This is a genomic window from Roseburia sp. 1XD42-34, assembly GCF_009917385.1.
In the GTDB taxonomy this organism is placed as follows: domain Bacteria; phylum Bacillota; class Bacilli; order Bacillales; family Amphibacillaceae; genus Virgibacillus.
Genome location: NZ_QWLJ01000011.1, coordinates 1 through 57,671, shown reverse-complemented (window position 1 = coordinate 57,671; position 57,671 = coordinate 1). Strand labels below are relative to the sequence as shown.

General features: G+C 38.6%; 50 protein-coding genes and 1 CRISPR repeat array. Of the genes, 37 read left to right on the top strand and 13 right to left on the bottom strand.

The window, feature by feature from the left end; translation table 11 throughout:
- Positions 1–623: 623 nt before the first annotated feature.
- The 4 genes from sdaAA to D1839_RS08360 all read right to left on the bottom strand — a co-directional run bounded on the left by sdaAA (position 624) and on the right by D1839_RS08360 (position 4,400).
- A complete protein-coding gene (gene sdaAA, locus D1839_RS08375; RefSeq protein WP_120379477.1) occupies positions 624–1,490 on the bottom strand; it encodes an L-serine ammonia-lyase, iron-sulfur-dependent, subunit alpha in 867 nt (288 codons plus the stop codon).
- Between the two features lie 156 nt (positions 1,491–1,646).
- Positions 1,647–2,309: an L-serine ammonia-lyase, iron-sulfur-dependent subunit beta gene (gene sdaAB, locus D1839_RS08370; RefSeq protein WP_120379478.1), complete on the bottom strand. Its 663-nt coding sequence runs from the start codon at positions 2,307–2,309 to the stop codon at positions 1,647–1,649.
- A gap of 78 nt (positions 2,310–2,387) precedes the next feature.
- Positions 2,388–3,410, bottom strand: a complete 1,023-nt coding sequence (locus D1839_RS08365; RefSeq protein ID WP_120379479.1) for a PTS sugar transporter subunit IIC — start codon at positions 3,408–3,410, stop codon at positions 2,388–2,390.
- Between the two features lie 321 nt (positions 3,411–3,731).
- Positions 3,732–4,400 (bottom strand): helix-turn-helix transcriptional regulator, encoded by a 669-nt coding sequence (locus D1839_RS08360; RefSeq protein ID WP_120379480.1) that lies wholly within the window; start codon positions 4,398–4,400, stop codon positions 3,732–3,734.
- A gap of 369 nt (positions 4,401–4,769) precedes the next feature.
- On the opposite strand from D1839_RS08360, the gene D1839_RS08355 reads away from it, so the two are divergent.
- Together D1839_RS08355 and D1839_RS08350 are read left to right on the top strand one after the other, a co-directional pair.
- Positions 4,770–6,101, top strand: a complete 1,332-nt coding sequence (locus D1839_RS08355; RefSeq protein WP_120379481.1) for a 6-phospho-alpha-glucosidase — start codon at positions 4,770–4,772, stop codon at positions 6,099–6,101.
- Between the two features lie 518 nt (positions 6,102–6,619).
- Positions 6,620–7,789 carry an MFS transporter gene (locus D1839_RS08350; RefSeq protein ID WP_120379482.1) on the top strand — a complete coding sequence of 390 codons (1,170 nt, stop codon included), beginning with the start codon at positions 6,620–6,622 and terminating at the stop codon, positions 7,787–7,789.
- 181 nt (positions 7,790–7,970) lie between these two features.
- Here D1839_RS08350 and D1839_RS08345 read toward each other — a convergent pair whose 3' ends face one another.
- Positions 7,971–8,597 carry a spore coat protein gene (locus D1839_RS08345; RefSeq protein ID WP_207710035.1) on the bottom strand — a complete coding sequence of 209 codons (627 nt, stop codon included), beginning with the start codon at positions 8,595–8,597 and terminating at the stop codon, positions 7,971–7,973.
- A gap of 141 nt (positions 8,598–8,738) precedes the next feature.
- On the opposite strand from D1839_RS08345, the gene D1839_RS08340 reads away from it, so the two are divergent.
- Entirely contained in the window at positions 8,739–9,692 is a 954-nt protein-coding gene (locus D1839_RS08340) for an arginine deiminase family protein (protein ID WP_120379483.1), read from the top strand.
- A gap of 293 nt (positions 9,693–9,985) precedes the next feature.
- On the opposite strand, the gene D1839_RS08335 is transcribed toward D1839_RS08340, so the two are convergent.
- Entirely contained in the window at positions 9,986–10,744 is a 759-nt protein-coding gene (locus D1839_RS08335) for a YqcI/YcgG family protein (RefSeq protein WP_120379484.1), read from the bottom strand.
- Between the two features lie 146 nt (positions 10,745–10,890).
- Positions 10,891–11,517, bottom strand: coding sequence for a LysE family translocator (locus tag D1839_RS08330; RefSeq protein ID WP_120379485.1), 627 nt, complete (start codon positions 11,515–11,517; stop codon positions 10,891–10,893).
- 453 nt (positions 11,518–11,970) lie between these two features.
- Here D1839_RS08330 and D1839_RS08325 point away from each other — a divergent pair, with 453 nt between their 5' ends.
- The 4 genes from D1839_RS08325 (at position 11,971) to D1839_RS08310 (ending at position 15,260) form a co-directional block, all read left to right on the top strand.
- Positions 11,971–12,369: an SLAP domain-containing protein gene (locus tag D1839_RS08325; RefSeq protein WP_120379486.1), complete on the top strand. Its 399-nt coding sequence runs from the start codon at positions 11,971–11,973 to the stop codon at positions 12,367–12,369.
- 149 nt (positions 12,370–12,518) lie between these two features.
- A complete protein-coding gene (locus D1839_RS08320) occupies positions 12,519–13,481 on the top strand; it encodes a D-2-hydroxyacid dehydrogenase (RefSeq protein WP_120379487.1) in 963 nt (320 codons plus the stop codon).
- Between the two features lie 67 nt (positions 13,482–13,548).
- Positions 13,549–14,112: an HAD-IA family hydrolase gene (locus D1839_RS08315; RefSeq protein ID WP_120379488.1), complete on the top strand. Its 564-nt coding sequence runs from the start codon at positions 13,549–13,551 to the stop codon at positions 14,110–14,112.
- 329 nt (positions 14,113–14,441) lie between these two features.
- Positions 14,442–15,260, top strand: a complete 819-nt coding sequence (locus D1839_RS08310) for a formate/nitrite transporter family protein (protein ID WP_120379489.1) — start codon at positions 14,442–14,444, stop codon at positions 15,258–15,260.
- 283 nt (positions 15,261–15,543) lie between these two features.
- On the opposite strand, the gene D1839_RS08305 is transcribed toward D1839_RS08310, so the two are convergent.
- The 3 genes from D1839_RS08305 to D1839_RS08295 are packed head-to-tail and all read right to left on the bottom strand — an operon-like array spanning position 15,544 to position 18,042.
- Complete coding sequence (locus tag D1839_RS08305) at positions 15,544–16,056, bottom strand: hypothetical protein (protein ID WP_120379490.1); 513 nt, start codon at positions 16,054–16,056, stop codon at positions 15,544–15,546.
- The gene (locus tag D1839_RS08300) at positions 16,028–17,545 is read right to left on the bottom strand and encodes a PH domain-containing protein (protein WP_120379491.1); all 1,518 of its coding nucleotides are present in this window, start codon (positions 17,543–17,545) and stop codon (positions 16,028–16,030) included. Before D1839_RS08300 ends, D1839_RS08305 begins: the two co-directional genes overlap by 29 nt.
- Positions 17,545–18,042: a PH domain-containing protein gene (locus D1839_RS08295; RefSeq protein WP_120379492.1), complete on the bottom strand. Its 498-nt coding sequence runs from the start codon at positions 18,040–18,042 to the stop codon at positions 17,545–17,547. The genes D1839_RS08300 and D1839_RS08295 overlap by 1 nt, the downstream gene beginning before the upstream one ends.
- Before the next feature lie 871 nt (positions 18,043–18,913).
- A CRISPR array of direct repeats spans positions 18,914–19,942; the repeat unit is 32 nt; unit sequence ATTTCAATCCACGCACCTATACAAGGTGCGAC.
- A 456-nt stretch (positions 19,943–20,398) separates the two neighbouring features.
- Here D1839_RS08295 and cas3 point away from each other — a divergent pair.
- Genes cas3 through cas2 form a run of 7 tightly spaced genes read left to right on the top strand, consistent with a single transcriptional unit; the run spans position 20,399 to position 28,280 of the window.
- Entirely contained in the window at positions 20,399–22,828 is a 2,430-nt protein-coding gene (cas3, locus tag D1839_RS08290) for a CRISPR-associated helicase Cas3' (protein WP_120379493.1), read from the top strand.
- Positions 22,829–22,869: 41 nt separating this feature from the next.
- Complete coding sequence (gene cas5c, locus D1839_RS08285) at positions 22,870–23,580, top strand: type I-C CRISPR-associated protein Cas5c (protein WP_120379494.1); 711 nt, start codon at positions 22,870–22,872, stop codon at positions 23,578–23,580.
- A gap of 1 nt (position 23,581) precedes the next feature.
- A complete protein-coding gene (gene cas8c / locus D1839_RS08280) occupies positions 23,582–25,480 on the top strand; it encodes a type I-C CRISPR-associated protein Cas8c/Csd1 (protein ID WP_120379495.1) in 1,899 nt (632 codons plus the stop codon).
- A complete protein-coding gene (gene cas7c, locus D1839_RS08275) occupies positions 25,461–26,306 on the top strand; it encodes a type I-C CRISPR-associated protein Cas7/Csd2 (RefSeq protein ID WP_120379496.1) in 846 nt (281 codons plus the stop codon). Before cas8c ends, cas7c begins: the two co-directional genes overlap by 20 nt.
- Entirely contained in the window at positions 26,296–26,952 is a 657-nt protein-coding gene (cas4, locus tag D1839_RS08270) for a CRISPR-associated protein Cas4 (protein WP_120379497.1), read from the top strand. The genes cas7c and cas4 overlap by 11 nt, the downstream gene beginning before the upstream one ends.
- Positions 26,949–27,980, top strand: coding sequence for a type I-C CRISPR-associated endonuclease Cas1c (gene cas1c, locus D1839_RS08265; RefSeq protein ID WP_120379498.1), 1,032 nt, complete (start codon positions 26,949–26,951; stop codon positions 27,978–27,980). Before cas4 ends, cas1c begins: the two co-directional genes overlap by 4 nt.
- Before the next feature lie 9 nt (positions 27,981–27,989).
- On the top strand, positions 27,990–28,280 hold the full coding sequence (gene cas2, locus D1839_RS08260) for a CRISPR-associated endonuclease Cas2 (protein ID WP_120379499.1): 291 nt from the start codon (positions 27,990–27,992) through the stop codon (positions 28,278–28,280).
- A 465-nt stretch (positions 28,281–28,745) separates the two neighbouring features.
- On the opposite strand, the gene D1839_RS08255 is transcribed toward cas2, so the two are convergent.
- Positions 28,746–29,639, bottom strand: a complete 894-nt coding sequence (locus D1839_RS08255; protein WP_120379500.1) for a LysR family transcriptional regulator — start codon at positions 29,637–29,639, stop codon at positions 28,746–28,748.
- A 116-nt stretch (positions 29,640–29,755) separates the two neighbouring features.
- On the opposite strand from D1839_RS08255, the gene D1839_RS08250 reads away from it, so the two are divergent.
- From D1839_RS08250 to D1839_RS08150, 21 genes are all read left to right on the top strand, one after another.
- On the top strand, positions 29,756–30,775 hold the full coding sequence (locus tag D1839_RS08250) for a YeiH family protein (RefSeq protein ID WP_120379501.1): 1,020 nt from the start codon (positions 29,756–29,758) through the stop codon (positions 30,773–30,775).
- 75 nt (positions 30,776–30,850) lie between these two features.
- Positions 30,851–31,423 (top strand): maltose O-acetyltransferase, encoded by a 573-nt coding sequence (gene maa / locus D1839_RS08245; protein WP_120379502.1) that lies wholly within the window; start codon positions 30,851–30,853, stop codon positions 31,421–31,423.
- Positions 31,424–31,599: 176 nt separating this feature from the next.
- Positions 31,600–31,884 (top strand): phospholipase, encoded by a 285-nt coding sequence (locus D1839_RS08240; RefSeq protein ID WP_120379503.1) that lies wholly within the window; start codon positions 31,600–31,602, stop codon positions 31,882–31,884.
- Positions 31,885–32,140: 256 nt separating this feature from the next.
- A complete protein-coding gene (locus tag D1839_RS08235; protein ID WP_120379504.1) occupies positions 32,141–33,307 on the top strand; it encodes a TraB/GumN family protein in 1,167 nt (388 codons plus the stop codon).
- Between the two features lie 573 nt (positions 33,308–33,880).
- A complete protein-coding gene (locus tag D1839_RS08230; RefSeq protein ID WP_120379505.1) occupies positions 33,881–34,606 on the top strand; it encodes a GntR family transcriptional regulator in 726 nt (241 codons plus the stop codon).
- Between the two features lie 733 nt (positions 34,607–35,339).
- Positions 35,340–35,762: a phosphonate C-P lyase system protein PhnG gene (gene phnG / locus D1839_RS08225; protein ID WP_120379506.1), complete on the top strand. Its 423-nt coding sequence runs from the start codon at positions 35,340–35,342 to the stop codon at positions 35,760–35,762.
- Positions 35,763–35,898: 136 nt separating this feature from the next.
- On the top strand, positions 35,899–36,498 hold the full coding sequence (gene phnH, locus D1839_RS08220; protein ID WP_120379507.1) for a phosphonate C-P lyase system protein PhnH: 600 nt from the start codon (positions 35,899–35,901) through the stop codon (positions 36,496–36,498).
- Positions 36,499–37,614, top strand: a complete 1,116-nt coding sequence (locus D1839_RS08215) for a carbon-phosphorus lyase complex subunit PhnI (protein ID WP_120379508.1) — start codon at positions 36,499–36,501, stop codon at positions 37,612–37,614.
- Entirely contained in the window at positions 37,607–38,473 is an 867-nt protein-coding gene (locus tag D1839_RS08210; RefSeq protein WP_120379509.1) for an alpha-D-ribose 1-methylphosphonate 5-phosphate C-P-lyase PhnJ, read from the top strand. The genes D1839_RS08215 and D1839_RS08210 overlap by 8 nt, the downstream gene beginning before the upstream one ends.
- Positions 38,466–39,305, top strand: a complete 840-nt coding sequence (locus D1839_RS08205; protein WP_120379510.1) for an ATP-binding cassette domain-containing protein — start codon at positions 38,466–38,468, stop codon at positions 39,303–39,305. Before D1839_RS08210 ends, D1839_RS08205 begins: the two co-directional genes overlap by 8 nt.
- A gap of 14 nt (positions 39,306–39,319) precedes the next feature.
- Entirely contained in the window at positions 39,320–40,504 is a 1,185-nt protein-coding gene (phnM, locus tag D1839_RS08200; protein ID WP_120379511.1) for a phosphonate metabolism protein PhnM, read from the top strand.
- Positions 40,505–40,521: 17 nt separating this feature from the next.
- Complete coding sequence (gene phnL, locus D1839_RS08195; RefSeq protein WP_120379512.1) at positions 40,522–41,244, top strand: phosphonate C-P lyase system protein PhnL; 723 nt, start codon at positions 40,522–40,524, stop codon at positions 41,242–41,244.
- Positions 41,234–42,046 carry a PHP domain-containing protein gene (locus D1839_RS08190; RefSeq protein ID WP_120379513.1) on the top strand — a complete coding sequence of 271 codons (813 nt, stop codon included), beginning with the start codon at positions 41,234–41,236 and terminating at the stop codon, positions 42,044–42,046. Before phnL ends, D1839_RS08190 begins: the two co-directional genes overlap by 11 nt.
- Positions 42,047–42,475: 429 nt before the next feature.
- Positions 42,476–43,519 carry a PhnD/SsuA/transferrin family substrate-binding protein gene (locus D1839_RS08185; RefSeq protein WP_120379514.1) on the top strand — a complete coding sequence of 348 codons (1,044 nt, stop codon included), beginning with the start codon at positions 42,476–42,478 and terminating at the stop codon, positions 43,517–43,519.
- Positions 43,520–43,827: 308 nt separating this feature from the next.
- The gene (phnC, locus tag D1839_RS08180; RefSeq protein ID WP_120379515.1) at positions 43,828–44,592 is read left to right on the top strand and encodes a phosphonate ABC transporter ATP-binding protein; all 765 of its coding nucleotides are present in this window, start codon (positions 43,828–43,830) and stop codon (positions 44,590–44,592) included.
- Positions 44,593–44,604: 12 nt separating this feature from the next.
- Entirely contained in the window at positions 44,605–45,390 is a 786-nt protein-coding gene (locus D1839_RS08175) for a PhnE/PtxC family ABC transporter permease (protein ID WP_120379516.1), read from the top strand.
- On the top strand, positions 45,390–46,247 hold the full coding sequence (locus D1839_RS08170; RefSeq protein ID WP_120379517.1) for an ABC transporter permease subunit: 858 nt from the start codon (positions 45,390–45,392) through the stop codon (positions 46,245–46,247). The genes D1839_RS08175 and D1839_RS08170 overlap by 1 nt, the downstream gene beginning before the upstream one ends.
- A 163-nt stretch (positions 46,248–46,410) precedes the next feature.
- Complete coding sequence (locus D1839_RS08165; protein ID WP_120379518.1) at positions 46,411–48,306, top strand: PrkA family serine protein kinase; 1,896 nt, start codon at positions 46,411–46,413, stop codon at positions 48,304–48,306.
- 188 nt (positions 48,307–48,494) lie between these two features.
- Positions 48,495–49,655, top strand: coding sequence for a sporulation protein YhbH (gene yhbH, locus D1839_RS08160; protein WP_120379519.1), 1,161 nt, complete (start codon positions 48,495–48,497; stop codon positions 49,653–49,655).
- A gap of 942 nt (positions 49,656–50,597) precedes the next feature.
- Positions 50,598–52,013 (top strand): SpoVR family protein, encoded by a 1,416-nt coding sequence (locus tag D1839_RS08155; protein WP_330585460.1) that lies wholly within the window; start codon positions 50,598–50,600, stop codon positions 52,011–52,013.
- Positions 52,014–52,660: 647 nt separating this feature from the next.
- Positions 52,661–53,224, top strand: coding sequence for a YpjP family protein (locus D1839_RS08150; RefSeq protein WP_199690037.1), 564 nt, complete (start codon positions 52,661–52,663; stop codon positions 53,222–53,224).
- Between the two features lie 365 nt (positions 53,225–53,589).
- Here D1839_RS08150 and D1839_RS08145 read toward each other — a convergent pair whose 3' ends face one another.
- Both D1839_RS08145 and D1839_RS08140 read right to left on the bottom strand, forming a co-directional pair.
- Entirely contained in the window at positions 53,590–54,294 is a 705-nt protein-coding gene (locus tag D1839_RS08145) for an NAD-dependent protein deacylase (RefSeq protein ID WP_120379528.1), read from the bottom strand.
- 205 nt (positions 54,295–54,499) lie between these two features.
- A complete protein-coding gene (locus tag D1839_RS08140) occupies positions 54,500–55,555 on the bottom strand; it encodes a YkvI family membrane protein (protein ID WP_120379521.1) in 1,056 nt (351 codons plus the stop codon).
- A gap of 436 nt (positions 55,556–55,991) precedes the next feature.
- Here D1839_RS08140 and D1839_RS21090 point away from each other — a divergent pair, with 436 nt between their 5' ends.
- Together D1839_RS21090 and D1839_RS08130 are read left to right on the top strand one after the other, a co-directional pair.
- Complete coding sequence (locus D1839_RS21090; RefSeq protein WP_120379522.1) at positions 55,992–57,239, top strand: hemolysin family protein; 1,248 nt, start codon at positions 55,992–55,994, stop codon at positions 57,237–57,239.
- A gap of 87 nt (positions 57,240–57,326) precedes the next feature.
- On the top strand, positions 57,327–57,587 hold the full coding sequence (locus D1839_RS08130; protein WP_120379523.1) for a metal-sensitive transcriptional regulator: 261 nt from the start codon (positions 57,327–57,329) through the stop codon (positions 57,585–57,587).
- Positions 57,588–57,671 lie beyond the last annotated feature (84 nt).

Genomic DNA, 57,671 nt, shown 5'->3' with positions numbered 1-57,671 from the left:
ACATAAAGCCTTTAAACAGGAACAGAAGCAGCAAAGAAATAGACTATGACCTTCGTCGAGATATAAGTAAATTATTGGTGATAACAAGGATGTTTATTTTTTACAAGATAAGAAAGCAAAGCCGCCCCCACTTCATGGATAGACTGAACGAAGGAATGTATGCGCGCGAAGACGCTGTGAGGTGTGGGAGGGTTTGTCGCCATGAGTATGGTGGGATGAGAAGGTGCAATCATAGCAATGAAAATTCCCGTTTTTTTCAAAAAGAGAAGGGTGGCTTATTAAGTGCACCCTTCTACATGAAAAGTTATGTTTACACGGTCTTACATATCGTTGATGAGTAAAAGATAAAATGAAATTCTAAGAAAAACGAAGAAAACAAGAGAAAACGTTGGTATATAGAGGGAGTATAAAAATTTTGGCATTGGGATAACGATATAATGGAATAGTCACGTCCGGCGCAAGCGCCCAGCAACTAGGCGACTTCACGAAAGCGCCCTACGATAAGTCATCATTGGTTCGTATCCTCACCATGATTCCTTTATCTCAGTTGCTACTTTGCTATCCGGGCGCTTTCGCCTTTGTTCTTAATGGTTTTTACTTATAGAGTAATATGCAATAAATCCCTAACCAAATATTTTCTCTTTTAACCAGCGACCTGTTGGAGTATCGGCAAGTCCGCCTTCTCCAGTTTCCCTTAAAGCAGAGGGCATCGTTTTTCCAATTCGGTACATGGCTCCAATTACTTCATCACAAGGAATTCTGCTTGTAACGCCAGCTAACGCCATGTCAGCAGAGACAATTGCAAGTGCTGAGCCGCCTGCATTTCGCTTTACACAAGGAACTTCTACAAGTCCGGCTACGGGATCACAAACAAGGCCGAGCATGTTTTTTAACGTCATGGCGAATGCGTCAGCAGATTGCTGGGCTGTGCCTCCCGCCATTTCCACGATAGCTGCCGCAGCCATGGCCCCAGCTGAGCCTACTTCTGCTTGGCAACCTCCTGCTGCACCGGAGATAAACGCATTATTAGCAACAACAAAGCCGAAAGCCCCAGCGGTAAATAAATAGCGTATCATTTGTTCACGAGTCGGGTTCAACTGATTTTTGACGGCAAATAACGTCCCTGGAACACAACCAGCACTTCCCGCTGTAGGAGTTGCACAAATCGTCCCCATTGCAGCATTTACTTCATTTGTACCCATTGCTTTACTCACTGCATCTAAAAGAAGCTGACCGGATAGTGGTGTTTTCTCTTTCATATAATTTTGAATTAGGACGGCGTCTCCTCCTGTTAAACCAGTGACGGATTTCACCCCTTGTAAACTCTCTTCAATGGCGTTTTCCATTACCTCGAGATTTTTTTCCATTTCCGCCATAACTTCTTCACGCGTTTTTTCTTTTACGTCCATTTCTTGACGAATCATTACTTCTGAAATGAAGATGTTTTCTTTTTCAGCAATTTCCACTAGCTCTGCTACTGTTCGAAACATAGACGAACTCCTTTCTTCCATTAAATGTATTAAAGGTTTGGCTAACCTATGTTTTTTATTATCCTTTCACGGTGTGAGAAGTCCGTAATTTGCAACTCCATGACTAACATCATTGTTAAACGTAACTGCTATTTGGCACGATTAGACATGTAAAGGTTAGCTAATAATCGTACAAATATTAGTTATATGAGCTGCCTCACGCAATTCTCTCATAATGATTTCTTGAATATTCTGATCAACTTCAATGACCATTAAAGCTGCATCGCCAACGTCTTTTCGGTTAACTTCCATATGACCGATATTTATTTCATGCTTAGCTAATATGGTTGTTACCGAAGCGATAGCGCCAAAGCGATCATTATGCATCACTAAAAGCGCAGGATGGTTGCCGGATAAACGAAGCTCGAACCCATTTAATTCGGTGATTTCAACTTTTCCACCACCAATAGATACACCAACTAATTCTACTTGGGTATGATCATTGCCGACGATTAACCGGGCAGTGTTAGGGTGGTCTACAGCGGCAGTGTCCTCCATAAAGGTAATATCCATATGTTTCGATTTTGCGATTTCTAATGATTGATCCATGCGTGGGTCATCTGTTTCGAAGCCTAGTAAACCACCTGCTAAGGCGAAATCGGTTCCATGTCCTTTATGTGTTTTAGCGAATGATTCATACAAATGAATTTTTGCCCAAGTTGGCTCCTCCCCTAATAAATTTCTGGCTGCTTTGCCGATTCTTGCTGCTCCAGCCGTGTGTGAGCTGGAAGGTCCAATCATAACAGGACCAATAATATCGAAAACAGAATTGTACTTCATATGTGTCACCGCCTCATCGTTTTTTTTTTTGTTATCGTATAGTTACTAACGAAATAACGAATTTCCAATATATATCAGTTACCCATTCATTTCAGCTAATTCATGTACGCGACGAATTTTAAAGTTCTTAAATATTTGTGAACCAAGATAACCCCACAATGCACTGAATCCTGCGCAAAGTAGTGCAATAATCGTTACTTTCATTGGATCATTAAACCCATACATCACAGCGAAGCCTGCAATTGGAGTTGCTGTACCAGTTGCTCCATTTACGAGTCCTGCCAAAGAGATAATAACACCAGAAGTTGCACCGCCAAGGAAGTTAGTTACATAAACGGGTATCGGATTGGCAGAAATAATGTCTACTTGCGACAGTGGTTCAATAGCAACAGATATCGTTGTTTTTCGGTCACCGAACTTCATACGATGGAAAAAGACGAAATTCATAAAGGAAGATCCAAATACGGCTAAGGCACCGATTGCCATAGGGACGCCAGTAAGACCAAGCATGGCCGTTAATGCCATGGAGCTTAATGGCGCAGTAGCAACAACCGTAATAACCCCACCTAATATAATTCCCATAATAATTGGATTAGCAGTAGTTGTTTCTGTAATAATACCGCCAATATTAAGCAATGTTGCATCCACTACGGGATCAGCCATGACAGCGACGAGTCTTGTAAGGGGAGCGGCAACAATAATAGCAACAATTAAATCAAGCCCATCTGGAACCCGTGTCTCCATCTGTTTCACAATAAATGAGATTAGATAACCGGCGATAAATCCGGGCAACAGACCTAATCCGGCAGCGGAGGCTCCTAGCATTAATGCGTATACAGGAGAAACTCCCATAGCTAGTGCAACAAGAGCTGCAGCTGCGACACCACCCATACTTCCGGCTGCATCGCCAACCTCACCTAAAAACTCAATGTTTAGCAAATCGCCACCGACGTAGCGCTGAAATGCTTCAACTAAAAATGTAGCAATCGCAGCACTTGCAAGCGCACTCATTGCTTTCATGCCTCTAGGTGCTTTATAGCTGAATAATGTAAAAAAAGTTAACACTAAAATTAGTAAAAATGTTCCTTTAATAATTTCCATACTTTTCACCTCATGATGTTTGTTTTGGAGTTGCCTTATTTATTTGCTTATGGTTGTTTGTAAATTTGAAACGCTAGGCATGGAACACCTTGAAAATTAGCAACTGATTACTACACAGTATGGTTAGAGTGCTGTACAGACTAACTAGTGTTGAAGTGATAGTTTTATGGCCCCTTTGTTTGCTCACAATTGAACAATAATTGCCTTCCCAAAATAACTTTGTTGCGGGAATTTTCATTTACTTTTATACATTTAGGAACCATCGTCTGTTTTATGTATCCATAAAAACAAACTTTTAAGCCTGATAAGTTGTTAATCTAGTCAACCTTTGTGTCCTTCTAGCTGATATTCATTCATTGTGCGTACTTTGTGGAGGTAATTATAGATAGTGAACTTGGAAACGCCTAGCATATGTGCTACATATTCGGTCGCTCCTTTCATTAAAAATACTCCTTTTTCGTCTAAACTTCGTACACAATCTATTTTTTCATCAATAATCATTTCAGAAGGGGCTTTTTTATGATCGAGGATTACTTGATCGACCATTTCGTGGATCACATCTTGTACCGAATTGAAAAAATTTTCTGTCGTCTGTTTCTCTTGCTGAAAGTTGATAAATTGGTCAATTTCCCCGCCTAGCTCTATAAGCAGGCTAATATCATAATTCATACATAAGGCGCCAATAATTTTATCATTATTATCCCGGAGAAACACAGTAGCTGATTTCATTACTTTACCTTGTTTGGATTGCGTTTTGTAGTTGGGTATATCTGCTACATCTTCTTGCTTTTTAGTTAATTCGTTTAGAACAAGATCCGTAATAGGTGACCCTATTTGTCTACCAGTAATATTACCAGCAATGTGAATTAAGGAATGCTGTAGGTCTGAGAAGTCATGTACGGCAACCTCACAGCGATCGCCAAACATGTTAACAATCATATCTGCTGTACGCATCGCTAAATCAAAAATTATTTTACTACTTGTCTCCATAAAAAAACCAACCGCCTTTTGTATCCGTTTTCATTTAGTCATTCATAGAATAGCATGTTTTTCATAGATTTACAACAAATTTTTAAGCGCTAAAATATTTTTGTAAAACTCATATTTTTTTAAAGGGCTAACAAAAGAGGTACTAAGTGGGAAGATTGACATAGTGCAATACATTTTTTTACGCTAGTTTCCTTCCTAATCAAGCGGAAAAAGTTTAATTGAGAAAAGGGATATTTGTTGATAACCTAAAGATGCAACCAAGCACCGGTACTTTAAGTCTAGGACAATAACATAATTGAACTGAACTTCCTTTTCATCTAAAGTACATATGCTTATGCAATATTACTTTTATGAAAGTGGGGACGTTGCATGAAAAACAAATTATCTGTAGTTATTGCAGGCGGAGGTAGTACGTATACTCCAGAGATTATTTTGATGCTGTTAGACAACTTGAATCGCTTACCTTTACGAAAAATTAAGCTGTACGATGATGACGAAGGAAGACAGAATAAGGTTGCTAAAGCATGTGAGATTTTGATCAAAGAAAAAGATCCAACAATTGAATATGTGGCTACAACAGATCCTGAAGAAGCATATACCGATGTAGACTTTTGTTTAGCGCATATACGAGTTGGTAAATTGCCAATGCGTGAATTGGATGAAAAAATACCATTGAAGCACGGTTGTGTAGGACAAGAAACATGTGGTCCAGGCGGTATAGCTTATGGAATGCGATCCATTGGCGGTGTTTTAGAAAATATTGACTATATGGAAAAATATTCACCTCATTGTTGGATGTTAAACTATTCTAACCCAGCCTCTATAGTGGCTGAAGCAACGCGTCGATTACGTCCAAACTCTCGAGTAATTAACATTTGCGACATGCCAATAGGAATGGAGCATAGCATTGCTGAAATTGTTGGTGTACCTTCTCGGAAGGATTTAGATATTCGTTATTATGGTCTTAATCACTTTGGTTGGTATACATCTATTAAGGATAAATCCGGAAAAGAATTGCTTCCTGAATTAATAAAACATATGAAGAAGTATGGTTTTATTAATGGGGAAAAAGGCATGGCAACAGAAAATAAAGATAGTTGGTTTGAAACGAACTTATTCGCTAGGAACTTAGTTGCTGTAGAACCTACTACTATACCAAATACCTATTTAAAATATTATCTCTATCCAGATTATGTAGTGGAGCATACAAATCCGAACTATACTCGAGCGAATGAAGTAATTGATGGCAGAGAGACAGAAGTGTTTTCGGCTTGTACAGAAATTCAAAAAAATGGTCACTCCAAAGGTACGAAGCTAGCAGTCGGTATTCATGCAGAGTTTATCGTCGATTTAGCAACTGCTTTAGCATTTAATACGAAAGAAAGAATGCTCCTTATTGTGGAAAATAAAGGTGCTATACAGAATTTTCCTGATGACGCAATGGTTGAAATTCCTTGTATAGTTGGCAAAGATGGTTATGAGCCGCTAGCGATAGGCACAATTCCTACCTTCCAAAAAGGACTCATGGAGCAGCAGGTGGCTGTTGAAAAATTAGTAGTGGAAGCATGGATTGAACAATCTTATCAAAAACTATGGCAAGCATTGACATTATCACAAACAGTTCCTAGTGCTGCAGTAGCAAAACAATTGCTTGATGATTTAATGGAAGCAAATAAAGATTACTGGCCAGAGCTTCATTAAACGGGATTTGTAGCAAATCATAGTGTTGTTACGTCGCAATTGATCGTTTATCTGTTATAATAGGAATGGTGGAAATTCCTTTCAGTGTAAGGTTGCCATCTGCTAGGGAAACGATTTTGCTTTTAAACATGTCGCGCTTCATTCTTTTCTCATCGTGTCATGAGGAGGGATGACAGCGCGTTTATACTTATATAAACCTTTCAGCGAATTCTAAACATTACGGTCTTTTTTAAAGAGATAAGAAAGTTATGAAAATTCTGGTGTGGGGATACCGATATAACGGAATAGTCACGTCTGGCTTTAGAGCCCAGCAACTAAGCGACTTCACTTCATTGCCTTCCGATAAGTCATCATTGGTTCGTGCCTCACCATGATTCCTAAAACTTTCGTTGCTTCGCTCCAGACGCTACGTTGCTAACCGGGCGCTTTCGCCTTTGTTCGTAGTTCTGTGTGTTTCAGTGTGGTTAGGTTGGTTGTGAAATTGTTTCTTTATGAATTTATAAGAAAGGCGTCGTCGTATGGATAAACGTGTATATTTACTAACTATTGTATCTTTTGTAGTGGGAATGGTAGAGCTAATCATTGGAGGAATATTAGACTTAGTAGCAGCAGACTTGAATGTCACTCTCGGGAAGGCGGGGCTGTTAATTACCATTTTTTCACTTGTGTTTGCAATCACAGCTCCACTACTAATGATTGCCACAGCAAAAGTGGAAAGAAAGCGTCTCACACTCATTTTCTTACTGCTTTTTTCTTTTAGTAATTTAATTGTAGCACTTAGCCCTGTATATAGCGTATTATTTATCGGGCGAATACTATCTGCAGCAAGTGGTTCTTTGCTCATTATTTTATGTTTAACGATCGCTGCTAATATTGGAAGTGAGAAACACCGTGGACGTGCCATTGGGTTTGTATCAATGGGCATTAGCGGCTCCATTGTACTAGGTGTTCCCATTGGGCTGGTACTTGGTAATGCGTTTGGCTGGCGAGCGCCGTTTTTGTTTATTGTTTTGTTAACCTTATTATCAATGGTTGGTGTGTATTTCTTGATGGAGAAGGTACCACCTAAACCGCAAGTACCAATCAAGGAGCAAATCAATTCATTAAAAGAAAGTAAAATTTTCTCAGCTCACTCGACCACTTTTTTATTTATGGCCGGACATACGATTCTTTATGCCTATTTTACTCCGTTTGTAAAAGAAACGATGGGCATTAGTGGTGGATGGCTAAGTGTGATATATTTTCTGTTTGGGATCGCTGCTGTTAGTGGCGGTGGTGTTGGTGGAACAATATCCGATCGGTTTGGTACAAAGCGAACAATGCTTACAACCCTTGCCATTTTTTCGTTGTCCATATTCATCCTTCCGTTTACAACCTCTATGCTCCCAATATTTATTGTGGTGATGATTATTTGGGGTATGATGAGTTGGGCCATTACGCCAGCTTTACAAAGTTATTTAATCGAATCAGCTCCCGCTACAGCTGATATCCAGCAAAGCTTAAATAATTCGGCATTGCATTTTGGAATTGCGTTTGGTTCTTTCATCGGTGGTATTGTCATTGAACAAGCTGCCGTGGAACAAAATGCTCTTGTGGGCGGATTGTTTATTAGTCTTTCATTGACTACCATCATATTTTCGATGTCTAGAGGGAATAAAAAGCATAAGACCTCGTATCAACAAAAATAAGGTAGAAGAGAGTGTGTTTGGCATATGCTCCTTTTACCTTGAAAATGGATTATTTAATCTACGAGACGAGCAATTCAATGGAAGAAGTTGCTCTTACAAGCCGCTAGATATGGGTGCTACAAATAAATAGAGAACAGAAGGCGCCCTTTTTTGAGGACGCCTTCTGTTTTAATTGCCGTTATTAGTGTAATTGGTTGCCTTGGTGAACAATTGTATAGCTGTTTAGCATTTGTTGCATATCCTGTTGCGCCAGTTGTGGTACTTGATAGTAACCATTTTTGTTTTGATATAGAAAAATTTCATAGCTCATTTCAATAAAATTTGGTATAGTATCTGCGATCACACGACGTAGTACAGGGTTTGTTATTTCTAATGCTGTCATAGCTAACAAAGAGCTCAGTGATTTCGTGTTTCCGAGCATGTAAGCAGATAAACCTTGGTCGGAGATATCATTCATCGAGGCATTCGGCTTTTTCGGCTGCCCAGGTTGTATACCGTAAACAACGTTGTTATCTTGTTGCATTTCATATTGTTGTGTTGGTACATTGGGGTCTTGGCCGGTTTGGAATGCTTGTACAATCGTGTTGTAAGCCTGAGTTACAAAAGCAGTTTGACGTTGTAATATATCTTTTAATTCTGGATCCTGGATATGTTGATTGTACATTTGGTACTGATCGAGCATGTTAATGATTCCTGCAATTACTTCGTGGGCATCAAATAGCTCGTGCCCTCCGTGGTTGGTTGATTGGTGTTGCGGCATAGATCCAGGTTGTTGCTGATTTCCTTGTTGATTCATGTTATGCATCATGAATTCCTCCTTAATAGTATTTTCCATCATAGATTTTCCTGTTTAATTGTTTTCATGTATAAATTGGGAATGTTTTTGCTGGGCACATAACCTTTTTTAAAATGGCAAACATATAACCATTAAGAGGAAAGGGCGATTAACATGTTGCAATTAGATAAACCTGGTTGCTGGTCTGAGCATGAAACGCTGCAAACGGTGCTTGTTTGTTCACCCTCTGAGCAAAGTATTCCTAGCTTACATGTGGCAGAGAATGTGCAATGGAATGCTCCGGTTCAGCAAAAAAAAGCACTGGAAAATTTTTATACATTCATTTTGACATTGCAACAGGAAGGTGTACATACGATCGATTATTCTCAGCACCTTGGATCAGATACTCAACAACTAAGTGAGCAGTTAATTAACCGGTTTTTTGTTCGTGATTTAGCATGCGTATTTGGCAATAAGATCCTTCCTGGAGTCGCAGGAACGTTTATGCGGCAACCTGAATATGATCAGGTTCATGATTTGTTGGATAACTGGTTTCCCGATGTATTTATAAAAGAAGCTAAACAAGGTTTAAAAGCACTGGAATATGGAGATGTACTTATACTTAATTCAGATGCTATACTTGTCAATATTGGGATGCGAACAAGTCTTGAGAGTGTGGAGCAAATGATGGGAAATATCTTTCAAGCGGGTTTTTCTGAAATTGGAGTGATTAGCTTACCGAGACGAGCAGATACGCTTCATTTAGATATGAATTGCAATGTTGCAAGTGAAGACCTGATAGTAGCTAAAAGTTATCTGCGCTATTTACCTGTGCAGCTCACTAACGCGGCAGGAATACAGTGGTATGACATGGCTGAGCAGTTTTTAAACCGCCATGGCTTCTCTGTTTATTGGCTGGAAAAGTACGAGACAATTCCAGATATTAACTTTTTAAACATTGATCCAGAAACAATATTAATCAGTAAGGCGGCGCAGAAGCAGATGTTAAAATCCCATCCGAAGTTAAAGCATAAGCGTTTTTTAGAGATTGATGTATCGGAATTAGAAAAGGCGGGTGGGGGAATTCGTTGTATGACATTACCTCTTTTACGAAAAAGGTCTATATGAAAAAGGAACAAATGAAATAGTGACAGCGCAGCTATCCTATTAGGCTTGAGATGTATGATCAGTACAGACTTTCCCTTTGAACACTCTGTTTAAACGAGTGGTGTAGCAGTGGGGCTTTTAACATAAGAGCAGTTACTGAAACATTTATCATGCCAGATGCATTAGCAGCTATCTGGGGTTTAAAGGAAAATAAAGAGCAGTGATGGAAAACAAACTCAGTGGAGAAAAAGCTTTCCGCTCCACTGAATTCTAATTATCAAGTTAAGTAAAGTTTATACTTAGAGGGTTTCATCTTACTTAAAGAATGAACTCGTCTTTTGCCTCATTCGCATAAATGGACATTTACTCGGACTATCCTCTTCATCGCTTAAAAAATATTGCTTCCATTCATGATTGTCCACCTGTCCATACCACTTTAAATCTGGGTGGCCAGGCATACCGTCATATTTTATAAGCCGCTTTCGAATGATGTTTTTAATTTTTCTACCAAAAGCTGTGTTTCTATTGAGATTTGCAAATACCCAGCGCGGTTGAAAGGCAATAAAAAAGCATGGAAAATAACGACTTTTCCGTTTTTGATGTGCAGGAGTAGCACAAAATGCAAAATACGGTTCGCCATCAAAGCAAAATTCCCATTCATGATGTGTAGGGTTTTTCGGGATCGATGCTGGCCAGGATTTTTCATCGTATGCGGTGACTTTATTAATGATGTTCCAGAATAGATTACGGTAATCTTCCACTGTATAGGTTGTATACATATCCTTAGGTGTTTGGAAAAATACGGCTAAAGAAGTGTAGTTTCCAAATTCTCGGGCATTGCGTCCATACGTTTTTAATGCAGTGGCGATCTCTTTCGCTGCCCTTTCTTCACGTGGGTCGGAAATAAAACTGAAGCGGAGCTGATTTTCCAAAAATCCTTGTCTCGCAGGAACACAAGGGTACGTATTATCTCCCACGAGCATGTCGTTAAAGGTTTTATACAATGGCTGTGTCCAGGGAGGTAGTCTATCCATTGCTTGTTCAAGCCATTGTTTATCATACAGTACACTCATTTTTCCCACTTCCTCCTTCTTGTGATAACGTATGATAAGGATGAGAAATGGGTGCTTGCCTATGTATGAATAGGGAGGTGAATAGTGTGGATATCGACGGAACTTTGAGCCTGTCTAATTCTCGTGGAAAGAGCCACTATAGACAACTAGTTCGTTAATAGAAGTACTGCTTCATATCCGAAGTATAATCCAAAACCGATGAGCAGCAATCCAGCACCAATCGTAATGAAATATTGCACCCGTTCATGAAAGAATCTTCGAAAAGAAGAGGCAACTCCTGCCATAATCACATCCCAAAGAAAGATGCCTAAAAATATCCCACTACTATACAATAACAACTGATAATTACTGTACAAGTCACTTGTTTTTGCTAATACAGCACCATAAATCCCAAGCCAGAAAATAATATTTAGTGGATTGGAAATAGCCAAAAGAAAACCCGTACGAAATGATTTCATCTTTGACGTCTGTCGAATAGCGTGATCGACATGCAACGACTTTTTCGCTCCAGTTATACTTTCTATTCCGGTATAGACAAGAATGAAAAAGCCAAATAGCCATAGGAATGTTTTCATGAATGGTGTCGTTAAAAATTGTGCTACACCAAAGTAAATGAGCAGCATAAAGATAAGATCCCCAATCATTCCGCCTAATCCAACTAACCAAGCGTGGATAAAACCATGATGCATCCCTTTATTTAGTTGTGCCGCATTGATGGGTCCCACGGGTGCTGATAAAGAAATACCTAATAGGATATAACCTAAAAAATTCATTTGATCACCTTCTTTATTCGCTCGTCCAAATTAGATTACAGTATATAAAACAGTAATGATATAAAGTGGATCTTCTATCGGTAGGGGATTCATTTATCCCATACGGCTTGTTAGTAGCCCGAGGATATAATGACCTAAAGCCGTTTTAAGAAATAGGGTATTTAGGTGCTGTTATCTTCCACTTAGACTTGGTGCCGTACAGGTATCCAACTCCTGAAGCGGGAGTCTTGCAGCACCTTATACGGGATGAAATGCAGTATAATGGACTTATTATCCCCATTTCGTCTTTTCGATACTATTGTATTCAACCAGTATGGCTTGTACCACTACTGTTTTTCAACAAGTCTCTGATCCTTGGCTGTACGATACTCATTTCTGGTATATGCATATGTACATGAATGGTAAGCGATTGACACGCGAAAATGGTATACTAAGCGTAAATGAGGTGAGAATATGCAACGCTTAATTTTTGAAGCGGTCTGGGATAGAACCATTGATGCAAGAGATAGAGAAAGAATAAAACATGTTTTTGAACAAGTAAATGAAATGGACAAGCCACTTTGCCCATTTCTATTACTAAACCAAGTGCATAATCATCGTGGTGATTTATTAATAACGGTACTTATTCAAAATGGTTTGGAAACAAATTGGATCCTTCATCATCAAACATTGACTTATTACGAAGCAAACACTCCAATTGCAACGGAAACATTTTCTGATAAAAGATTGGTTATTCCTGGTAAGTGCAGTATGCCTTGGACGTTTATTTTTCCTAAAAAGACAATACAACAAGAGCCTTATTTCAAAGAAGGTCAGTTGCGAAGTACAGCGCTAGACGAAATCCAATTTTAAAGCTGTGGCATGAAGGGGGAAAATGAAATGCTTTAAGCAATAGATAAACGCAACTGGTTAACAAAATGTTTTAAATAAGCTATCTCTGCTTTATCTGTACGCAATAGAATTTGCAGGGAAACAATAGGTAACTTGAGAAGGAGGATACGATGGATAAGCGAACATTAGTTATGAACATGGATTTAAAGGAAGCACATGTAGATAGGATACAACAAGCACTTCCAAATTGGAGAGTAGTCGCGAACAAGGAATTGGAAGAAGTAAGGGGCGATTTAAAAGAGGCGGAAATTATCTTGCACTGGAAAAAGGCAATCGAGCCTATTGTATTTGTCGAAAATAAGCGTCTAAAGTGGGTACAAACATGGAGCGCTGGAATTGATAACCTTCCATTAACCAAGTTACAACAACATAATGTTCTTGTAACAAGTGCGAATGGTGTTCACGCTTATCCCATTTCGGAAACTATTTTTGCACTAATTTTGGGACTCACTCGAAAAATTCATACCTATGTTAGGCAACAGCAAGAGAAAAAATGGTACCATGCACGTTTAAAACAGGAAATTCATCATCAAACAATTGGAATTATTGGTGTTGGGGCTATTGGTATGGAAACAGCTAAAATCGCTAAAGCATTTGGAATGAAGGTGCTTGGTGTACGCCACTCGGGAATGCCTACCGATTACGTTGATCAAATGTACAAGCCAGAACAGCTCGACCAAGTACTTTCTCAATGTGACTTTGTTGTGATTACATTACCATTAACCGACGCAACGAGAAATATGTTTTCAGCTAACCAATTTAAAAGGATGAAGGATTCGGCGATACTAATCAATATTGGGCGCGGCGGTATTGTAGACGAGGAAGCTTTGATTCAAGCCTTACAGCAAAATGAGATTGCAGGTGCAGGATTGGACGTGTTCGCCTCCGAACCCTTACCTGTGGATAGTCCGCTATGGGAAATGGAAAATGTCATCGTTACCCCCCATACTGCGGGCTCAACCGAGCATTATGATGAGCGTGTCATCGATGATATCTTTCTTCCAAATTTACAACATTACCTCCAAGGGGAAATACCAGCAATCAATCTCGTTAATTTTGAAAAGGGGTATTAGATAACATGGCTCCCCCTTATAAGGGGATAGGTACCATTATGTAAAGAAAAGGAGGCGTAGAGAAATTATGCATTTACTATGGGACTTTGATGGAACTCTGATTAATACATATCCGAGTTACACGAAGTGTTTCAAGCAAGTTTTAGCAAAAAAGGCAACTGAAAATGAAATTTATATGCAGTTAAAGCAGTCTTTTTCCCACACCATCGCATATTTCCAGATGACAAAAGAGCAGGAGATAGAGGTGCGCCGCCTTATAGATAACATGAAGCCAGAGGAGGTGGAACCATTTCCCGGCTTGGAGGGAGTTTTGCAGTCAGCAAAGACAAATGTCATTGTGACACATAAAGATCGTGAAAATGTGGAACGTATCTTAGGCTATCATGGATTGACTGCTTATTTTAAGGATATGGTGACGAGTGATGACCAATTTCCACGTAAGCCAGACAGTTCTTCCTATGCTTATTTACATAATAAATATCAAATTGATATTGCAATAGGCGACCGGGAAATTGATTTGTTACCAGCCAAAGAATTAAGCATCAAGACGTGCAGCTTTCAAAATAAGCAAGCTGATGCAGATTTTCATATAAGCAACTATGATGCATTTTTGGATACGGTTAAGCTATAGTACCTGTTTTAAAGGAAGGAAATATCGATGCGCTGTAAGTCATCTCTTCCTTTTATAATGTAGAAATGATGGAATTCAATAACACTTGAGCTGTTTGATTGCTGAGAAAGCTATAATTTACAATATGTATGAAAAAACATCTTTCCTTCATCCTAAATATACGTTACTATTTATTAGTACGGATGTTAAATAGGGACATAGAAGATAGATATAATGTAGTCCTCTTACTTTATTAAAATACGTGAGGACTACCATTTTTAATAGCATTAATGTGAATTATTTCACATTAAATTACTTTATTACAGCATAAGACAAAAGGAGTAGTCATAATGGAAAGTCAACCAATCGAACAAGCAGTAAACCTTGCTTTAAAAAAGAAAGATTTATTAAATAATTCGCTTATAAAATATTTGCTAAAAGCAGCGTTAGCAGGAGTATATGTAGGGATAGGATTAATACTATCCTATAGGTTAGCAGAAGGATATTTTGATATTTCTTCACCTACTGCAACAATAATGGCTTCCATTTTTTTCGGGGTCGCCCTTGTGCTGATTATTTATGGGGATGCGGAATTATTTACTGGTAATACCATGTATTTTACGATGAGTACGCTACGAAAGCAGACAACTGTTAAGGACACATTGCAAAATTGGCTTGCTTGCTATAGTGGAAACTTAATCGGAGGAGTTTTCTTTGCGCTATTAATTGTAGGGACAGGATTATATGCTTCAGCTGAGGACAGTCATTATTTAATGAAAACAGCTGCTGCTAAGATGGATTTAAGTATATGGGCACTATTTTTTCGGGGTATTTTATGTAATTTAATCGTTTGTTTAGCCGTTTGGATTCCGATGCATATAAAAGGCGATGGTGCCAAAATATTAGTGATGATGCTTTTAGTGTTTGGTTTTGTTGCTTCTGGATTTGAACATAGTGTAGCAAACATGGTAACTTTTTCGCTAGCGTTAACAGCACCTCATCCGGAAACGATTACCTTGCTGGGTGCCATTTATAATCTAATCCCTGTGACAGTAGGTAATATAGTTGGTGGCGGCTTCTTTTTAGGGGGTGTCTATGCTTACTTAACTTCATCTGATAAACGGTCTAGACAGTCAAACCGAGTAGCAGAGAAAAGAAAGCTTGGCTAAAGGGCTTGAATAAGGTGAGCTTCGAAGGAAAAAATTTTCATGAATACAAGCAAAAAGCGACACGTGCCATTTTATTACAGTAAAAAATCGCTAACATGAACATGATTTGACGTTTTTAATGTCTGAACAAGAAGCCGCATAAATCGGTGGGTAGGTTACTCCCAAAAGTCTTCTGCTAACTTTCGTGGAGGTACGTTAATTCATGCGGCTTATTATAAGAAAGAAATTTCTCCAACCTCAATCGCTGTAAAATAAGGCGTCGTCTCGCTTACGACAACGCTCTTTAGCCGCCCCCGCTACTAGCAGCTGCTTGACTCTTTTCAATCGCATTGACGCCCATGACGACAACAATGAATTCTTCCATCGATAAACGATCTGTATGGTTTATAAGTTCATACGCAGGAGAAGAAAAAAAGCTACTAACACGAGTGAATGAAGCTACTATTTCCCGTTTCTGCTCATCTGTCATGGTGAATGTTTTGGAGAAAACAGGTGAGGTAATCGTGTATTTATGTCCATTCTTTACGGTATACGTATACTCTTTTTTAAAGGAAAACCAGTTCGCTTTTAACGTTCCGATTATTTCTGCAGTTGCATCGATGACAACCCATTGACTAGAAAAGAAGCTTTTAAACTTTCCTTCTGCAAGTCTTGTGCCTTGACTATCATACACGTTAATACTAGATGAGAAAGCTGTTTTTAAATCTAAGTCACCGATTTTTTCATTATGATGGTTCCTAATTGTTGTTCTTCCTGCTGAGAAAAAATTATCTTCTATATAGATCTTGTTTTCCATATGATCCTCCCTCTACTTTAGGGCTTCGACCTGTATACCATGCAAAGGTATGTTTGGCCATGTCAATAGGGATATTATCTAAGGAATTGACATGAATGGGTTTGCTACGATTTGTTGTTTCCATATCTGCGAGGCCAAAGCGCTTTTGAATTAAATCTTGTTCAAGCTTAAATTCAATGATTTTCTCGCGGGTTGTAATACTAGTTGTAGTAAAGAAACCGCCTGTTCGGACTTGCAATACTTCTCCGTGAATCAAATAACAGGTAAAATAATAATCTAGTATTCTTGAGGCAACCGTTAACAGAAACAAAATAATCGAGATAGGCCACCACTTTGGAAAGAAAATGACGATAATGGTTGTACCAATAATCCAAAGTAATGGAAGTTGACATATTCGTGCAACTAAAGATTTTTTTGGCAGCTGCTCCATACCTGTTTTAATTGCAAATTCAGGCAGTATTTCCTCAATCATGTTGTAAGCCCGATTTATTGGTAAAAAGGGGTAAAGCGAGTTTATTTCTTCACCGGAAATGTCAACACCACCAGCACTGATTAGCTTTACCTCTGCTATCCGAAGCATGCGTTTTAACAATGATTGTTCAATATGAACGGCTTGCACATTTTGCTTGCGAATAGAAAAATGCTGCTCGTTCAACACCCCTTTGCGAATATATATCCTCTCTTGGTCAGAGGAAATCTCATAGCGTCCATACTTTAAATAGGTGCGAACTAATCCAAACCCAATCGTGATTATAATAAACATAAAAATAAGTACACTTAGCCAAAACCATGATTCTCTTAGAAAGTCAAAAATCTTTTCACTTGTTTCCGATAAGTCATATACTTCATCAATGTTACGGAGCAGTGAAGCTAGTACAGGAATGAGTAATAAGTAGCTAAAGGATAACACAGACGCTTTTAAAACATCTTTTTTTGTAGGGTTAAAGTGAACGATTCTTTTATCTTGCATAACAGGTTGAGTGTTGGAACTAGCAGTTTCCGTTTCGGATGTTTGTATTGCTTCTGGCTCCTGAGCTTGCTGTTTTGTATAATAATCCAAAACATGTTCGATCTGTTCTGCTTCTTGCTTCGAGATAGCGGTAAAAGTAAATGATGAATCCTCATCTTCTGCGCCTGTTTCTAATGTAAGTGCTGTTAAGTTAAGTGGGCGTAAATAAAATGGTGTATTTGTCTGGACATTTTGTATACGATCAAAAGGGATTTGATGCTGTTTTCGTGTGAAAACGCCTTGCCTTATTTCAATAAAGCTATTATTTACACTATACGTTGTGCGCCACCACGTTGCGATTACCGAGAAAACTTTATAAATAAGATAGGCAAAGAAAAGGATTCTACCTATTTCGACCCATGTTGCCGTGGAAGAAAAATGAATTATAAATAAGAAAATAAACATGAAAAAAATATCTTTTAATGAAGCAATAAAGGATAAGAGCATCATCATTGGGTGCATGCGTTTATTCGTTTCCATTAGCTCTCCACTTCCCTAATTTTGGCGAGTGCAGCGATTTCATCACGAATGGTTTTTGCTTCATCCTCCTGTATAGCAGGGATTTCATGGGTAGACGCCATTGTTCCAATGGTAACACTAGATAGTCCGTACTTACGCAAAATTGGGCCTTGCTTTAAGCTGACATATTGAATTTTCGTCATTGGGATGGCTTGATGCTCCATATTCCATCTTCCGTGCTTTAGTTGAACAAAATCCTTGTTTATTCCGTAACGCCAATACTTTTGCAGTAGAATCGGTTCAAAAAACACGCTCCAAATAGCAGAAATAATATCAAGTCCCAGTAATATCCATAATACGTAACCAATCCAACCATACCATTCAAAATTGGCATTTAGGATAAGTAATACAACTATAATGATTGAAAAAATAAAATGTCCAATCGTATTGGTGAAACGCCATACGTTAATTGCATGTTGTGAAATTTTCTGTTTTGGTTCTTCTATATGTTGGTACATAAAAGCTTCCTTCCTTTATGGTGGTATATTGCGAAGTTTTTTCTGTGAAATGAAATGTGACATCGTTATGGGAAAAATGGATTTGTTTGGAATTCATTCCTATCCATGTATTACGTTGTACGTTTTAAAGAGGTATTTAGTTTCGAATTTATTATTAGTATCTATGTTATGTGAAGATAATACTTAAGGCTTTTGTTTTACTTATAAGTCTCTCCATACCATATTAATCTGGTTTGCTCTTTCATTTAATCACCCATCAAGCGCCTATAAATACTAATTTAAGTACGTACAAGAATGCTCGTTTAACCGTGTATATTTTGCTCCCCAGTGTGTATTACAACTTTTGGAGGGGCGAGCATAATCGCCTTGTTCGGTCAGCTAGCCCCTGTAATAGCTAGCTTTTGGTTGTCAAATCATCCGAGCAGAGGTCTCCAAGTGAAGTTGTAATTATTGATGCAAGATGTATAGGGGAAGCGCACTTTAAGCGAAAGTGTATATGTTTAGACAAGCAAAAATGCACATTTTGAAACGGACATTTATAAGGCGCCTGCTTACATGTAACAACTAATTAAAAATTGGCTTCAATGGTGAAGTGGAAAACCAAAGCTTTAAAATATAAAGGTAGGTACTCATTTAAATAGCAACTTGATCATTAGCCTAATTGATGAGTTAAATGAACAAAAATCACTATCACGAATCTAAAGGGTGAACAGAAGCGAAAGTGTGTTTTGGGTGAAAATGAATGAGGCATTTTTCCAGCTACGGAAATGGCCAGAGAGTAGTTCAAGAGGGGGGATATTTTTCTCACATTTGCGACCCTCTATATAAGGTGCGACTCCAAATAATTTGGAGCAAAACGTGGCATACAGCTATTTCAATCCACGCACCTATACAAGGTGCGACGCGCTCCTGCAATAACGTTTATATAGTTGTCTTATTTCAATCCACGCACCTATACAAGGTGCGACATATCAAATTTTTCATATCAAAAGTGTTGACATTATTTCAATCCACGCACCTATACAAGGTGCGACCGCTGCTAACTTTTATAAATCACAGTTTGAAGTGAATTTCAATCCACGCACCTATACAAGGTGCGACTCAAGGAATTACAAATCCTTTAAAGATGTATATAATTTCAATCCACGCACCTATACAAGGTGCGACATATACCTTTTGTATTTGTAACTTTAACACCGTTTATTTCAATCCACGCACCTATACAAGGTGCGACTAATAACACTTAGCAGATCAAACGATAAAATAAGAATTTCAATCCACGCACCTATACAAGGTGCGACGCAATAGTCGTTTTACCTTTAAGCGACAACACAGATTTCAATCCACGCACCTATACAAGGTGCGACAATGTTTTTGCCAAAGCGCGTATGGATGGTACTGATTTCAATCCACGCACCTATACAAGGTGCGACGAGGATGACGAAGATGATTGGGACGAAGAAGACGGAATTTCAATCCACGCACCTATACAAGGTGCGACCCGACTGATTAGCATGAAGATTATAATTGTTGCTAATTTCAATCCACGCACCTATACAAGGTGCGACGTTGCGATTGTTGAAATGGTGAGAGCCCAATTTGAATTTCAATCCACGCACCTATACAAGGTGCGACGTGTTGATTTAACAAAGACAGGCGATTGGGTTAGTATTTCAATCCACGCACCTATACAAGGTGCGACATGTTCTGGCTTTGACATTTTTAGATGAATCCCATTTCAATCCACGCACCTATACAAGGTGCGACTAACTGTAATTATGTTTGAGGTAAATTTTTCATAATTTCAATCCACGCACCTATACAAGGTGCGACAGTGGTTTTTTAAAAAATTGATGGTTTAATTTTTGATTTCAATCCACGCACCTATACAAGGTGCGACAGCGATTTTCACCTATAAAATCCAATTTTATGGAATTAATTGGGTTTTATAGGTGAAAATCAAGTAAGTAAAGGGTTAAATAGTAAATTTTTGTTAAAAATAAACCACATTATTCTATTTCATTGGTGCGAATGCCCCGGGGATTTCATGTGCACTTGGGGTTCGCACTAAAAAATATAAAAGTCCTTCTACTAATTATTGTAGTATATTGTGGCTAGATTTCAATATTTTTATCATTTCACTATAGAAAAAGTATAAGATTTTTTAGTTTATAGTATTTCTTCATAAGAATTGAGGATAAGCCAAGCTTCATAAGTAGTCAAAAAAATTAATATTATGTACGTACTTATTTTTTGTATTCAACGGATGTCGTTTTATGATACAATTTACCTAAGACCAGCATGGCATTATTTTCCTATCTAACCCAATAAAATATAAACGATAGGCTGTGATTACATGAGTTTTATTGCGCATATTCGACAAAGTGACCTCGAAGTTCAAAGTGTAAAAGATCACCTATTGGAGGTTAAAGAATTAGCAGAAGAGTATGGTGAGCCAATAGGGATGAAGCATTTATGCGGACTTGCAGGGTTGCTTCATGACTTTGGCAAATATAGCGAGGAATTTCTTCATTATATTCATGCGGCTGTACATCATCCTGAAGATGCTCCTAAACGAGGTAGTGTTGATCATTCCACGGGCGGGGCAAAACTACTATATGAATTATTACATACAAAAAATATGACACCTAGCAAGGCGCTAGTAGCTGAGGTAGTCGGTAATGCTATTATATCCCATCACTCTTATCTACATGATTTTCTAACTCCAGAACTAGAGTCGAAATATTTAACTCGTGTACGCGATAAGCCATTACATGAGTTTAATAAAATGAAAGGGAACTTTTTTGCAAATGTTATGAAAGAGAACGATTTTGACCAATACATAAACAAAGCCTCCCAAGAGTTACTTCCATTTATTCAAAACGTTCCTATGAAAGACACTGAAAAGCAATTAATGTTTGTTACAAAGTTTGTATTTAGCGCGCTTATTGATGCAGACCGTACGAATACAAGGTTATTTGAGGAAGACGAAACCCCATCAAAACGTGATTATAAGGCATTGTTTGAAACGTATTATGAACGATTACATGAAAAAATAATGGCATTTCAAAACCATCCAAATGCAAATACACCAATTAACCGCTTGCGCTCCAAAATGTCAGCACAATGTGAAGCAGCTGCGGAAAAAGAGTCTGGTATTTATACGCTCTCTATTCCAACAGGTGGAGGGAAAACATTAGCTAGTTTGCGTTATGGATTAAAGCATGCTTTGTTACATCATAAAAAGCGAATTATCTATGTCGTTCCATACACCACTATTATTGAACAAAATGCGGAAGAAGTAAGAAGTATATTAAAAGACACAGAAAACATTTTAGAGCATCATTCGAATGTCATATTAGATGATGATGATAATGACGAACATTTAGACGGAACCGTAACAGAAAAACAGAAGTTGAAATTAGCGAAAGATAATTGGGATGCACCGATTATTTTTACAACGATGGTACAGTTTTTAAATGTTTTTTACGCCAAAGGCAGTCGAAATATTCGACGTCTGCATCATTTGAGTGAAGCAGTTATTGTCTTTGATGAAGTGCAAAAAGTCCCTGTCAAATGTATTTCGCTATTTAATGAAGCGCTTAATTTCTTGAAAAATAATTGTCAATCTAGTATTTTACTTTGTACGGCAACGCAGCCGGCGTTAGATTTTGTCCAAAATAAACTAGAAATCAAGACAGATGCGGAAATTGTTGAGAATTTAACGGATGTGGTGGATGCTTTTAAACGAGTGGAAATTATAGATAAAGCAACCGATAAAGCAGTAGCAACGAATGGTTTAGTATCGTTTATCGATCAACAGTTGAAACGTGTTCAAAGCATACTTGTTGTGTTGAACACAAAAAAGGTTGTGAAAACGCTTTACGAAGAATTGCGACAAAAGAGAAGTGATGATATACATATTTATCACTTAAGTACGTCGATGTGTGCGGCGCATCGAAATGATATTTTAAGCAAATTGAGAAAGGACCTAGATAATAATATTCCGGTTATTTGTATTAGTACACAGTTAATCGAGGCTGGCGTAGATATTAGCTTTGATTGTGTTATACGATCTTTAGCTGGTTTAGATTCGATTGCGCAAGCGGCAGGACGTTGCAATCGTCATGGGGAAAAGGATATTCAGCAAGTGTATGTGATAGATCATCAAGAAGAGCAGCTGAAGCATTTAAAAGAGATTGAAATTGGTAAACAAATTACAAGACGCATTTTAATTGATATGAAGCGCAATCAAAATGAACATGGAGGAAATATATTATCTCCTCAAGCGATGGAGCGCTATTTTCAAGAGTTTTACTTAGCTTTTGGCAATGATCTGAATTATTTTATCCCCGCTTTAAAGAAAGACATGATGGAATTATTAACGGCTCCAAAAAATAGTTTTAGTTACGTCCAAGCATACAGAAGTAAGTATAATGCGGAGATTCCGTTATTTATTACAAACAGCTACCGAACTGCTGCGGAGCATTTCTGTGTCATAGATAATCAGACAACCTCAGTCATTGTTCCTTATGAAGACGAGGGCAAAGAAATTATCACAGAATTGAGCGGAAACATATCCATGGAAGATTTAGGACGCATTATGCGGTCTGCGCAACATTATACAATTAACCTGTATAAATATGAGCTTGATTTAGTAATGAAAAATAATGGCTTAGTTTCTTTCTTTGATGGGAAAATCTATGCATTAGCAGATAGTGCCTATAATAGTGAATTTGGATTTGATGTAGAAGGCGATAGTGCGGATGAGGTGTATATGATTTAAGGATTAAATGTTAAAAACAAGCTTTGAAAGGGGGTGAGCGAATGCGAAATGCAATCGAATTTGAAGTGTGGGGAGACTATGCGCTGTTTACTGACCCACTTACCAAGATAGGTGGGGAAAAATTGACGTATCAAGTGCCTACATATCAAGCGTTAAAAGGGATTGTGGAGTCGATTTATTGGAAACCAACGATCATTATGATCGTAGATGCTGTACGAATTATGAATCCTATTCAAATGGAATCAAAAGGAATTCGCCCAATTGAATACAAAGGTGGAAACACGTTAGCTAACTATACGTATTTAAAACAGCCTAGGTATCAAGTTAGGGCGCATTTTGAGTTTAACCTTCATCGACCTGATATGGCTTTTGATCGAAATGAGAACAAGCACTATAGCATTATGAAGCGGTCTTTAAAGGCTGGAGGAAGAAGAGATGTGTTCCTTGGTGCTAGAGAATGCCAAGCGTATGTCGAGCCGTGCGTGTTTGGTGAAGGGGAAGGATTTTACGATGATTATAAGGAAATTCACTTTGGGACCATGGTACATGGAATAAATTATCCAGATGAAACAGGGGATAACCAAATGGAAGTCCGCCTTTGGAATGCTGTGATGAAGCAAGGTGTCATCACATTTCCACGACCTGAGGAATGTAGTCTTACACGTCCAATAAAACAGATGAAAGCAAAGCAATTCAATGAAACAAATGTACAATCAGTTGATGCATTACTTAATGAGATAGGAGGTGAGTAAATTGAGTTGGCTCCAGCAATTATATGAAACGTATGAAGCAAATTTGGACCGCGTCGGTGAAATTGAAAAAACAAGGGGTAATAAAAGCTATACCTTACTACCAATTTCTCATACGACACAAAATGCGCATATTGAAGTTACTGTCACAGAAGATGGGGAGTTCCATTCCGCCACTGTTTTGGATAAAGTGAATACGTTAATCCCTACTACAGAAAGTTCTGCAAGTAGATCGGGATCCAAAGTAGCTCCCTATCCACTTCATGATAAATTAAGTTATGTTGCTGGTGATTTTGTGAAGTATGGTGGAAAGATTAAAAAAGAAGAGCCGTTTGCTAGTTACATAGAGCAATTAGAAGAGTGGGTGACATCACCGTACGGGCACCCAAAGGTAAAAAGTATTTTTACATACTTGCAAAAGAAACAATTAATAGAAGATTTAGTCGCAGCAAACATCCTTTTTTTAGATGGACAAAATCAGTTAATCGGTAAATGGAATAAGACGTATGAAGCCTTACATGGGGAAAAGCCGTCCGTTTTCTCTGCTATTACTGGTGGACAGGAAAGTGCCTTTGTTCGATTTAATGTATACTCGCCAACCAAACACTTAACCAATGTGTGGGACGATAAAGAAGTCCATGATTCCTTTATTCATTATTATAATAGTTTGGTTGGGGAAAAGGATATTTGTTTTGTAACCGGAACATGGCAAGCAAGTACGGAAAGACACGCAAATAAAATAAGGCATGCTGCGGATAAAGCAAAACTAATATCTGCAAACGACACAAGCGGGTTTACGTTTAGAGGTCGATTTAGTAAAAGTGTCGAAGCTGCAAGCATTAGCTATGACGTGTCGCAAAAGGCACATAATGCTTTAAAGTGGTTAATTTTACGGCAAGGCTATATGATCGATGAACGTGTTTTTCTTGTTTGGGGAAACGACCAATTGCAAACTGTCATGCCAATTGATGATACGTTTTCGATTCATCCAACTGCAGCAGTTGTAAAGGAGAGTAAGACAAACACATTAGATCATTTTGCCAATGAAGTTGCCAAAGCATTTGCAGGATACAAACATGATCTATCGATTACATCTAATGTAACGATACTAATTATTGATTCGGCTACGACTGGAAGACTAGGAGTCTTGTACTATCGAAATATGAATAAAGAATTGTATTTACAGAGGTTAGAACATTGGCACTCTACTTGTGTTTGGGAACATCGCTATCGCAAAAATGAGGATGGCAAGTTTGTACGCTTTTTTGGAGCTCCTGCAACCAAGGACATTGCATTCGCTGCTTATGGTACACGGGCAAGTGATAAAATCGTGAAAGATTTAATGTCAAGAATGCTACCGTGTATCGTTGATAATAGAAAAATACCGACAGATATTGTAAATAGCGCATTTTATCGTGCGTCTAATCCAGTCGCGATGGAAAAATGGGAATGGGAAAAAACGTTAAGTATTGCATGCGCTTTAATTAATAAAAAGGAGGGAATGGATGTGGGTTTAGATCGAGAATTGGATGATCGTGATTATTTATTCGGTCGATTATTAGCGTTAGCAGATGTATTAGAAAGAAGGGCATTGGATCAAGATGAGACACGTGCTACGAATGCGATTCGTTATATGAATGCTTTTTCTAAACATCCTGCTCGTACTTGGAAGACGCTTCAGGAAAGTATACAGCCCTACCAAGCGAGGCTAGGAAAACGAGGTAATTATCTAGCTAGTTTAATTGATGAGGTTGGTTCAAAATTAACGATAGAAGATTTCAACGACAAACCGTTGTCAGGAAAATATTTATTAGGGTTTTATAGCCAGCGTAGGGATTTGTATCAAAAAAAGACAGTAGAAAACAATAGCGAGGAGAATGGAAATGACGATATTAGATCATAAAATAGATTTTGCAGTAGTGTTATCTGTAAACAATGCAAACCCAAATGGGGATCCATTAAATGGAAATAGACCTAGGCAAAATTACGATGGGCATGGAGAAATTTCTGATGTTGCGATCAAGCGCAAAATTAGGAATCGCTTTTTAGATATGGGTGAGAAAGTATTTGTGCAATCAAATGATTATAAAGTAGACCAATATAAAAGTTTAAAAGACCGTGCTGATGCTCATGAAGAACTTAATAAAGCTTCCAAAGCAAAAGATAATGAAACGTTTGCTAGATTAGCGTGTGAAGAGTGGATTGATGTACGTAGTTTTGGACAAGTATTTGCTTTTAAAGGTTCTGATATATCTGTTGGTGTACGCGGTCCAGTATCTGTTCATACTGCAACAAGTATCGATCCCGTTGATATAACAAGTATGCAAATTACCAAAAGTGTCAATTCCGTTACTGGGGACAAAAAAGGGTCAGATACAATGGGGATGAAGCATCGCGTAGATTTTGGATTATACGTTTTTTATGGAAGTATTAATACGCAATTAGCGGAAAAAACAGGATTTTCTAAAGAAGATGCTGAAAAGCTAAAGCAAGCCATAGTAAATTTATTTGAAAATGATGCTTCTTCAGCGAGACCAGATGGAAGCATGGAAGTTCATCATGTTTATTGGTGGGAGCATGCTTCTAAATTAGGGCAATATTCTTCAGCTAAAGTACACAGAACAGTAAAGGTTGAATCAAAAGTGGAACCGCCTAAGAGCTATAATGACTATTCCATTACTGTTGAAGAATTGGAAGGACTGCCTGTAGAGGTACTGGATGGCAAATAAAGAAGAAGATTTTTTAATGCTTTCTGGGATTCAACATTTTGAGTTCTGCCGTCGCCAATGGGCGCTGATCCATATTGAGCAACAATGGGAAGAAAATGTGAAAACGATTGAAGGGCATTACTTACATCGCAAAGCAGACGAGCCGATGATTCGCGAAAAGCGCGGCAACAAATTAATTATTAGAGCTTTGCCAGTAAAATCGAAAATTTTAAAGATAAACGGCATTTGTGATGTAGTTGAATTTATACAAGATGAAAGTGGTATTGTCATTCACGGGGAAGAAGGAAACTATCTTCCCTTCCCTGTGGAATATAAACGAGGACGACCGAAAAGAGATGATGCGGACGTCTTACAGTTAACCGCTCAGGCGATATGTTTAGAAGAGATGCTACTTTGCCAAATAGAGAAAGGGTTTATGTATTATCATGAGATCAAGCACAGGGTGGAAGTTCCTTTTACCGATTACCTTAGACAAAAAGTAAAAGACATTACGGATGAGATGCAGGATTATTATCAGAGACGACATACGCCAAAAGTGAAAACAGGTTCCTTTTGTAAAAGCTGTTCACTGCAGCATATATGTTTGCCGAAGCTCATGAATAAACGATCGGTAAAAAGTTATATTGAAGGGAAAATAAACGAATGAGGAAGCTTCTTAACACGCTTTTTATAACGCAATCCGATGTTTATTTATCTTTGGATGGAGACAATATTGTCTTATTAAAGGAACAGGAAAGATTAGCGAGACTACCACTTCATAATTTAGAATCCATTGTATCGTTTGGATATACAGGTGCAAGCCCTGCATTAATGGGTTACTGTGCAAAACGTAACATCTCGATCGTTTTCATGACCATGAATGGAAGTTTTCTTGCTAGAGTAATTGGGGAGAGTAAAGGAAATGTTGTTTTAAGAAAACGTCAATATCAGCTTTCTGAAGACGAAGACCAATCAGCGATGATAGCACGCAACTTTATTGTAGGAAAAATTTTTAATCATAAGTGGATGATTGAACGAATGACTCGGGATTATCCTCTGCGAATTGATGTAGCTACTTTTAAAAAAGTGTCAGCCCAATTATCTAACTTGATGCAAGAAGTAAGGTTTTGCAGTGACTTAGAAAGTTTGAGAGGGTGGGAAGGGCAGGCTGCGTACAGCTATAATAAGATTTTTGATCAAATGATACTGCAGCAAAAGGAGAACTTTTTCTTCCATTCCCGTTCACGAAGACCGCCTTTAGATAAGGTGAATGCCATGCTGTCATTTGCATATTCGCTACTTGCAAATGATATGGCAGCGGCATTGGAGTCCGTTGGTCTTGATGCATATGTTGGGTTTTTACATCGTGATCGTCCTGGAAGAGCTTCTTTGGCTTTGGATGTTATGGAAGAGTTGAGGGGAATTTATGCAGATCGGTTTGTTATTTCCATAATCAATAAGAAGGCAATCAAAGAGGAGGATTTTCTCCATAAGGAAAATGGCGCGGTTATTATGACTGATGGTGGAAGGAAAAAATTTCTAACAGCTTGGCAAACCAAAAAGCAAGAGAAAATTACCCATCCTTATTTAGGAGAAAAGATAACATGGGGATTGGTACCATATGCTCAATCACTATTGTTAGCACGCTTTTTACGGGGAGACTTAGATGAGTATCCACCATTTTTATGGAAGTAGGCGAAAAAAATGTTAGTACTAGTTACATATGATGTCAACACGTCAAGTGATGGTGGACAAAAGCGATTGCGAAAAGTAGCTAAAGTATGTCAAAATTATGGTCAGCGTGTTCAGCATTCTGTTTTTGAATGTATTGTTGACGATATGCAATTTGCGACATTAAAAATTGAACTTAGAGAATTAATTGATGAGGGAAGAGATAGTCTGCGTTTTTATCGATTAGGAAATAATTATAAAACGAAGGTAGAACATGTTGGGGCTAAAGAAACTATAAAATTAGAAGACCCATTAATTTTTTAGTGCGAACCCCAAGTGCACATGAAATCCCCGGGGGATTCGCACCAATTAAATGGAATAATATGGTTTATTTTTAACAAAATTTAGCTGTTTTAGGTGTAAATCACCTAAATTCCCTATTATAAAAACCCATTTAATTCCATAAAAAGTAATTTTATAGGAAGAAATCGCTGTCGCACCTTTCATAGGTGCGTGGATTGAAATTAAAATATACATATCACTTACATATTTAACGACGTCGCACCTTTCATAGGTGCGTGGATTGAAATAGATTCAGGTTGTGGGTCTGGGTCAGGTTTAGGGGTCGCACCTTTCATAGGTGCGTGGATTGAAACCTACACATCAATATCACATGAAGGAAGTTTTAAGAGAGACCTATTTATCCAGTATAAATTCATAGATAACCTTGTGGATGTTAGCGTTGCAGTAGGAAATGACAAGACACTTCCTACTGCATGCTATTTTGCGTTATTTAACATAAGGCCATTTCTGTTCCAACATCTTGATAAAAGTGACTACGTTTCGCTTGTTTTTCATAATAGGTGAATAGACATAGGAAAATGTGCGTCTGAAATGCATGTCTTCCATCTGCAAAATGGCGAGCTGTTTTAATTGAACATCTCGCTCAATCACACTGTAAGAAAGTAAAGAAAGTCCCATCCCATTAATAATACTTTCCTTTACCCCTTGATTACTACCAATTGTAATAATGGATTTCACTTTTAACCCGTTGGAGCGAATTACATGCTCTAAATACTCGCGTGTCCCCGACCCTTCTTCACGGGAAATCCATGCTTGGCTTTGCAAATCTGAAGTAGCTACTTTCGCCTTATTTGTTAATATATGCTGATGAGGTGCAACAACCCATAACTCATCTTCCATAAACGGGCATACGGCTAGTCCTTTTTCACTCGTTTGTCCTTCAATAAGTCCAATATCCACGTGAAAATGTTTTGTTTGCTGGACAATTTCCTCTGTGTTGCCAATAACTACTTCTAATTCAAGGTCTGGGTAAACTCTATGTATATCTGCAAGTAGAGCTGGCAATATATACTCCCCGATCGTAAAGCTGGCACCTATCTTTAAACTACCTTTTACGACTTCTTGCTGTTCTAATATATCACGTTTGGTTTGTTCATAAATCTTCAATATTTGCTTGGCGCGTTCATACAAGATTTCCCCTGTTGGTGAAAGCTTTAATGATTTACGTGAACGGACAACTAATTCCGTTTCTAGCTCACGTTCAAGGTTCTTTATATGTAAGCTGACACTTGGCTGTGAAATATGTAGTATTTCTGCTGCTTTCGTAAAATTCTTAATCTCTGCAAGAGTAATGAATGTGCGTAATGCGTCATAATACATGCCATCAGCTCCTTGTCTATTAAAAAAATTAATAGTAACTATTATTTATATGTATTTTACTAATAATCTGTTATTCGGTAAAGTAAATGTAAGAGAACGAAAAGGAAGTGGCCGTGATGGGGAATACGGTTGAACAAAAGAAAACGGACCGTATAGCATTTTTTCAAGGGATCGGGATTACACTAATTATAGCTATCATAGCTAATTATGCTGCTAAGTTACCCTTTTTATCGATTATGGGTCAGCTTGTGATTGCGATTATAATCGGAATGATATGGAAGCAGGCAATCGGAGTTCCAAGTCATTTAAAAAAAGGGGTGACGTTTTCCAATAAAAAGCTGTTACGTTTAGGAATTATTCTATTAGGCATGCGGTTGAATTTGATAGATATATACCAGGCGGGAATCAGTGTATTTATGATAGCAGCAATTTGTTTGGTATTTACATTATTTGTAGTTTATGGATTAACAAGGTGGTTTGGTGTAGGAAAACGTTTAGGCATTTTAACTGCTTGTGGCACAGCGATCTGTGGTGCTGCAGCGGTCGTTGCAGTTGCTCCGCAAGTAAAAGCGAAAGATGAGGAAACCGCAGTTGGCGCAGCTACCGTTGCTGTTTTGGGCACGATTTTCACCCTGATTTACAGTGTCATTTACTCCATTTTAAATTTATCACCTACAGGCTATGGTATTTTTACCGGAGCTACACTTCACGAAATAGCACATGTGATTGCTGCTGCTGATGTTGGTGGGAGTGAAGCGGTGGACTTAGCAGTAATTGTTAAATTAACAAGGGTGGCATTATTAGTGCCTGTCGTAATAGTAGTTGGTTACATGTTTCAACGAAGTGGAGAAAGTACGAACAAAAAAGTATCGATGTCCATTATTCCATGGTTTATATTAGGTTTTCTTGCAATGAGTGGTTTTAATACACTTGGTATTGTGTCAGAAACTGTTGCAAATTCGATTGTCACTGTAGCATATTTATTAATTGCGATGGCGATGGCAGGGCTTGGTTTAAATGTTGATCTAAAGACATTTCGAAGATTAGGAATGAAATCATTTGCAGCGGGTGTTGTTGGGTCTGTTTTGCTCGTTATATTAGGCTACTCACTTGTTATGCTATTTCAGTTAAATTAAGCCGCATAAATGATATATCAAATGTTGATTTTAGATTATAATAAAAGACAAATGGAACTAGAAGGAGATTTCGTAATGACAACAGAAAAGGAAAAAATGATAGCAGGCGAATTATACAATCCATCTGATCAAACGTTAGTTTACGATCGTGAATCTTGCCGTACGAAAACACGGTTGTTTAATCAAACATGGGAAACGGATTTGGAAGAGCGAAAGAAGTTATTACAAGATTTACTAGGCTCTACAGGAGATGATATATACATAGAGCCTACATTTCGTTGTGACTATGGGTATAATATCTATGTTGGTAATCGTTTTTACGCCAATTTTGATTGTGTTATGCTTGATGTTTGTGAAATAAGAATTGGCGACAATTGCATGCTTGCACCTGGTGTGCATATTTACACCGCAACGCACCCGTTGGATCCGAATGCAAGAAATTCAGGGAAAGAGCTTGGCAAACCTGTTACGATTGGTGATAATGTATGGGTAGGCGGGAGAGCAGTTATTAATCCAGGTGTAACAATTGGTAATAATGCTGTCATCGCCTCTGGCTCAGTTGTGGTAAAAGATGTACCGGCAAATACGGTAGTCGGCGGGAATCCTGCTAGGGTGTTGAAGAAAATCCAGACACCTGATATAGTTTAGCTTTTTTGGCATAGACTATTTATTTTCTCGGCACTTTTATCATTTACATATATTATATAACTGTAAGAATTACGCCATGCCTTAATTTTAACTCGTAACAATAGGGGCATGTGTAGCGGCTATTTGATATAGAGGTGCATATAGTATTGTAGAACCTTTAGATAGGAGGTTTTACAATGCGGCATCGACGAGAAACAACATCTTGCTTTCCTGGTGGATACCGTTGGTGTGGTCCTGGTTGCAGTGGACCCGGAGAGCCCATTAATGATATAGACGCTATTTGTAAAGCGCATGATATGTGTTACCGCCGTTCTAGAGATCGTTGTAAATGTGATAAAGCATTTCTCGAACGGATGCGTTTAAAAATTGACCCTCGAACAGCGAAAGGAAGGCATGCTCGTACTATGTATAATTATATGAGGTTGCAAAGCTTATTTACTTGTGGGTTAAGAAGATTTTAATGATGTTTATGCTAATAACCATGGGGCAGGCCCCATGGTTCATTTCAGGTGATAAAATCAGCAAATGCAGTTTGCAAATATAAATGCTTTAGAATAGAGTCTTTATATCTAAACGAAATCAAATAAGCGAGACATGAAATTGTGAACTTCGGCGAATTCCTCGCGAATTCGAGCCATTTTCCTTGAGCTTCCAATGTATATGCTTTTAACGTATAATAAAAATAGTTTAAACGTTGGGAGTAAAGGAAGGTAATGTATGTCAGAGGATAATATAACACGAATATATATGGATGATAAGGAATATATCCTGATTGGTACGGCCCATGTCTCCAAACATAGTGCGGAACAAGTAAAAGAGGTTATAGAAGCGGAGAACCCTGATGCAGTATGCGTAGAGCTAGATGAACAGCGATATCAATCCGTTACAGACGACAATAAATGGAAGAACATGGATATATTTAAGGTTATTAAAGAAAAGAAGGCTTCCTTGTTATTGATGAATTTAGCTATTTCTTCTTTTCAAAAACGAATGGCTAAACAATTTGGCATTAATCCAGGTCAAGAAATGATACAGGGAATTGAATCAGCGCAACAAGTGAATGCAAAGCTTGTGTTAGCAGATCGCAATATTCAAATTACCTTTGCTCGAATTTGGAATAATATTGGGTTAAAAGGTAAAGCAATGCTGTTAACCCAAGTGATTGCGAGTATTTTCAGCAAAGAAACTATATCTGAAGAAGAACTAGAAAAAATGAAACAACAAGATACGATTCATACTATTTTACAAGAGTTTACCGATTCATTTCCAAGGCTAAAAAAGCCTCTCATTGATGAAAGAGATCAATATTTAGCGCAAAAAATGAAAGAAGCGCCAGGGAATAAAATTGTTGGCGTGCTTGGTGCGGCACATGTGCCTGGGATTAAAGAGCAAATTCAAAAAGATCATGATTTAAGTAAATTACGAGAAGTCCCATCAAAATCAAAATGGCCCAAAATCATCGGCTGGACCATTCCTGTCCTCATTTTGGCGATTATTGCATACACTTTTTATGCTAATCCTCAAGCTGGCTGGGAGCAAACATTAAGCTGGATTATTTGGAATGGCTGGTTATCAGCGATTGGTGCCCTGATTGCCCTTGGGCATCCGTTAACTATTTTAACTGCATTTATAGCAGCGCCGATTACATCATTAAATCCGTTACTTGCAGCTGGATGGTTCGCTGGATTTGTGCAGGCATATGTGAAGAGACCTCATGTTCGGGATTTTGAGACGTTATCAGAGGATGTATTTACAGTGAAGGGTTTTTGGCGCAATAAAGTAACGCGAGTTTTATTAATCGTAGTACTAGCAAACATTGGTAGCTCCTTAGGGACATTTATCGGTGGAGTAGATGTGATTCGTGTGTTTTTAGAAAATTTATAGGGGTAAGCCCAGTCCAACAGTTGGTCGAGACTGTTGGTTTTTTTTCGTACTGTAAAAAAGCTGTATTGATTGAGTATTGCATGGAAAAATGCGTGTTAGAAGTTAAAGTGAAGCTGGGCAAAAGGTAACGGTTTCGCAGATTTTCTTGCACATGCTGCTTAGACGACGACTTAATTTTTGGTGTTCTGTAACCGTTTTAGCCGTATCGGATTGTGCAACCAAGCAAGAGACGGTAACCTCCTTTCCTTCATCGTATCTTTTGTTTTCTGTGATATACTTACTAAAAAGACTGTTCATACCAATAACGGATAATGTAACAGCAAAAAGCGGTTTGGGACTTCCTGAATTTTCTTTTTTGGAACGGGAGATAGGTAGCTTGGCGATTTGCCATTCCTTTACAGTAAAAACATTCTTTTTAACTAACTAGAAATGACAATGGACGTTGCACCATAGAAAAATGATTGGACCAAGGTAGATGTACGTATCAAGACGAACACTAAGATTGTTAGATAGTCAAATTCCTGTGCTAGTGTCCTGTTTAAACATCCACAAGGTTGGTAAGGAGGTATCTGAATGCCTGTAGATAAGGAAATGCAAATTATTGATGATATAATGGAGAAAATCATTACGAAAGCGATGAAACCTGGTGAAAAGATTCCCTCAGAAAACAAGCTGGCAGATCAGCATAAAGTGCCACGTATTACTGCTAGAAATGCTTTAACGACCCTAGAAGCACGCGGCTATATTTATTCAGTACAAGGGAAAGGGCGCTTTTTAAAGGAGACATCCAAGCCAATTCAGTTGCACTTAACAGGAAATAGCAGCTTTACTGATAAAATGAAACGAGCAGGACATCGTTTAACAACCAAAAATATGTACTGTAAGAAAATTAATTATGATAGTAAAATTTATGATATGTTACAGGCACATCGAGAAGCAGCGGTTTATAAAATTGGTCGCTTGCGATTAATTGATGATGAACCTATAGCGATTCACCAATCGTTTGTAGACCAGGATCGATTTGGGAACATAGCTCACGAAGGGTCGCAAATATTATCTATGTTTGCTTATTATCGCCAATATGGTTATGAAGAATTTACGAGTAAGCATTCCTTATTAAGTATTACATTTCCCACTTCTTATGAACAGGAGCTGTTATCATGCAGTAGCATGATTCCTCTTATCGTGCTGGAAACGGATTGTATTGATATAAAGACTAAAAAAGTACTGGAATATACCAAAATACTGTATCGAAGTGATAAATTTAAATATGATATTACACCAGAAAGAAGTCGGTGAGGTCTATCGGGGCCTTGCCGATTTTTTTATGGTCTAGGAAATTATAAAATTTTGCAACTGTGGATAAACTTACTAAGTTATTTAGCCACACGTCCGGCTCCAGCACCCAGCAACTAGGCGACTTCACGAATCGCCCTCCGATAAGTCATCATTGGTTCGTCTCTAAGAGAAAGGCCGACTAAAAACGGACTTGCCGCTCAGGCGTCGACATACTCCTGTTGCAGTAGCATGATTCCTAAAACTTTAGTTGCTTCGTTCCAGTTGCTACGTTGCTAAACGGGCGCCTTTCGCCTGTACTAACCATCAGTGGGGATAAAGAAACCCTGTTGATGGAAGGTTCACTTTATCTTTCGTTGATTTGTTCCATTCGCTATGTTGCTTTTGTTACATAATAAGGTTTTACTATACATTTAGTTGTCTCCAACTGCTAGTAAGCTTAAATCCCGATTTAATTAAGAATATTGCCTCCATATTAGTGACTTAAATCTGCCAGATAACTTCTTGACAGTATCCGCTCGGTATAAGTTTCGTGACCTCTCCTTTTTACGCTGCTTAAGATTAAACATTTCAAGTTTTATTTTTCCAGCCCAGCTTTCATATCATCTAAAAAACAAACAGATACATAGAGTGAGAAAGCGGAATTATAAATAGTTATTTACAAAGACTTTACGATATTTTAAAACACAGCAACTTGGCAACAAGTTACTATGAATTTGTAAAGGAGGATGTATGCATGAAACGTCGGAGAAGAACAGAGATTCTTGTTCAAGCGAATACCGATTTGGCAAAAAGCTTGGCAAATCAAATTAAGCAGACATACACTTACAGGGAAATTGTGGCCCCCCAATATGGTTTAACAATGGTAAAGATGCGGGAAAGTGCAAAAAAGTCCTTATTCTATATTGGTGAAGTGCTTGTTACGGAAGCAAAAGTGGAAATTAATGAGCGGATTGGCATTGGTGTAGTGCAAGGAATGCAAGATGATTTAGCAATAAATTTAGCAATTATCGATGCTGCCTACAAAGCACAATTACCAGAAACATTAGCTTGGGCAGATGTCTTATTAGAAGCTGAAGCAGACATACATCATAAACGAGCAAAGCAGCAAGCAGAGCTAATGAAAACAAAGGTAAGTTTTGAAACTATGGATGTTTAAGCTACATAATATTAAGACTTGTACAGCAGTACTGTTTTTAATCAAGTGACATATTTGCTAGTTAACCAACGAACTAAGGAAGAAATACAAAGCCACGAGACCGCTTCTTAAAATATAAGACCAGGAGAGAGATTGTATGCCTATAGACCTAGTTCACGATTTACAAAAGGTGTATCGAAACGTATTAGACAGTATGGCCCGTCCAGGGAAGATAGCCAATTTAGAAGAATTTGCAGACCGATTTGATGATGAGGTTGCGTGTTACAATACGACGTTGCTGGTTGCAATGACATTATTGGACGGAGAAGTATCGTTTCATGTAATTACGGAGAATAATCAGTTAGTAGAAGAAAAGATCGCCGCTTATACGTTAGCAAAGCATGCACCTGTAGAAAAAGCAAATTTCATTATTGTGCTAAAGGATGCAACCGATACTTCGATTATTGAGGGGATGAGAGCCTGTGAAAAGGGGAACCTGATTGATCCACAGTATTCTTCTACATGGATAATGGAAAGCAGTGTTCTCCTTTCTAATCAAAGTCAACTGCGACTCACCGGTCCAGGGATTGAGAGACATATGGATTTACATACCAGTCTATCGCCAAGTGTTTGGCAAGCTAGAAGCGAAGCAGTACAAGAATATCCGTTAGGAATAGATCTTATGCTAACGGATGATAATTTGCAAGTTGCCTGTGTGCCTAGAACAACGAACGTTGCTGTACGGGAGGTGGAGTAGATGGGCTATGTAGCTGTAAAAGGTGGAACGAAGGCAATTGAAGCGTCCATCAATCGGTTAACATATGATCGTTTAAAAGAAAGAGAAATCATTGAAGTTAAAACCATTATGGCTACGATGCGTGCGCTTGTAGACCAAGTTATGTCTGAAAGTAGCTTATATTCGCCATTTTTAGCTGCGCTAGCTATAAAACAGGCAGAAGGGAGTATGGAAGAGGCGGTATTCATTATGCGGGCACATCGTTCTACATTACCTAGACTTTATTATAGCAATATCGTGGAGTCCGAGTCGATGCTAGTAGAACGACGTATATCTGCAAGCTTTAAGGATATTCCTGGTGGTCAAATATTAGGATCTACCACAGATTACACGCATCGTTTACTCGACTTTTCACTAGTTTCAGAAACACGATCAGAAAATGACCAGTGGATGAAACAGTTTATGGAGCAAATACAGCAGGAAGTGGTTACATCCGGGGAAGTGGTTTATTTTCCAAAAGTAGTTGATTATTTGCGAGAAGAAGGCTTATTTGCGGCGCATGAACCAGATAATACGAGCCCAACAGATATTACGAAAGAAAACCTTTCTTTTCCGGCTTCTAGAAGTGCTAGATTACAGACGTTAACGCGTGGGCAAACAGGTGCAGTGACAGCACTTGGCTATGCTTCTTTACGAGGGTACGGTCAAGTTCACCCGACAGTTGGTGAGGTTCGTGTTGGAAAGCTGCCAATTTATGTTGGTCATCCAAATGAACCGGAGCAAACGGAAGAAGACAGCTACTATATTGGAGAAATAAAAGTTTCGGAAGTCGAGTCGTTTGTTCCTGTCTCTGTTAAAAACGAACAAAACGAGGAAGAATTAGATTTTGAGATTGGCTATGGAGTGTGTTATGGGCAAAATGAAACAAAAGCAATTGCGATGAGCATTTTGGATCAATGTTTAGAGCATCCAGAGGCCAGCTTTCCAACGCATGATGAAGAGTTTGTTTTGCTTCATATTGATTCGGTGGAAGCAACCGGCTTTATATCGCATTTGAAACTCCCACACTATGTTACGTTCCAGTCCAAATTGGATAGTGTTCGTGAAGTAAAAAGAAAGGGGGAGAACCATGAATAATACGACTCATTTTGCGTTTTTTGATGAAGGGTCTAAGAAGGAAATTCGTCGAACGACATTGAAGGCAGTGGCCATTCCAGGCTATCAGGTTCCATTTGCTTCCAGAGAAATGCCGATTGCAAGAGGGTGGGGGACAGGAGGATTGCAGCTTACTTTATCATTAATTGGCAAAGAAGATACGTTAAAAGTCATTGATCAAGGTGCCGATGAATCGGTGAACGCTGTTAGCATTAAAAAGCTCGTGCAACAAACAACAGGTGTGGAAGTAACCGACAGTACAGAAGCTGCTTCGTTAATTCAATCCAGACACCGAATTCCAGAGGTTCCGCTAACAGAGGAGCAAATTTTAGTGTTACAGGTACCAACACCTGAGCCATTACGTGATGTAGAAGCGAGTGAATATGTAACCAAACGCTTGCATGCTGAAGAAGAATATAGTGGAGCTTGGCTCTTGTTATTTGAACAAATTATGAAATACGGGAAAACAGCGACAGGTGCGGATCATCCAGTATACGTAAATGGTCGTTATGTCATGGCACCAAGCCCAATTCCAAGATTCGATAATCCGAAAATGCATATATCCAAAGCATTGACATTACTCGGAGCAGGACGAGAAAAGAAAATTTACGCTGTTCCGCCATATACAGATGTCACATCTCTTGCATTTGAAGATTATCCATTTGTAGTGGAAACATTTGCAAGTCATGCATGTCATTTATGTGGTGCGAATGATGTTTTTCTTGATGAACTCGTTAATGAAGCTACAGGTAAAGCTTATTATCAGTGTAATGATACCAGCTACTGTCTCGATAGATTGAACAGCCAAGAGCAGGTGGAGGTGGAGCATCATCATGCGTGAAGAGCCCATATTGCATGTACGCAACTTAAATAAACAGTTTGGAAGAGGATGTGTCCATTGTCGCGATAAAACGAAGCGACAGTTGGAGAAAAATTATTGCCCAACTTGTGGAACGGTTTATGCGTGTCAGGATGTATCGCTGAATTTGTTTCCAGGAGAAATATTGGGAATCGTTGGCGAAAGCGGCAGTGGAAAATCAACGATGATGCAATGTCTTTATTTCGATGCTTCCGTTACTTCTGGTGAGGCTTATATCCATAACGGAGAATTAAATGGTAAAAATGTATTTGCCCTGTCACAACAGAAAAAACGATATATTCGCAATAACAAATATGGGATGGTTTATCAAAATCCGGTAAACGGACTGAAGATGAATTTTTCTTCCATGGGAAATATTGCCGAAAAGCTTATTGCAGCTGGTAACCGAAATGTATCTTCTATGGAAAGAACAGGTCATCAACTGCTTGAGCATGTGCAAATACCACTGTTTCGATCAAAAGAGGAACCACAAAATTTCTCTGGAGGAATGCAACAGCGAGTGCAAATAGCAAAAGCATTATCAAATAATCCGCCGATTCTATTTTTGGATGAGGTGACAACAGGGTTAGACTTGTCTGTTCAGGCAAATGTGTTGGATTTAATTAAGGAAATTCAACGGGAATGGGGCATTAGTATGATCGTAGTTTCCCACGATCTTGCAGTTATTCGCATGCTAGCAGATCGAACGATGGTCATGCTAAACGGTTCCGTAATCGAAGAAGGTTTAACGGATCAAATCTTAGAAGATCCACAACATGCTTATACGCAACGCTTAGTTTACTCGTTATTATAGGAGGGGCACGTACTGTGTATGTTATTCATAATGGAAAAGTGATTACAGAAGAAACGATACTTGAGGGTCACGCTGTCCTTGTAACGGGGGAGACGATTCAAGCAATCATTCGAGAAACAGAAATCGATAGCTATCCAGAGGCCAAAAGAATTAATGCCAACGGTGGCTATATTTCTCCGGGCTTTATCGATATTCATTCAGACTATATTGAAACGGTAGCTTCACCACGCCCGACGAGTATGATGGATTTTAATATTAGCTTAAGAGAAGCAGAAAAAATATTAATTGGTCACGGGATTACAACGATGTTTCACTCGTTATCGTTTTATCGCGAGGATGCCTTTGACCATAAACCGATCCGGCAGCCGGAGCATGTACAACGGATGGTAGATGCGATTGCGAATACACATCATGAACTACATTTAATTCGCCATCGATTACATGCTCGCTTTGAAATCGACAATATTGCAGAGGTCGACCAGTTAATCCGTAATATTGAAGCAGATAAGGTACATTTATTATCATTTATGGATCATACACCTGGTCAGGGACAATACCGAGACTTAGAGGTGTATCGGGAAACATTGTTAGGTTACCGTGATTTATCTGATGAGGCTGTACAGACGATTATTTTAGAACGGAAAAACGTAGAATGCATGACCGTTGAACGTATACAAGAAGTTGCTGAGCTTGCGATAGCCAAAGGGATAGCAGTAGCCTCTCATGATGATGACAATATAGATAAGCTTCATCTGGTAAAATCTTTCGGAACGACGATTAGTGAGTTCCCAATCACATTGGAGATTGCCAAAAAAGCAAAAGAGCTTGGACTGAAGACGATAGCCGGTGCCCCTAACGTATTACTCGGCGGATCTCATTCAGGGAATTTATCAGCAGCCGAAGCGATAAGGGAAGATTGTATTGATATTTTATGCAGTGATTATTATCCAGCAGCCTTGCTACATGCTATTTTTTCCTTAAGTGAAACGCACGGAAATGATTTACACGACATGTTTATGAAAGTAACCCTTAATCCAGCCAGAGCTGTACGAATGGATGATGAAATAGGATCGATAAAGCCAGGAAAAAAGGCAGATATGATTGTTATTGAGCGGATGGATGACGGTTATCCCATGTTAACTGTAACGATGGTAAACGGTGCTTTAATGACAACAACAAATTACCGTATGAACTATTGAAAGGGAGGTACCATTAAATGGCAATGCTGCAAGTAATAGACTTTGGCAAACGATTTACAATTCATCACTTGGGCAAAACAAGGCAAACAGTGGAACATATTCATTTTTCATTAGAGCAAGGAGAATTCCTTGGTGTTGTCGGTAAAAGCGGCAGTGGTAAATCAACGATCTTAAAAAGCATTTATCGTACGTACTGTCCAGATACAGGAAGCATTATCTATGACTCTGCACGTTATGGGTTAATTGATTTAACCCATGCAACTGAGCGGGAAATCCTTTATTTACGAAAGCATGAAATCGGTTATGTATCACAATTTTTAAATGTCATGCCTCGGACAACATCGCGGGAGCTTGTGGAGAAAGCTCTGTTGGAAATGGGAGCAACAGAAGCAGATGCAAAATTGGAAGCAGAAAAGGCTTTAACACATTTTGAATTGGATCAGAAGCTTTGGGATAATTATCCGAATACTTTTTCCGGTGGTGAAAAGCTGCGGTTAAATATCGCCATGGCTACTGTCAAAAAACCACGACTTCTATTACTCGACGAACCAACAGCCAGCTTGGACCAGCAATCGAAAATAAAGGTACGTGAGATTATTGAAAAGCTGAAAGCGAGTGGCACGACATTAGTTGGTATTTTTCATGATATAGAATTTATGGATGGCTTATGTGATCACGTCTTTGATATGCAATTTAGATCAGATAAAGCTGTTAAAGAAGGCGTTATTCATGAAAGCTGATCTTCATGTGCACAGCACGTATTCGGATGGTTCCGATCATGTAGAGATGGTACTAGCACAAGCGAATCAACGTGGAGTGACACAAATCAGCTTTGTCGACCACGATAGTATAGATGGTCTTAAAGAAAAACAATCCTTAGGGGAAAGCTATGGCATTGAAGTGATCCCAGGTATTGAGATTTCCGCTTATGATTTTAAACGCAATCGAAAGGTTCATTTACTTGGATATGATTATCACCCGGAGGCAAAAAATATAGCAGCAATCTGCCAAACGGTACGATGCAGGCGACAAGCCCATACACTATGGCAAATCGAACAGCTTAATCAGCATGGCTACTCTATTGACCCGCAAGCAGTGATTAGAGCGGCACGTCCAAGTGAAACAATTTATAAGCAGCATGTCATGCAGCAAATCATGTTAGCACCATACGCTTCCTCTGCTTATCAAGAGCTGTACCGTAAGTTGTTTAAAGGGGAGGGACCAGCCGCAGGTGATATAGAATACGTCGATGCTTTTCTTGCGGTAGAGGCAATTGTTGCAGATGGCGGTATTGCTGTTGTTGCTCATCCTGGTCAGCTTAATTCATATGATATCATTTCGGAACTTGTGGAGGTTGGTTTAGGAGGGGTTGAAAGAAATCACCCTGACCATACTGCAGAAGATCATCAACGTGTAGAAGCATTAGCTAAAAAGTATGAGTTAGTAATGACGGGAGGGAGTGACTACCATGGTAGTTTTGGCGCTCCAGTAGAGATAGGTGCTATAACAAGTCCAGCTTTTATGTACTATCGGAAAGTATAAAATTTATTACTTTGACATAACGAATTAACCGAATAAGCCACGTTCGGCGCATGAGCCCAGCAACTAGGCGACTTCACGAATCGCCTTCCGATAAGTCATCATCGGTTCGTTAGCTCACCGTGATTCCTTTATCTCAGTTGCTTCGCTCCAGTCGCTACGTTGCTAAACGGACGCTCTGCGCCTTTGTTTAATCGTACATTCATAAATTGATTTTTAATTATATTTACGGAATGTAAAGTTACTAAACTAAATGTAAAAATGTTGTAAATATAAACTTTATTCAGTTAAGTTGTGTTTTAATAGTAGAGGGAAAGCAGGCTAGCTCGTCATAAGGAGGGAATGTTCGATTACGTAATAATTTATAAAGAAGTTCCATTCTAAGTGTCTATGCTATCAAATAATCTATGATTGAAGGAGCGTTATCATACCATGAAGAAGACGTTAACTAAATTAGGTGTTTTGCTTATATTAGCTGTATTTGCGGTAGGATGTTCAAAAGGAAATGCTAGTGGGGAAAAAGGAGAAGCAGAAGTAGATGATGTGATTGATGTTGTTTGGTATCCAAACGAATCTGGGGAAGATTTGAAATCCTCTCGTGATGAGATTGGAAAGGTCATCGCTGACGCTACTGGAAAAAAAGTAGAGCACCATCTAACAACAGATTATGCGATTGCAATTGAGACATTAGTAAATAATAACGCAGACGTGGCGTTTATGGGTGCACAAGGATACATCGAAGCAAATGAAAGTAACGATGCCATTCAGCCAATTGTTGTTCCAACTGGTCCATCCGGTACGTTAGATGATGCCGTTTATCACAGCTGGCTTGCGGTAAATGTGGATGATCAGGAAAACTATAAAAAAGATGGAGAATATTCACTGGATACGATAGCAGATAAGAAATTTTCATTCGTTTCCAACAGCTCGACTTCTGGCTTTAAAGTACCTTCAGCTAGCATTCTTGCGCACTTTACAGAGCAAGAGGAGTATAAAGACTTAACGGAAGAAGACTTAATGGAAGGTGGACCGCTTTTTTCTCAAGTACTTTTTGGGAACTCCCACCAAGGGTCGGCAGTTAATTTGCTGGATGGGAATGCGGATGTAGCGGCATTCTGTGATACATGTGTAGAAAACTATGTAGAAGTTGCTGAAGGCGAAGAAAATAAAGAGGGGTCTGTTTACAAAGTAAAAGAAGATGCTGCGCAACCATTTAACAAAGTAGCTGGAAAAGAATTCACGTTAATGAGTGTGAACCCTGTCCTTAATGCGCCATTTGCAGCAAACATGGATACATTAGGTGAAGAAGACTTTAAAAAGTTGCAAGATGCATTAAGTGCAGATGAAGTTGCTAATAATGAAGGAATTTTTGTACCAGAAGACTCAGGAGAATCAGCATTATTCTTTAAAACTGACAAAGAACGATTTGCACCAGCAGAGGACAAGTGGTTTGATCCCATCCGTGAGCTTCAGTAATTAAATAGCCATGTAGAGTATGCTTGTCCAATCGGTATACTCTACAGGCAGATTCACCCATATGTAAGTGTCTTAAAACTCCCGCTTTTAAGGCTAAAATTTAAAACAAAGCAGTCAAAGCGGTAGAAACGGTACTTAAGCACTCGTTTCATTGGGTCTGTAAGATATCGCTCACGTGAGTAGAGCGACACGCGGAAAAAGTGTTCTTTTTTCCAGAATGCCTACGTTTTTTAGCCTTTGGTCTACTTCAATCAGTCGGAAAGAAAGCCAAGTTAATGAAGTTTCATTATATAGGAGGGAGCCTATCCATGGCACTTTTACAAATTGCAGGACTTAGTAAATCGTACGATAACGAAACAAAAGTATTAAAAGATATTTCTTTTAACGTCAAAGCCGGAGAGTTTGTTTCCATTATTGGACCATCTGGTGCAGGAAAATCTACGTTATTACGCTGTATTAATCGAATGGTTTCGATTAGTAGTGGGGAAGTTATTTTTGATAACGCCCAAGTAACTAGTATGAAAAAGCGTGCCTTACGACAGCTCCGCACGAATATTGGCATGGTGTTCCAGCATTATAATTTGGTTCCACGTTTAACTGTTATTGAAAATGTGCTCCATGGACGTTTTGGTTATAAGTCTACTTTGCAAGGTGTGCTAGGCAGATTTACGGAAGCAGAAAAAGAGCAAGCTTTTTATCTGCTTCGTAAGCTTGGAATCGTGGAGCATGCTTATAAGCGTTGTGATCAGTTAAGTGGTGGACAGCAGCAAAGAGTGGGTATCGCTCGGGCACTTATCCAAGATCCAAAGCTCGTCCTCTGTGATGAACCAATTGCCTCACTCGATCCCAATTCTTCGAAGATTATTATGGACCATTTAAAGTCTATCACTTCTGAATTAGGGATAACTTGTCTAGTCAATTTACATCAAGTAGAAGTAGCGCAGCAATATTCCGACCGAATTATCGGTTTGAATCATGGGGAAGTCGTATTTGATGGACTAAATTATCAACTGACAGAGGATAAAATTAATCGTATTTATGGTACGCAAGTGCGAGAATTAATTACAGTGTGAGGAGAAATTAACGTGAGTGAAAAGGTGATGCAAAAACGCAAATGGCAGACGACGATTGCTCTGGTCATTATCATTGCCATTACATATTTATCTGCAGCAATAACTAATTTCAACTTCATTGACGGCTTAGCAGCGTTTCCAACAGCGATTGGATGGATGTTCTCTCATTTACTTATTACGCAAGAATCGCTAGAAAAGCTGCCAGCAATTTTAGGAAAGTTAAATGAGACCATTTTTATGTCCATTGCGGCAACGACAACGGCTGCAGTAGTTTCTATTTTCCTTAGCTTAATGGGATCGAAAACGACGAGTGTCAATGGCTTTTTAAGTATGTTTGCTCGCTTGATTGCGTCCGTATCACGTAATATTCCGGTCGTTGCTTGGGCGTTGATTCTACTACTCTCCTTTGGGCAAAATTCAATAACTGGCTATTTAGCTTTATTTGTTGGAACGGTTGGATTCTTAACAAGGGCGTTTATGGAGTCCATTGATGAAGCAAGTCATAGCGCTGTTGAGGCGCTGACAGCTACAGGGGCAACGTATTTTCATATTGTAAATAAAGCAGTGCTTCCTCAGAGTTTACCGCAAATGATTAGCTGGATTTTATTTATGATCGAAACGAACATCCGCAGTGCAACACTAGTAGGCATTTTAACAGGGACAGGCATTGGGTATACATTTGATATGTATTATAAATCAATGAACTATAATGTAGTTGCGCTCATCACCTTCAGTATTGTTATTGCGGTAATCATCATTGAATTAATTTCAAACTATATACGGAAGGTGATGATGTAATGGAAACCACAATGAAACCAACGTATATAAAACGCAAGAGAAATGGACAGATATCGATCAAAGCTGGAAGCAAGTCAGAGCGGGGCATTCGTTGGACGATTATTCTGTTTGTTGTTTTAACCATCGCCGCATTTATGTTCTTTGATTACACAGGGCTTGAACTATGGTCCGCGATCATAGAAACAGGACAAAATTTAAAAGTAATGTTTTTTCAACCAGCACTAAATCATTTTACTTGGGCTGAAGCATTGTATCAAGTTGGTGTTACCCTCGGGCTAGCTGTATTAGCTACTGTAATTGGATCTGTGATCGCCTTTTTCTTAGCATTGATGGCTGCGACCAATTTAACAAAGGAATGGATTACAAAGTTCGTTCGCGTCATTGTAGCATTTATCCGTGCAGTTCCGACCGTATTATGGGTACTCATCTTCGCTATTGCTGCTGGGCTAGGGAGTGAAGCTGCTGTATTAGGAATGCTGTTTCATTCTATTGCGTATTTAGTAAAAGCTTTTTCAGAGGCTTTTGAAGAAGTAGATAAAGGGATCTTGGAGGCATTAAAAGCAACGGGATCGGGCTGGTGGCATGTTGTCACACATGGTGTACTACCTTCTACGTTTACATATTTATTATCGTGGACATTCTTGCGCTTTGAGATAAACTTCTCGGTAGCTGTTGCTATGGGGGCTGCTGCTGGTGCAGGTGGTATCGGCTTTGAGCTGTTTATGGCATCAGGATTTTACTTTGATCTTCGTGAAGTTGGGTTTATCACGTATGCTATCTTATTGATTGCAATTATTCTTGAAGTATTTTCGACCCGATTGAAAAATCGCTATTTCCCATCTAGTATGAGCAAGTAAATTTTTTGCTACTGCAATCATCACAGGTATAGAAGGCGTTGCTATCAAAAATTATGAACTATTCTGCGCTTCCCTTCGTCCCATTCAATTTTAATCAGGTCTGGCATCATAAAACCCCTTCCTGCATAGGCTATATTAATCGATCACTGGATGGAGGAATGAAATGGATATTCTTAATAAAGTGAAGCAGCATCGCGAAGAAGAACAGCAGTTAAAGTGGGAAGGAACATTCGGTGAGTATTTAGAATTGCTTAAACAGCGCCCAGAAGTGGCGCAAACTGCCCATTCACGAATTTATAATATGATTAAAAGTGCAGGTATTACGGAACGAGATGGTAAAAAAATGTATGATTTTTTTGGAGATGAGATATTTGGATTAGAAGAGGCTATAGAGCGTTTAGTAGAAGAGTATTTTCACCCTGCAGCAAAGCGACTCGATGTACGCAAACGCATCTTATTGCTAATGGGGCCAGTAAGTGGTGGGAAATCTACAATTGTAACTATGCTCAAACGAGGGTTAGAAAAATATTCACGAACGGATGAAGGTGCTATCTACGCCATACAATCGTGCCCCATGCAGGAAGATCCCCTCCATCTTATTCCACACCATTTACGTCAGGACTTTTTTGAGGAATATGGAATACGTATTGAGGGAAGCTTATCACCGTTAAATACGATGCGTCTGGAAAAGGAGTATAACGGGAAAATTGAGGATGTGAGGGTAGAACGAATTTTCCTTTCCGAAGATAAGCGGGTAGGAATTGGTACGTTTAGCCCGTCTGATCCAAAATCTCAAGATATTGCAGATTTAACTGGGAGCATTGATTTTTCTACAATTGCTGAATATGGATCGGAATCGGACCCACGGGCATATCGCTTTGACGGCGAATTGAATAAAGCCAATCGAGGAATGATGGAGTTTCAGGAAATGCTTAAATGTGATGAGAAATTCTTGTGGCATTTACTGTCCTTGACACAGGAAGGGAATTTTAAAGCAGGTCGCTTTGCGCTAATAAGTGCGGATGAATTAATTGTTGCTCACACGAATGAAGCAGAATATCGGTCTTTTATTGCAAATAAAAAAAACGAAGCACTGCATTCACGAATTATTGTCATGCCGATCCCCTATAACTTAAAAGTAAGTGAGGAAGAACGGATTTACAAAAAAATGATTAATGAAAGTGATATGGCCCATGTGCATATAGCTCCACATGCGTTAAAAGCAGCAGCTATTTTTTCAATTTTAACAAGATTAGAAGATTCGCAGAAGCCAGGTGTAGATTTAATTAAAAAAATGCGTCTCTATGATGGAGAAAGTGTGGAGGGCTTTAATCAAGCAGATGTAGACGAGTTAAAGGATGAATTTCCAGTAGAAGGGATGAACGGCATTGATCCTCGCTATGTAATTAACCGAATCTCTTCGGCAATCATTCGGAAAGATGTTCCTGCTATTAATGCGTTAGATGTATTACGCTCGCTAAAAGAAGGACTTAGCCAGCATCCATCCATTTCCGATGAAGATAAGGAAACGTATATGAATTATATTTCTGTAGCAAGAAAGGAATACGATGAAATAGCGAAGAAAGAAGTACAAAAAGCATTTGTTTATTCGTATGAAGAGTCTGCGAAAACATTAATGGATAATTATTTGGATAATGTAGAGGCGTATTGCAATAAAAATAAATTGAGGGATCCGTTGACTGGTGAAGAGATGCATCCAGACGAAAAGCTGATGCGTTCCATTGAAGAACAAATTGGTATTTCAGAGAATGCAAAAAAAGCATTCCGCGAAGAAATTCTTATTCGAATATCAGCATTTGCTCGGAAAGGAAAGCGCTTCGACTATAATTCCCATGAACGCCTCCGTGAAGCTATTCAGAAAAAATTATTTGCTGACTTAAAAGACGTGGTTAAAATTACGACATCTTCCAAAACGCCAGATGAATCTCAATTGAAAAAGATTAATGAAGTGATTGCCCGTCTTATCGATGAATATGGCTATAATTCTATTTCTGCAAATGAGCTGCTTCGTTATGTAGGCAGTTTGTTGAATAGGTAATGGAATCAATTCTCACAGCATCCTCTTTTGGGTATGTATCTAAGAAAGAGGGTGCTTTTGCTTACTCTTTTTCTGGTTTGTCAACAATTTTTGTCCAAAGAGTCATAATAATGCAATAATAGAAGCGGTTTTGCATAGGATATAGAAACGGATGATATAAGATTGATTAATATTAAGGAGGGGATATGATGTATGAGCATAAAGGGAATTTTGTCGTCTCAAAGGAAAATTGGTCCCTCCATCGCAAAGGTTATCAAGACCAAACACGTCATATGGATAAGGTAAAGGATGCGATAAAAAATAACTTGCCTGATCTAGTCAGTGAGGAAAATATTATTATGTCCAATGGAAAAGATGTTATAAAAGTACCAATCCGTTCGTTAGACGAGTATAAAATTCGTTACAATTATGATAAAACGAAACATGTAGGGCAAGGAAAAGGCGATAGCCAAGTAGGTGACATTATTGCTCGGGCTCCAGGTGGAGATGGTCAGGCAACTGACAAGGAAAAAAAAGCTGGAGATCAACCAGGTACCGATTATTACGAAGCAGAAATATCTTTAGAAGAGATTGAGAATGCGTTGTTTCAAGAGCTAGAATTACCGAATTTGCAGGCAAAAGAGCAAGCTGAAATCATTACAGAGAAAATAGAATTTAATGATGTCCGCAAAAAGGGTTTAATGGGAAATATAGACAAAAAACGAACAATTTTAACGGCAATTAAACGCAATGCAACAGAAGGAAGGCCGGGAATTACGCCGATCTATGAAGATGATTTGCGATTTAAAACGTGGAATGATATAACTAAGCCAGAGACGAAAGCTGTTGTTTTAGCTATGATGGATACGAGCGCTTCAATGGGAATATTTGAAAAGTATGTAGCTCGGAGCTTCTTTTTCTGGATGACAAGGTTCTTACGTACAAAATATGAGACAGTGGAAATTGAATTTATTGCTCACCATACCGAAGCTAAAGTCGTTTCCAAGGAAGAATTTTTTTCAAAAGGAGAAAGTGGCGGAACGATTTGTTCATCCGTTTATTTGAAAGGATTAGAACTCATTAATAGTAAATACCCGCCCGCCCGTTACAACATTTATCCAGTTCATTTTTCAGATGGAGAGAATATGACCTCTGATAATCCACTGTGTATTGAATTGGTGGAAGAAATGATGCGTGTTTCTAGTATGTTTGGCTATGGAGAAGTGAATAGTTATCATCGTAGATCGACCTTAATGCGTACGTTTGATCAGATTCATAATCCGAAATTCCGCTATTATATTGTCAAAGAAAAGAAAGATATATACGAAGCGTTAAAAGCGTTTTTTACGCAACAGGTAGTAATGGTCTAATAGAGACTTAGTGAAAAAATGCTAGCTAGTAGTACTGATAGAGGATGCTCAAAAAGTTCATTTAAAATGACACATTGACGTTTCTAGTTGAATCGGTTCTCCGTTTGGAAAAGGGTTCTTCCCTTTTCCATTACGGGAACCAGTGTTCATATAGTTGTATTTATCCCGCATAAAGTGCCCAAGTAATTCCTTTTGGTTATGCCATTATGAGATGAATCAACAGGGAGGATTGAATGAAAACCTTTACTGATTGCAATTCCCTTTAGCTTATATATTAAGAGCGGAGTTCTGCTGCTTCAATGGTGCTCATTCTCATTCTTCCTATTCAACAACTTCAATTGTAAAGGTGGTAGGATCGCAACTAAAGCAAATCGCCCCCCATCAATTGAAAAAAAGATGTATCTTTCAAAGGGGGTTCATAGATGTACTAAGGTGTTACTTTCTGTGTATAAAAGTTTGAATTTTCGCTTAATTCCTAGTGTATTCTCGAGGTTCACAATTTTACTAGGAAGGGGAGTTTGTTTTTGAACGATACAAGAACGAGATTCCAAACAAGTAAGCGTTAGGAAAAAGAAACGCGCCATTGGTAGCTAATCAAGCTGCTTTTGTAAAGGACAAAGCTCCCTATTATTCCACCTGTGAATCCTAGCAAGAGGATGCCTACTATCCCCCCTTATGTTAATGTATCCATTCATGTGCTCCCCTGCAGGTTCTTTTTGTAAAAAGGCAAATTCTCTTCGTAAGTCTCTTTCAAGTTGTCTAGCGTAAACACTTTCTTTGTTTCCCCGTATGCCATTGCGTCTTAGTTAATAATACAATGTTCACAATAATCATTTACTGTCTGTAAAATCATTTTCCCTTCGCCATTACGCTGTGATTATTTTTCAGTAATCATTCGTTTACATATTCATAAACTATAGAAAGTGAAATGGGGGGATCTTAGTGATTGAGAAGAAGCAACTGGAACATTCTATTGCGGAGATAACGGAAATAGCTGCCGATTTTGGACTGGATTTTTATCCCATGCGTTATGAAATTTGTCCAGCAGATATTATCTATACATTTGGAGCTTATGGGATGCCTACCCGTTTTAGTCATTGGAGCTTTGGCAAACAGTTTCATCGTATGAAGCTGCAGTATGATTTAGGATTAAGTCAAATATATGAATTAGTCATCAACTCTGACCCATGCTACGCTTTTTTATTGGATACAAACAGTCTAATTCAAAATAAGTTAATCATTGCCCATGTTTTGGCGCATAGTGACTTTTTTAAAAACAATGTACGCTTTTCCAATACACGACGTGATATGGTGGAGAGCATGACAGCAACGGCTGAACGAATTGCTCATTATGAAATGGTGCATGGCAAGGAGAAAGTGGAAAAATTTCTAGATGCTGTTTTAGCAATACAAGAACACATCGATCCAACACTCTTTCACTCCTCGCTAAGCTATGATGAGTTAGAAGAGCTAGAAAAAGATTCTCTACGACAGAAAACTCCTTACGATGATTTATGGGATTTAGATCAAATATCCACTCAGAAAAGGGAAAAGAAACAGCGTAAAAAGAAATTCCCACCCCGTCCAGAGAAGGATTTACTATTATTTTTGGAGACATATAGTAAAGAATTAGAAGACTGGCAGCGAGATATTTTAACAATGATGCGGGAGGAAATGCTTTATTTTTGGCCACAGATGGAGACGAAAATTATGAACGAAGGTTGGGCTTCCTATTGGCACCAACGGATTTTGAGGGAAATGGATTTAACTAGTGAAGAGACAATCGAATTTGCCTCTTTACATTCGGGAGTGGTGCAGCCTTCGACACGTCAATTAAATCCATACTATTTAGGCTTGAAAATACTAGAAGATATTGAAGAACGTTATAATCAACCGACAGAGAAGATGAAGCGACTGGGAATTCAACCAAATTCGGGAAGAGAGAAGTTGTTCGAGGTTCGAGAGTTGGAATCAGATATTTCCTTTTTGCGAAATTATTTGACGAAGGATCTAGTGCAGCGAGAGGATTTATATTTGTTTGAGAAAAAAGGAAGGAATTATCAGATTACAGATAAAGACTATGAAAATATTCGTAATCAGCTTGTAGCGATGCGGATAAATGGCGGTTTTCCATATATCACTGTGGATAACGGTGATTATTTACGAAATGGAGAACTATATCTGGTTCATCACTATGAAGGAACGGAACTCGATATTGCGTATTTGGAACATGTACTGCCATATATTTATCAGCTGTGGGGACGTTCTGTATATATGGAAACAGTCGTGGATGATAAAAGAGTGGTGTACTCTTATGATGGAAGGAAAACGGTTCATCGTCTTTTATCCAGTATATAAGGTTGCTGTAAATCCCTTCACTTCAAGAGGTAGGGTCATTTGTCCGGCAACAAGTCTAAGTGGAGATAACAGCACCTAAATACCCTATTTCGTAAGCAGCCTTTAGGTCATACCATACTAACAGGCCGTTGCGAATGAATGAAAACCCCCACTGATGGAAGATTCGCTTTATAAAGTGGTCCCTCCTTCATTGGGGGCTTTTTAATCCCTCCTGTTTGGAGTAGAACACGGGGTAAAACCTCAGGTATTTTTGATAATCTCCGTGTCAACGAGAACACCTTATAAGCATAATGAATAGGGAATTTTTATACAGTTATCCCTTGACTTCTTGGTAGCTATGCCGATATCGCCGAGGTGTGGTCGACACCATACATTCGGGGTAAAGGCCGATTTAGATAGTCTAAAAACAAGCCTTATTAAGTGTTTAGCTCTTCTGTAGCTTTTAAACAGCGGACTTGTCGAGTTATAACTGTACCAATTCTGACTTTTTCTATTTGTAATACACAGTAAGAATTTTTATATCTATTTCAAAAGCGTAAAAAATACTTTACAAACGATTACGTTATAAAAATAGCATGGACAAATGATCAGAAAATGGTAAAATTTAAGTAACAGGTAAGAGGGAGTGGACGAGGATGAAGCAGTGGATGAAAAAAATAGCAGTCATGATGATAGCAATTGTAACGCTTGGAATGTATGTGCCTGCTTCGTTAACAGAAGAGCCAAGTGATGCTAAAGCACGTTATAATTCTGACTCAGACGTTAGCGAAACATCAAGCCCTGCTGTCTTAGAAGAAAGCCCTCCTCTAACAGATCCGATGCTAGAGCTATCGGAAAAAGCCAAAGAACAAGTAATGCGTAAAATGGGACCAAGAATAGCTGATCGTGTGGTTGATGAGTTTACGTCTGTTATTCTGCCTCATATTGAGCAAGTGATGCAAACAGTAATGCTCGATGAAAATGGCGAGCCGATATCCCATTATGGGATTACAGAAGATCCGGCGAGTGGTTATGGAGAGCGGATTTTTCATATTTATGATTATCAACTAGAGGAGAATGTGGTGAAGTTCCATGTAAGACGAGACCATCGCCCGTTAGAAGGTCATTGGTTTAATTTTCACTATCATGTAAAAGACGATCAATTTGAAACCCATTATGAAATCGGTGAGATTTTTTGGGATAAAAATACACCGCCAAAATGGATGGCATGATGCAAACAGTCGATACGATCTACTAGAATTAGGTCGTACCGACTGTTTTATCGTGTAGGAACCTATAAAATGAGGTGTTTGTGGAGAAGGAAAGAACCGACTAGCCACGTCCGGCGCATGAGCCCAGCAACTAGACGACTTCACGAATCCCCTACGATAAGTCATCATTGGTTCGAGGTTAAGAGGAAGGCCGACTAAAAACGGGCTTGCCGCCCGACGTCGGCATACTCCTGTTGCAGGAGCATGATTCCTAAAACTTTTAGTTGCTTCGTTCCAGTCGCTACGTTGCTAAACGGGCGCTTTCGCCTTTGTTCTTAAGAACATCTAAACGAGCAATGTGGACCATTGCCTCGCTATATATACTGCTATTCATTAACTTCTTTTAACACTTGTCCAATAGAGCGACCATGAATCAGCTCATCAGCATAGTAATCTAATTCGGTTGGCTCCCGATTAACGATGACGAGTTTTGATCCACGTTCTTTTGCAATTAGCGGAAATTGATTGGCAGGTGTTACGCTTAAGGAAGATCCCAGTACAATAAATAAATCTGCTTTTTCTGCTTCAGCTAAAGCAAATTGAAATGCATCCATCGGTAAAGTTTCCCCGAACAGAACAATGGAAGGGCGAAGAATACCTTGACAAGAGCAGTAGTAATCTTTGTTTACATATTCTTCACTGCTATATTCTTTGCCGCAAGATTGACAATGAAGTTTTTGCAACGTTCCGTGTAATTCGGCGACTCGTTGGCTTCCGGCTTGTTGATGAAAGCCATCTACATTTTGGGTAATGATGGATTTTATCCGTCCTTGCTTTTCCCATTCCGCCAGTATATAATGCCCTTTATGTGGTTGATACGTTTTAACACCTAATACTCGTTCGCGGTAAAACTCAATGAACGCTTCTACATTGGAATTTAATGCATCCGTTGAGGCAATTTTGCTAGGGTCTTTCTGTTTCCATAGTCCGTTATTAGCAGAACGGAAATCAGGTAAACCACTTTCTGTTGACATGCCAGCTCCAGTAAATACGACGGTGTATTTTGCCTCTTGTAACCATTCTTTAAGCAACATGCTTCCCTCCAAGTTTATTCTGCTATCATTACTTATTATACTAAAATAATGCACAATCTCCCAGTTTAACTCACGTTTAGTGAAACGAACACGGTCAAAAGTTTAAAAAGACGTATCCGTTTGGAAATGTTGACACATATGTAGGCTACAGTTGGTAGACGAAACAACAGTGAGATGTCATTATATATCACTTTAGGTAAGCCTATTGCTGTAAGCTTGATTTTAGTCGAAATGGCGCAATGATCAAAACGACAATTAGAAACAAGCCCATATACCCAATGAAAGGATAGAAAAACGATACTAATTTAGTGAACCCTACAAAGCTCATTGCAAAGGCAATCAAAATCGTAATGACGCTAAAGCGTCTAAATTGTGGTGTTCCGTTTGGTTTAAAGCGAGCACTAAAAGAGAAAAACATACTAACTGCAGTATTGAAAATCATCCCAAATAGAATAACGGAATAGATCATTCCTAAAACAGGGGATATTTCGTCAGCGATTTTTAAAATTGGCATTTCAAATCCGGCTACTAGCTTCATATTTGCAAAAATGGCGAGGTGGTTGAACAGAATTAATATTCCAATCCCCAGACCTCCTAACAATCCACCAATGGTAGCCTTTCGTTTGTCCCTTTCAGCTCCTCCCATTACAAGGGCCATGGACGCACCTAACGCAATATTGTAAGAAACATAATTAATTGAAGCAAGCATCCAGTTGGATACCGCAGAAGTTTGTTCTAAGGCGATAGGCTCCATGTTAATAAATGAACGGTCCATAGTTACTAAGCTATAAATAGATATGAGCATTACGGTTATAATCAAAAAGGGAGCAATACTAGCAATGATCTGTACTACACGATGAATATCGAGCATAACCGTAAGGATCACAAGAATCGTCATAATAACAATACCAACAAAAGATGGAAGACCGAATTGCTGTTTGAAAATAGATCCTGCCCCAGCGAGCATTACAACACCAACACCAAATAACGTAAACACGATAATATAATCTACGATGGCGCCTAGATACCTTCCGCTAATAAAGTAAATCACATCGCGGTGCGAGGAGGTTCGGGTTTGGCTACCTAAACGGGTTAACATCATCCCCAAATAAGTAAATAGAGCAGTTGAAATGATTACACCTATTGTTCCAATATAACCAAAACTAGTAAAGTATTGTAATATTTCTTGTCCAGAAGCAAAACCTGCCCCCACAATAATGCCAATAAATGCACTGGCTATTTGTAATATTTTCCTCATGTCAACGCCTCCGTATGAGCATAGCTACAAATTTTTATTATGGTGCTTTTCACGTATTGTAAGCCTGCTTATTTCCGCGATTATTTTAAGTATACAAATGGAATCAACAGAATTCATCCCATATTTTCCCTAGTCAAAAAATGACACCTTTTCATCATATCACACCTTTCACTAAAAAATGAAATTGTCTATAATACGCTATTGATAAAACTTTTTATCCAGTGGTTCCTTTATCTCATTTGCTTCGCTCCACTCGCTACGTTGCTAACCGGGCGCTTGCGCCTTTGTTCTGGTACTAAACATTTAGTAAGTGATGGAGGAAAATTCCCACTGAACGGAGTTTCACTTTATCTTCAATAAAAATCCATGTATGATAGAAAGAAGACATACGCAGCCTAATGATTCCATTAGGTAGATACAAGGGGGCATTTAAAAGGTGATCATTGCGATCATTGCTTTATTACTCATATCTTTTTTCTTCTCCGGTAGTGAAACAGCTTTAACTGCCGCAAATAAAATGAAATTACAAACAAAAGCGAATCATGAAGATAAGCGGGCTGACAAATTACTTCGATTAGTATCAAAGCCCGAGCAATTCATTACATCGATATTAATTGGAAATAACATTGCTAATATTATTTTGCCCACGTTAGTTACAATCGTTGCTATGGACTATGGTTTGAATGTGGGCCTAGCTTCCGCGCTATTGACGATCACCATCATTATTTTTGCAGAGGTAATACCGAAGTCTGTCGCTGCCGCATTTCCTGATCGCATGGCATATATTGTGTACCCTGTGATTCGTGCTGTCGTATTTGTTTTTCGACCGCTAACGATGTTATTAAATGCGATAACGGGTTTGATTATCAAATTCTTATCAAAGGGTCAAGAAACGAGTGCTTCTGTATCTCGAGATGAAATCAGGGCAATGGTTGATATTGCGCGCACAGAGGGAATATTCAAACAGGATGAGTCACATCGGATTAAGGGTGTCCTTGAATTTAATAATTTGAATGTCAAGGATGCATTAAAAACCCCTAGGGTGGATATTGTAGCCCTTGCCAGCGATTCAGATTTTGAAGAAGTTCGGAACATAGCAATCCAAAATCCATTTACACGATATCCCATTTATGAGGAGGATATTGATACTATTATTGGTGTCTTCCATTCAAAATATTTATTGTCCTGGTCAATGGAGCCGGATAAAGCACTCGAGTCATTTAGTGATATGAATCCGTTAATTGTGTTTGAATTTCATTCGGTTGATTGGGTTTTTCGTAAAATGATTCAGGAAAAAAAGCATATGGCAATTGTTCTAGATGAATACGGGGGCACAGAAGGTATCATTACCCATGAAGATATTATTGAACTGCTAATTGGCTTAGAAATAGAGGATGAAACAGATAGAGGTGAACCGCTCGTAGAAAAAGTGACCGATACGGAGATTATTTGTAACGGAAAGATTTCATTACATCGGTTAAATACTATTTTTCATACGAACATTATCGATGAAGAGGATGTATTGGCAGGTTACTTGTTAAAAAAGATGAACCGCTTTCCTAATCAAGGTGAAGAACTGCAAGAGGGCAACCTAACGTATCGAATTTTGGAAGTAGATGAGCGCATGATTAAACGTGTACAAATAAGGAAACATATGGAAAATGCAGATGAAAGCCAAAAATAACGATAGAACTGTTACTTTGTATTACTAATCTTTTGCATTATTGCATAATCAATCATGGTATAAAAGTTGATAGAGGAGGAGCATAAGTTGGAATATGATGCAAAAATTATTAATCGAATGAAGCGAGTAGAAGGACAAATTAGAGGTCTACAGCGAATGATGGAGCAAAAAAAGGATTGTCGTGAGGTTGTGGCGCAAATGTCTGCTGCCAGAAATGCGATCGATCGGACAGCTGCATTAATCGTCAGTCAAAATTTAGAGCGTTGTATACGAGAAGAGCAAGAAAAGGGAGGCAATACCGACGAGCTGATTCAAGAAGCAGTACAGCTATTAGTTAAAAGTCGATAGATATTTTATAAGATAAGAAAGCATTCCTGTAATAAAGCAAAATGAGGATTGAATAAAAAATGCCCCCTTGGTATGATACGAGGT

Bases quoted from the DNA above. Each gene is read 5' to 3' on its own strand.
- sdaAA (WP_120379477.1), bottom strand. From the start codon at position 1,490: ATGTTTCGAACAGTAGCAGAGCTAGTGGAAATTGCTGAAAAAGAAAAC.
- sdaAB (WP_120379478.1), bottom strand. From the start codon at position 2,309: ATGAAGTACAATTCTGTTTTCGATATTATTGGTCCTGTTATGATTGGA.
- D1839_RS08365 (WP_120379479.1), bottom strand. From the start codon at position 3,410: ATGGAAATTATTAAAGGAACATTTTTACTAATTTTAGTGTTAACTTTT.
- D1839_RS08360 (WP_120379480.1), bottom strand. From the start codon at position 4,400: ATGGAGACAAGTAGTAAAATAATTTTTGATTTAGCGATGCGTACAGCA.
- D1839_RS08355 (WP_120379481.1), top strand. From the start codon at position 4,770: ATGAAAAACAAATTATCTGTAGTTATTGCAGGCGGAGGTAGTACGTAT.
- D1839_RS08350 (WP_120379482.1), top strand. From the start codon at position 6,620: ATGGATAAACGTGTATATTTACTAACTATTGTATCTTTTGTAGTGGGA.
- D1839_RS08345 (WP_207710035.1), bottom strand. From the start codon at position 8,597: ATGATGCATAACATGAATCAACAAGGAAATCAGCAACAACCTGGATCT.
- D1839_RS08340 (WP_120379483.1), top strand. From the start codon at position 8,739: ATGTTGCAATTAGATAAACCTGGTTGCTGGTCTGAGCATGAAACGCTG.
- D1839_RS08335 (WP_120379484.1), bottom strand. From the start codon at position 10,744: ATGAGTGTACTGTATGATAAACAATGGCTTGAACAAGCAATGGATAGA.
- D1839_RS08330 (WP_120379485.1), bottom strand. From the start codon at position 11,517: ATGAATTTTTTAGGTTATATCCTATTAGGTATTTCTTTATCAGCACCC.
- D1839_RS08325 (WP_120379486.1), top strand. From the start codon at position 11,971: ATGCAACGCTTAATTTTTGAAGCGGTCTGGGATAGAACCATTGATGCA.
- D1839_RS08320 (WP_120379487.1), top strand. From the start codon at position 12,519: ATGGATAAGCGAACATTAGTTATGAACATGGATTTAAAGGAAGCACAT.
- D1839_RS08315 (WP_120379488.1), top strand. From the start codon at position 13,549: ATGCATTTACTATGGGACTTTGATGGAACTCTGATTAATACATATCCG.
- D1839_RS08310 (WP_120379489.1), top strand. From the start codon at position 14,442: ATGGAAAGTCAACCAATCGAACAAGCAGTAAACCTTGCTTTAAAAAAG.
- D1839_RS08305 (WP_120379490.1), bottom strand. From the start codon at position 16,056: ATGGAAAACAAGATCTATATAGAAGATAATTTTTTCTCAGCAGGAAGA.
- D1839_RS08300 (WP_120379491.1), bottom strand. From the start codon at position 17,545: ATGGAAACGAATAAACGCATGCACCCAATGATGATGCTCTTATCCTTT.
- D1839_RS08295 (WP_120379492.1), bottom strand. From the start codon at position 18,042: ATGTACCAACATATAGAAGAACCAAAACAGAAAATTTCACAACATGCA.
- cas3 (WP_120379493.1), top strand. From the start codon at position 20,399: ATGAGTTTTATTGCGCATATTCGACAAAGTGACCTCGAAGTTCAAAGT.
- cas5c (WP_120379494.1), top strand. From the start codon at position 22,870: ATGCGAAATGCAATCGAATTTGAAGTGTGGGGAGACTATGCGCTGTTT.
- cas7c (WP_120379496.1), top strand. From the start codon at position 25,461: ATGACGATATTAGATCATAAAATAGATTTTGCAGTAGTGTTATCTGTA.
- cas4 (WP_120379497.1), top strand. From the start codon at position 26,296: ATGGCAAATAAAGAAGAAGATTTTTTAATGCTTTCTGGGATTCAACAT.
- cas1c (WP_120379498.1), top strand. From the start codon at position 26,949: ATGAGGAAGCTTCTTAACACGCTTTTTATAACGCAATCCGATGTTTAT.
- cas2 (WP_120379499.1), top strand. From the start codon at position 27,990: ATGTTAGTACTAGTTACATATGATGTCAACACGTCAAGTGATGGTGGA.
- D1839_RS08255 (WP_120379500.1), bottom strand. From the start codon at position 29,639: ATGTATTATGACGCATTACGCACATTCATTACTCTTGCAGAGATTAAG.
- D1839_RS08250 (WP_120379501.1), top strand. From the start codon at position 29,756: ATGGGGAATACGGTTGAACAAAAGAAAACGGACCGTATAGCATTTTTT.
- maa (WP_120379502.1), top strand. From the start codon at position 30,851: ATGACAACAGAAAAGGAAAAAATGATAGCAGGCGAATTATACAATCCA.
- D1839_RS08240 (WP_120379503.1), top strand. From the start codon at position 31,600: ATGCGGCATCGACGAGAAACAACATCTTGCTTTCCTGGTGGATACCGT.
- D1839_RS08235 (WP_120379504.1), top strand. From the start codon at position 32,141: ATGTCAGAGGATAATATAACACGAATATATATGGATGATAAGGAATAT.
- D1839_RS08230 (WP_120379505.1), top strand. From the start codon at position 33,881: ATGCCTGTAGATAAGGAAATGCAAATTATTGATGATATAATGGAGAAA.
- phnG (WP_120379506.1), top strand. From the start codon at position 35,340: ATGAAACGTCGGAGAAGAACAGAGATTCTTGTTCAAGCGAATACCGAT.
- phnH (WP_120379507.1), top strand. From the start codon at position 35,899: ATGCCTATAGACCTAGTTCACGATTTACAAAAGGTGTATCGAAACGTA.
- D1839_RS08215 (WP_120379508.1), top strand. From the start codon at position 36,499: ATGGGCTATGTAGCTGTAAAAGGTGGAACGAAGGCAATTGAAGCGTCC.
- D1839_RS08210 (WP_120379509.1), top strand. From the start codon at position 37,607: ATGAATAATACGACTCATTTTGCGTTTTTTGATGAAGGGTCTAAGAAG.
- D1839_RS08205 (WP_120379510.1), top strand. From the start codon at position 38,466: ATGCGTGAAGAGCCCATATTGCATGTACGCAACTTAAATAAACAGTTT.
- phnL (WP_120379512.1), top strand. From the start codon at position 40,522: ATGGCAATGCTGCAAGTAATAGACTTTGGCAAACGATTTACAATTCAT.
- D1839_RS08190 (WP_120379513.1), top strand. From the start codon at position 41,234: ATGAAAGCTGATCTTCATGTGCACAGCACGTATTCGGATGGTTCCGAT.
- D1839_RS08185 (WP_120379514.1), top strand. From the start codon at position 42,476: ATGAAGAAGACGTTAACTAAATTAGGTGTTTTGCTTATATTAGCTGTA.
- phnC (WP_120379515.1), top strand. From the start codon at position 43,828: ATGGCACTTTTACAAATTGCAGGACTTAGTAAATCGTACGATAACGAA.
- D1839_RS08170 (WP_120379517.1), top strand. From the start codon at position 45,390: ATGGAAACCACAATGAAACCAACGTATATAAAACGCAAGAGAAATGGA.
- D1839_RS08165 (WP_120379518.1), top strand. From the start codon at position 46,411: ATGGATATTCTTAATAAAGTGAAGCAGCATCGCGAAGAAGAACAGCAG.
- yhbH (WP_120379519.1), top strand. From the start codon at position 48,495: ATGTATGAGCATAAAGGGAATTTTGTCGTCTCAAAGGAAAATTGGTCC.
- D1839_RS08150 (WP_199690037.1), top strand. From the start codon at position 52,661: ATGAAAAAAATAGCAGTCATGATGATAGCAATTGTAACGCTTGGAATG.
- D1839_RS08140 (WP_120379521.1), bottom strand. From the start codon at position 55,555: ATGAGGAAAATATTACAAATAGCCAGTGCATTTATTGGCATTATTGTG.